The organism is Arenibacter sp. ARW7G5Y1, assembly GCF_003201775.1.
Lineage (GTDB): Bacteria > Bacteroidota > Bacteroidia > Flavobacteriales > Flavobacteriaceae > Arenibacter.
In genome coordinates this window covers 1-57671 of sequence record NZ_QJJZ01000018.1, presented here as the reverse complement: position 1 = coordinate 57671, position 57671 = coordinate 1, and the positions used below count along the sequence as shown (strand labels likewise).

At 39.5% G+C, this 57671-nt stretch carries 49 protein-coding genes (1 of these 49 running past the window's edge); 20 read left to right on the top strand and 29 right to left on the bottom strand.

Features of this window, described 5'->3' with window-relative positions; all coding sequences use genetic code 11:
* The 4 genes in view from C7972_RS20225 to C7972_RS20210 are tightly spaced (at most 29 nt apart) and all read left to right on the top strand, a layout consistent with a single transcriptional unit that may run on beyond the window.
* Nucleotides 1–213, top strand: the 3' end of a protein-coding gene (locus C7972_RS20225; RefSeq protein ID WP_110357989.1) for a hypothetical protein. It extends 630 nt beyond the left edge of the window; only the last 213 of its 843 coding nucleotides appear in the window; its start codon lies off the left edge, out of view; the stop codon is at nucleotides 211–213.
* 29 nt (nucleotides 214–242) lie between these two features.
* The gene (locus C7972_RS20220; RefSeq protein ID WP_110357988.1) at nucleotides 243–857 is read left to right on the top strand and encodes a conjugal transfer protein TraK; all 615 of its coding nucleotides are present in this window, start codon (nucleotides 243–245) and stop codon (nucleotides 855–857) included.
* Nucleotides 847–1779 (top strand): conjugative transposon protein TraM, encoded by a 933-nt coding sequence (traM, locus tag C7972_RS20215; RefSeq protein WP_110357987.1) that lies wholly within the window; start codon nucleotides 847–849, stop codon nucleotides 1777–1779. Before C7972_RS20220 ends, traM begins: the two co-directional genes overlap by 11 nt.
* A 12-nt stretch (nucleotides 1780–1791) precedes the next feature.
* Nucleotides 1792–2613, top strand: a complete 822-nt coding sequence (locus tag C7972_RS20210) for a DUF4138 domain-containing protein (protein ID WP_110357986.1) — start codon at nucleotides 1792–1794, stop codon at nucleotides 2611–2613.
* A gap of 200 nt (nucleotides 2614–2813) precedes the next feature.
* Here C7972_RS20210 and C7972_RS20205 read toward each other — a convergent pair whose 3' ends face one another.
* The 13 genes from C7972_RS20205 to C7972_RS20145 all read right to left on the bottom strand — a co-directional run bounded on the left by C7972_RS20205 (nucleotide 2814) and on the right by C7972_RS20145 (nucleotide 15572).
* Nucleotides 2814–3620, bottom strand: coding sequence for a nucleotidyl transferase AbiEii/AbiGii toxin family protein (locus C7972_RS20205; RefSeq protein WP_110357985.1), 807 nt, complete (start codon nucleotides 3618–3620; stop codon nucleotides 2814–2816).
* The gene (locus C7972_RS20200; RefSeq protein ID WP_375334796.1) at nucleotides 3613–3876 is read right to left on the bottom strand and encodes a hypothetical protein; all 264 of its coding nucleotides are present in this window, start codon (nucleotides 3874–3876) and stop codon (nucleotides 3613–3615) included. Before C7972_RS20200 ends, C7972_RS20205 begins: the two co-directional genes overlap by 8 nt.
* A gap of 318 nt (nucleotides 3877–4194) precedes the next feature.
* Nucleotides 4195–5781, bottom strand: a complete 1587-nt coding sequence (locus C7972_RS20195) for a type IV secretory system conjugative DNA transfer family protein (RefSeq protein ID WP_110357983.1) — start codon at nucleotides 5779–5781, stop codon at nucleotides 4195–4197.
* Nucleotides 5782–5831: 50 nt separating this feature from the next.
* Complete coding sequence (gene mobB, locus C7972_RS20190; protein ID WP_110357982.1) at nucleotides 5832–6857, bottom strand: MobB family relaxase; 1026 nt, start codon at nucleotides 6855–6857, stop codon at nucleotides 5832–5834.
* A gap of 4 nt (nucleotides 6858–6861) precedes the next feature.
* The gene (locus C7972_RS20185; protein WP_110357981.1) at nucleotides 6862–7416 is read right to left on the bottom strand and encodes a BfmA/BtgA family mobilization protein; all 555 of its coding nucleotides are present in this window, start codon (nucleotides 7414–7416) and stop codon (nucleotides 6862–6864) included.
* Between the two features lie 378 nt (nucleotides 7417–7794).
* Nucleotides 7795–8175 (bottom strand): DUF6876 family protein, encoded by a 381-nt coding sequence (locus tag C7972_RS20180; RefSeq protein ID WP_110357980.1) that lies wholly within the window; start codon nucleotides 8173–8175, stop codon nucleotides 7795–7797.
* 85 nt (nucleotides 8176–8260) lie between these two features.
* Nucleotides 8261–8599, bottom strand: a complete 339-nt coding sequence (locus C7972_RS20175) for a single-stranded DNA-binding protein (RefSeq protein WP_110357979.1) — start codon at nucleotides 8597–8599, stop codon at nucleotides 8261–8263.
* A gap of 627 nt (nucleotides 8600–9226) precedes the next feature.
* Nucleotides 9227–10339, bottom strand: a complete 1113-nt coding sequence (locus C7972_RS20170; protein ID WP_110357978.1) for a hypothetical protein — start codon at nucleotides 10337–10339, stop codon at nucleotides 9227–9229.
* An 11-nt stretch (nucleotides 10340–10350) separates the two neighbouring features.
* Nucleotides 10351–11013: an ATPase gene (locus C7972_RS20165; protein WP_110357977.1), complete on the bottom strand. Its 663-nt coding sequence runs from the start codon at nucleotides 11011–11013 to the stop codon at nucleotides 10351–10353.
* Nucleotides 11014–11017: 4 nt separating this feature from the next.
* Complete coding sequence (locus tag C7972_RS20160) at nucleotides 11018–11692, bottom strand: hypothetical protein (protein ID WP_181422951.1); 675 nt, start codon at nucleotides 11690–11692, stop codon at nucleotides 11018–11020.
* The gene (locus C7972_RS20155; RefSeq protein ID WP_110358012.1) at nucleotides 11692–11979 is read right to left on the bottom strand and encodes a helix-turn-helix domain-containing protein; all 288 of its coding nucleotides are present in this window, start codon (nucleotides 11977–11979) and stop codon (nucleotides 11692–11694) included. The genes C7972_RS20160 and C7972_RS20155 overlap by 1 nt, the downstream gene beginning before the upstream one ends.
* Before the next feature lie 336 nt (nucleotides 11980–12315).
* Complete coding sequence (locus tag C7972_RS20150) at nucleotides 12316–13155, bottom strand: RteC domain-containing protein (protein WP_110357976.1); 840 nt, start codon at nucleotides 13153–13155, stop codon at nucleotides 12316–12318.
* A 23-nt stretch (nucleotides 13156–13178) separates the two neighbouring features.
* Nucleotides 13179–15572 (bottom strand): aminotransferase class I/II-fold pyridoxal phosphate-dependent enzyme, encoded by a 2394-nt coding sequence (locus C7972_RS20145; protein WP_110358011.1) that lies wholly within the window; start codon nucleotides 15570–15572, stop codon nucleotides 13179–13181.
* Nucleotides 15573–15777: 205 nt separating this feature from the next.
* Between C7972_RS20145 and C7972_RS20140 the strand changes: the two genes are divergently transcribed.
* From C7972_RS20140 to C7972_RS20125, 4 genes are all read left to right on the top strand, one after another.
* Entirely contained in the window at nucleotides 15778–16179 is a 402-nt protein-coding gene (locus tag C7972_RS20140) for a hypothetical protein (protein WP_110357975.1), read from the top strand.
* A gap of 46 nt (nucleotides 16180–16225) precedes the next feature.
* Entirely contained in the window at nucleotides 16226–17197 is a 972-nt protein-coding gene (locus C7972_RS20135) for a helix-turn-helix domain-containing protein (protein ID WP_110357974.1), read from the top strand.
* An 81-nt stretch (nucleotides 17198–17278) separates the two neighbouring features.
* Nucleotides 17279–17743, top strand: a complete 465-nt coding sequence (locus C7972_RS20130) for a MauE/DoxX family redox-associated membrane protein (protein WP_110357973.1) — start codon at nucleotides 17279–17281, stop codon at nucleotides 17741–17743.
* A gap of 127 nt (nucleotides 17744–17870) precedes the next feature.
* Nucleotides 17871–18155: a DUF6520 family protein gene (locus C7972_RS20125; protein ID WP_146216359.1), complete on the top strand. Its 285-nt coding sequence runs from the start codon at nucleotides 17871–17873 to the stop codon at nucleotides 18153–18155.
* Between the two features lie 88 nt (nucleotides 18156–18243).
* Here C7972_RS20125 and C7972_RS20120 read toward each other — a convergent pair whose 3' ends face one another.
* The 3 genes from C7972_RS20120 to C7972_RS20110 are packed head-to-tail and all read right to left on the bottom strand — an operon-like array spanning nucleotide 18244 to nucleotide 25665.
* Nucleotides 18244–21219, bottom strand: a complete 2976-nt coding sequence (locus C7972_RS20120) for a M16 family metallopeptidase (RefSeq protein ID WP_110357971.1) — start codon at nucleotides 21217–21219, stop codon at nucleotides 18244–18246.
* Nucleotides 21206–22621: a RagB/SusD family nutrient uptake outer membrane protein gene (locus tag C7972_RS20115; protein WP_110357970.1), complete on the bottom strand. Its 1416-nt coding sequence runs from the start codon at nucleotides 22619–22621 to the stop codon at nucleotides 21206–21208. Before C7972_RS20115 ends, C7972_RS20120 begins: the two co-directional genes overlap by 14 nt.
* An 11-nt stretch (nucleotides 22622–22632) precedes the next feature.
* Complete coding sequence (locus C7972_RS20110) at nucleotides 22633–25665, bottom strand: SusC/RagA family TonB-linked outer membrane protein (protein ID WP_110357969.1); 3033 nt, start codon at nucleotides 25663–25665, stop codon at nucleotides 22633–22635.
* Between the two features lie 888 nt (nucleotides 25666–26553).
* Here C7972_RS20110 and C7972_RS20105 point away from each other — a divergent pair.
* The 3 genes from C7972_RS20105 (at nucleotide 26554) to C7972_RS20095 (ending at nucleotide 28718) form a co-directional block, all read left to right on the top strand.
* On the top strand, nucleotides 26554–26874 hold the full coding sequence (locus tag C7972_RS20105; protein ID WP_110357968.1) for a hypothetical protein: 321 nt from the start codon (nucleotides 26554–26556) through the stop codon (nucleotides 26872–26874).
* A gap of 349 nt (nucleotides 26875–27223) precedes the next feature.
* Nucleotides 27224–28204 carry a hypothetical protein gene (locus C7972_RS20100; protein WP_110357967.1) on the top strand — a complete coding sequence of 327 codons (981 nt, stop codon included), beginning with the start codon at nucleotides 27224–27226 and terminating at the stop codon, nucleotides 28202–28204.
* A complete protein-coding gene (locus C7972_RS20095; RefSeq protein WP_110357966.1) occupies nucleotides 28197–28718 on the top strand; it encodes a hypothetical protein in 522 nt (173 codons plus the stop codon). The genes C7972_RS20100 and C7972_RS20095 overlap by 8 nt, the downstream gene beginning before the upstream one ends.
* 227 nt (nucleotides 28719–28945) lie before the next feature.
* Here C7972_RS20095 and C7972_RS20090 read toward each other — a convergent pair whose 3' ends face one another.
* From C7972_RS20090 to C7972_RS20040, 11 genes are all read right to left on the bottom strand, one after another.
* Nucleotides 28946–30559 carry an AAA family ATPase gene (locus C7972_RS20090; protein WP_110357965.1) on the bottom strand — a complete coding sequence of 538 codons (1614 nt, stop codon included), beginning with the start codon at nucleotides 30557–30559 and terminating at the stop codon, nucleotides 28946–28948.
* Entirely contained in the window at nucleotides 30556–31296 is a 741-nt protein-coding gene (locus C7972_RS20085) for a restriction endonuclease subunit S (protein ID WP_110357964.1), read from the bottom strand. The genes C7972_RS20090 and C7972_RS20085 overlap by 4 nt, the downstream gene beginning before the upstream one ends.
* On the bottom strand, nucleotides 31296–32720 hold the full coding sequence (locus C7972_RS20080) for an N-6 DNA methylase (protein ID WP_110357963.1): 1425 nt from the start codon (nucleotides 32718–32720) through the stop codon (nucleotides 31296–31298). Before C7972_RS20080 ends, C7972_RS20085 begins: the two co-directional genes overlap by 1 nt.
* Nucleotides 32721–33710: a virulence RhuM family protein gene (locus C7972_RS20075; protein ID WP_110357962.1), complete on the bottom strand. Its 990-nt coding sequence runs from the start codon at nucleotides 33708–33710 to the stop codon at nucleotides 32721–32723.
* Complete coding sequence (gene hsdR, locus C7972_RS20070) at nucleotides 33710–36091, bottom strand: EcoAI/FtnUII family type I restriction enzme subunit R (protein WP_110357961.1); 2382 nt, start codon at nucleotides 36089–36091, stop codon at nucleotides 33710–33712. The genes C7972_RS20075 and hsdR overlap by 1 nt, the downstream gene beginning before the upstream one ends.
* Nucleotides 36092–36384: 293 nt before the next feature.
* A complete protein-coding gene (locus C7972_RS20065; RefSeq protein ID WP_110357960.1) occupies nucleotides 36385–36936 on the bottom strand; it encodes a helix-turn-helix domain-containing protein in 552 nt (183 codons plus the stop codon).
* A gap of 341 nt (nucleotides 36937–37277) precedes the next feature.
* Nucleotides 37278–37826 carry a DUF3575 domain-containing protein gene (locus C7972_RS20060; RefSeq protein ID WP_110357959.1) on the bottom strand — a complete coding sequence of 183 codons (549 nt, stop codon included), beginning with the start codon at nucleotides 37824–37826 and terminating at the stop codon, nucleotides 37278–37280.
* A 66-nt stretch (nucleotides 37827–37892) separates the two neighbouring features.
* Nucleotides 37893–38567 (bottom strand): DUF4386 domain-containing protein, encoded by a 675-nt coding sequence (locus C7972_RS20055; protein ID WP_110357958.1) that lies wholly within the window; start codon nucleotides 38565–38567, stop codon nucleotides 37893–37895.
* 54 nt (nucleotides 38568–38621) lie between these two features.
* Nucleotides 38622–39197: a Crp/Fnr family transcriptional regulator gene (locus tag C7972_RS20050; protein ID WP_110357957.1), complete on the bottom strand. Its 576-nt coding sequence runs from the start codon at nucleotides 39195–39197 to the stop codon at nucleotides 38622–38624.
* A gap of 239 nt (nucleotides 39198–39436) precedes the next feature.
* The gene (locus tag C7972_RS20045) at nucleotides 39437–40084 is read right to left on the bottom strand and encodes a hypothetical protein (protein ID WP_110357956.1); all 648 of its coding nucleotides are present in this window, start codon (nucleotides 40082–40084) and stop codon (nucleotides 39437–39439) included.
* A 416-nt stretch (nucleotides 40085–40500) separates the two neighbouring features.
* On the bottom strand, nucleotides 40501–40980 hold the full coding sequence (locus tag C7972_RS20040) for a hypothetical protein (RefSeq protein ID WP_110357955.1): 480 nt from the start codon (nucleotides 40978–40980) through the stop codon (nucleotides 40501–40503).
* A gap of 598 nt (nucleotides 40981–41578) precedes the next feature.
* Here C7972_RS20040 and C7972_RS20035 point away from each other — a divergent pair.
* From C7972_RS20035 to C7972_RS20000, 7 genes are all read left to right on the top strand, one after another.
* Nucleotides 41579–42073 carry an RNA polymerase sigma factor gene (locus tag C7972_RS20035; RefSeq protein ID WP_110357954.1) on the top strand — a complete coding sequence of 165 codons (495 nt, stop codon included), beginning with the start codon at nucleotides 41579–41581 and terminating at the stop codon, nucleotides 42071–42073.
* Nucleotides 42074–42208: 135 nt separating this feature from the next.
* Nucleotides 42209–43402: a FecR family protein gene (locus C7972_RS20030; protein WP_110357953.1), complete on the top strand. Its 1194-nt coding sequence runs from the start codon at nucleotides 42209–42211 to the stop codon at nucleotides 43400–43402.
* A gap of 132 nt (nucleotides 43403–43534) precedes the next feature.
* Nucleotides 43535–46933 (top strand): TonB-dependent receptor, encoded by a 3399-nt coding sequence (locus tag C7972_RS20025; RefSeq protein ID WP_258364910.1) that lies wholly within the window; start codon nucleotides 43535–43537, stop codon nucleotides 46931–46933.
* 10 nt (nucleotides 46934–46943) lie between these two features.
* The gene (locus tag C7972_RS20020; RefSeq protein ID WP_110357952.1) at nucleotides 46944–48407 is read left to right on the top strand and encodes a RagB/SusD family nutrient uptake outer membrane protein; all 1464 of its coding nucleotides are present in this window, start codon (nucleotides 46944–46946) and stop codon (nucleotides 48405–48407) included.
* Between the two features lie 743 nt (nucleotides 48408–49150).
* Entirely contained in the window at nucleotides 49151–49960 is an 810-nt protein-coding gene (locus C7972_RS20010; RefSeq protein ID WP_258364909.1) for a DUF1080 domain-containing protein, read from the top strand.
* Between the two features lie 75 nt (nucleotides 49961–50035).
* Entirely contained in the window at nucleotides 50036–52798 is a 2763-nt protein-coding gene (locus tag C7972_RS20005) for a PQQ-dependent sugar dehydrogenase (RefSeq protein ID WP_110357950.1), read from the top strand.
* 145 nt (nucleotides 52799–52943) lie between these two features.
* Complete coding sequence (locus C7972_RS20000; RefSeq protein ID WP_110357949.1) at nucleotides 52944–53303, top strand: hypothetical protein; 360 nt, start codon at nucleotides 52944–52946, stop codon at nucleotides 53301–53303.
* Nucleotides 53304–54140: 837 nt separating this feature from the next.
* Here the strand turns inward: C7972_RS20000 and C7972_RS19995 are convergent.
* Nucleotides 54141–54404, bottom strand: coding sequence for a phage integrase SAM-like domain-containing protein (locus C7972_RS19995; protein WP_181422950.1), 264 nt, complete (start codon nucleotides 54402–54404; stop codon nucleotides 54141–54143).
* Nucleotides 54405–55056: 652 nt separating this feature from the next.
* Between C7972_RS19995 and C7972_RS19990 the strand changes: the two genes are divergently transcribed.
* On the top strand, nucleotides 55057–56265 hold the full coding sequence (locus tag C7972_RS19990; protein ID WP_110357947.1) for a site-specific integrase: 1209 nt from the start codon (nucleotides 55057–55059) through the stop codon (nucleotides 56263–56265).
* A 129-nt stretch (nucleotides 56266–56394) separates the two neighbouring features.
* On the opposite strand, the gene C7972_RS19985 is transcribed toward C7972_RS19990, so the two are convergent.
* Complete coding sequence (locus tag C7972_RS19985; protein WP_110357946.1) at nucleotides 56395–56778, bottom strand: hypothetical protein; 384 nt, start codon at nucleotides 56776–56778, stop codon at nucleotides 56395–56397.
* A gap of 64 nt (nucleotides 56779–56842) precedes the next feature.
* On the opposite strand from C7972_RS19985, the gene C7972_RS19980 reads away from it, so the two are divergent.
* Nucleotides 56843–57671 (top strand): site-specific integrase (locus C7972_RS19980; protein WP_258364908.1); only part of this gene is annotated, 829 nt, incomplete at its 3' end.

The following is a 57671-nucleotide window of genomic DNA, read 5'->3' as shown; positions in this document are numbered from 1 at the left end:
GTGCCGGCCTTTTTTCTGGTCAATGTCTTTATCAACCTTCTATATACCGAGGTGAACACCAACTTTTGGTCCGACCTTTTCGGAACGGACTGGGGCAGCCAATTCTTCGCGCCCTTGATACAATTGGGATCCATAGGATTTATCGTGTTCCTGAAATTCAAACTGTACCGCCGGGCCATCTCGTTTACGCTGAAACTGTTCAGCGGTCTTTAGATTACCGTTAAAAACTACTAATACCAAAAATGAAAACACCTTATAAAAATATCTACAAGGTACTTGACCAAAACCGGTTCATCGTATGGTCATTGGTCATTGGCATGACGGTGACCTGTGTCGTAGCCATATTGTCCGTTTTAAAACTGCACCGGGAAACGGTCGACAGGGCCTTTATGGTAAATACCGATGGGAACGTAATACCCTTGAAATTGGTTTCCCAAAAAGAAAATCTGGGCGTAGAAGTCTTGTCCCATTTGGAACTGTTCCACACTTATTTCTACAATATAGATCCGAGCAATTATCAAAAGAACTTGGAGAAGGCCCTATGGTTGGGCAACAGTTCCGTGGACGCCCTTTACAGGCAGAAAAAATCGGATGGGGTATACAACAGGTTATTGCAGTACTCCCTGGTGCAAAAGGTCATCCAGATAGAATCCGAGATAGAGATTTCCCAAGAACCCTATACCTTTCGTACCACTACCCGCTTCGAGATCAATCGGGGCAAGGTAACGGACACCTACGAATTGGTGACCACGGGCAATTTGATCCATGTGGACCGCAACTTTCCCAAAAACACCCATGGACTATTGATCACCAATTATTTCGAAAACTCCTTAAAAAAAGTACAGGATGAAAATTGAAAGGAACAAGATCGTATTTGGTTCGGTCATACTCGTCATTGTTCTGTTCATCGGGGGATATACCATGATGGTCATGGACAACGGGGATGAATCGGAGAAACCCTTGAAACAGACCGAGGTGCCCAAATTGGAGGAGCAACAAAGCGAGTACCGTTCCAAACTGGAAGCCGTGGACAATATCCCCGAAGAACGGGTCAAAAATGCACCTAGTGTTTACGATGAAAGGTTGCTGGATTCTACTGGAGTATATGATCCCGATTTTATGGATAGGGATAAACAGCGTATCGTGGACAGCATCTACAGCCAAGGCCGGATCGATTATTCGCAAAGCAGGTATCGGAAGGTGGAAACACAAAAAAATAAGGCAGCTGAGCCCATGGCCAAGGATACTATCGTAAAGGAAGTTGTAGAATCCCTTACTACCAAGGAACGGGCATTGGAGCACCAACTCTTTTTTGCTGCCGACCCTAAATCCGATCCATTATCCTATGCTCCCGATCCGCCAAATGTTTTGGTAGAGGTGGACGGCAATCAAGTGGTAAGGGCCAACAGCCGTTTGCAAATGCGACTACTTCAAGAAATCCAATTGGGCAACACAATGATTCCCAAAAATACCTTGGTCTACGGCATCGTCAATTTTAAGCCGAACAGGACACTCCTCAAGATTGACAATATAGACCATATTCCTGTGAAGATGAAAGCTTTCGACCTCCAGGATGGACTGGAGGGCATTTATGTGGAGAACAGTATAAGGGGGGAAGTGGCCAACGAGGTGGTCGATGATGTCCTGGACGATATCAATATCGCCGGGGTTCCACAGGTAAGCGGTATCAAAAAAGTCTTTCAACGGGGCCACAGAAAGACTAAAGTGGCCGTGCTCAACAATTACAAACTCATTTTAAAGGCTCCCGAGGGGCCATAAATCCATACACCAATGAAAAAATCCATAACCTTTTTAGGTCTGTTGATCTTTATGGCCTCTGTGGAGGCGCAAAATGTAAAAGTTACCGACACCATATTTGCCAACGAACAAATGACCGTTTCCATGTTCTTTCCCGATCCCATCCGGCAGGGAATTACCGGTTCTTCCAATTACGCCTTCAGCTTCAATAGGGAAAGGGCACAGAACCTTGGGTTGCTACAGGCCACACTAGGGGAAGAAAGCAATCTATTGGTAGTAACCCAGAATGGTAGTGTATATTCCTTTTTGCTATGGTATTCCCAAAAGCTTGAAAAGCTGAACTATTTCATTGATATCTCCGACAGAATTGGTCATGAAAGGACCGGTCCCTCCATGGACTCCAAGGGAAATTTGTGCATGGCTGACTCGGATACTGTCCCTATCAATGATAAGACTTTGGACTATCCAAAACTCTGCGCCCAATTGCTTCGAAATCCCAGGCCTTTTGACCAAATAAAATATAAGGATGGCGTCACGGTCCGCATGACAAAAAGTATCTATTATCTCAATGAGGTCTACGTGGTCTTTGAAATTGAGAACGGTTCCCAAATAGATTTCGAGATCAATTCTCTGGACCTATACAAAGTGAACGGCAATAATAAGCGTAAGTCCTCCTATCAGGAAACGCACCTCTTCCCTGTCTATAAGTTTCAAATACCAAAAGTGGTTCTCAGAGACCGGTCAGTACAGTTTGTAAGTGTGTATACCAAATTTACTCTGGGAGCACGCGAGAGCCTATTGGTGAAACTAGAAGAGTTGAATGGGGATAGGGATCTAATTTTGAAATTGAGATAATCTACCTGAATTTAAATGTAATAAAACCAAACTCCCAATGAGGTTACAGTTAAGTGAAAGGAGACTTTCGTCCAACCGTGGCTTTGGGCTAAAATTCTATTTTATATAAACTATTGATTTTCAGTAAATCCTTACCGTACAAAGAGTGTCAAATTAATGATTTTAAAAGGAATTTGTTAATTTGAAACCAAACCTCTGAATTAACCTCTTGAAAATCGAAACTTACCAAAAAAGCTTTTGGGCTTTCTTTTTGAATCGGTGCGTCTGAATTGTAGTCCTTCCTCTTGGGCAAATTCCTGAACCTTTTTCAACCATTTATCCCTTAAAACGGGCCAATCAAATTTTATGGTCGATTCTTCCGTGAGTATTACCCTATTACCTGAATTACTCCTATCGCCAGCTTTTGAGAAATCGCCAAGACATGTGGCATCCTTTTTCAAATCTTCAAGTGGCCTACCATTTTGGATATCAAAAATGGTTCTATCCTCTATCTTATTAAAAGTATCCTGTCTTTTCCTTAGCATACCGTAGTAAAAACCCAATGAGTTTTTTTCGGTTAAAAGGTAAAGGTCATAAAAATCCTTTTGATTGCCTCTGTCAGCAGCTGCCAAAAGTTTAAGTGCTCCTATGTCATGATCGCTTATGAGTCTTATTCCATCAATAACACATGGTTCGTGCAGTAATTTCAGATTTTGGATGATATCAATCTTGATAACTTCTTTTTTCAAGAAGATTTCCAAATGCGATAGCTGTTCAGATCCAAAATTTTTTTTGTTTATGATGGTGTTTTCTTTGCCAAATTCATTTTCCAAGAAATGACAAATCTCAGAGAGATGGTTGGTGCCTACTATTTCTGTTGAAAACAAATCAATGTCCGTTGAGACCCTATGATTGTACTTTATGGCCAAGTTGGTCCCTCCACCAAGCAGGAATTTATCAAATAATTCATGATTCATAAGTTTTTGAATTACTCCATAAAGCAATTCAGAAACTCCTGTTTTATGCATACAAAGATAAGTTGGAAATGTATTTTTTGAACTGTTCAGGTTTTAATTGATATCGTTCGGCAATAAATTCAATATCCTCATTACCTCGAATCTCTGAACTTTGTAAAGCAATCGCACAAATTTCGCTATTGGAATAAAGTTTTTCCAATTTCCCCAAATACTCAGAGTTGTGCATGCTCCTAGATAAAACCCTCTGGATAATAAAATCACTATCCTTTTCCAAGGACAAATCATCCATGTTCATATCCCAAAACATTTCACGAGGAAAAATGTCAGAAAGATTATGCCCTATTGACTTATTACCTTTTAATATTTTAAAGAGGCTTATCATAATACAAATGTATTAAATTTTGTTGACAACTTATAATATCGCTAGTACATTAACAACTTATAGCTCAGTATACTATAATCAAATAACGTTCCAATTTTTAATAAATTTTATAGCCCTACCACGATTACAGGTTGAAAATTTAAAGATCTCATTGGCATTAGTAAATATTATAGTCATTTTGTCCAGAATGTCCTGCCTCCCATTTTATCTTTACTACAATTTGTCATCAAGAAACTGCAGTTTCTATTTTAAAGTCAAAAATTTCCTAACGTCCAAATGGATCTGCTCGAAGTTTGCTTTTATAGCGCCATCCCCGATTCGGAATTTAGGGTCTGGTAGACATTTGACAATATCGGGCTTTGGAAAGCGTACTTTTTTATCCTTGCCATCCGCAAAGGCAATAAATTCTCCCTCCTTAAGCCTAAAGAATTCTTCCGCCCGGATCTTGCTTACCTCCCGCTCCCCTTTAGTAATACGGGTATCAAAATTCAGGGTATTCTCCCCCTTGCTCACACTTTTGGTAGGTCGTTTTACAATTTCAAAAAAGCGTTCGTAATATCGGGCCGTATCGGGATCATTGGCCTTGCCAAAGAACTGATAGGACAGGTTGCTCAAAATGGCCCTGCTGGCCTTATCACCGTACATTATATCGTTCTGGACCTTGTCCTGGAGCACGTATATGGTGGCAATATCATAACTTCTTAAGGTCGCTGGAATGCGGTGCATATTGAGCAAGCGAATGGTAGGTGCCTCTTCCATAAGAAAAAAGGACGGGTGTCGGCCCCGAATTCCCATTTGTTTCGAAATGGTATGTATTATAGTGGCAATTACAGGGGAATAGGCGGTTTCAAATTTGGGATTGTTCACAATTGAAACCACGGATGGATGTTCAGGGTTATTGATGTCCAAGGGCACTTCATCGGCCGAAAGTGCCATAAAGATACGTTGGGTACTGATTTTTTTAAGGGCGTTGGCCAGGGTCCCCATCACCCCGGCGGTCTGGCGTTCGGAATCCTTTCCGGAAATAAAGGCATCCGCCATGGCCTTGGAGGTATAGTCGGAACTCAGAAATTGTATCAGGCTCGGGGTATCCAGATACTGATAGGTAGCAATAAGATGTGGCAGGGTACAATACTCCTTATGGTCCGTTTTCAGTTTCCAGATCAACCCGCCCAACAGCCCTTCCACGGCATCGTTAAAGAATTTGGAAGATCCCATAGCTATGGATTCCCGTTGCTCCAAAAGGTTTTCCAAAAGCACTCTGGAAACCTCATTCACACTTTCTTCGTCCGTCATGTACCTGGGCGCAATGGGATTCACCCGGGTATGGATATTATCAAAGGAGATAATATGAAAAGGAATATCGGCCTTGCCAAAAAGAGGATAGGCCATTTCCGTAAGTTCAAAATCCTTGTAGTCATGGATAACCCCGGAAAACTGATGTTGGCCAAAATGCCTTAGAAAACTATAGACCACGCTTTCCGTTTTTCCACTTCCGGCCGAACCGATGATCGAAACCCCACGTCTAATGTTTTTCAACACCAGATTACCGTTCAACAAGGGGAACCTGACCCCAAACTTTTCAGGTTCTCGGTTAATATCGAAGTGATAATAGAAGCCTATAAAAAGTCCAAGATTGATTAATTGAAAAGGTAATAGCCACCACAACAAGACAATGGCAAAAACCTGCCGACCGAGCAGGAAGTGGAGCACTGCACCCAACAGTATCAAGAGCAGGACATTTTGGACAAAGGCGTACTTATAGTGCGCATAGGACAGATAAAACACTGCCATCGCCAACCCATAGATTCCTAATGTAATAAGTACCATAACTTTCAATTTGGATTACTGATATGAACCACTATCACTTTCTGGAATTCCTAAATACCGATGGAACTGGAAGATCTGGCAATATCGATGGCCTTCTTAAATTGTTTAATCGCCTGCAGGGCAGCCTCCACCTTGTTCGCGGGAATATTTAGTATGGGAACATGCACCCCGGCGGCACCCATTAGTTTAAGGGCCGCGCTCCTTTCGTTGGTAGGCAATCCCAGTAGATGTGCAAAATAAATTTTGGGATCCTGGACAAAGGCCTTACGCGCACTATAGGATTCCACGTAGTTTCGTTGGTATTTAAATAGGGTATCGAACCTTTTTTCTGCCTTTTCATAAAATTGGTCCCGATTGAATCCCCGCTTTACCGTCCTCCCATTCAGGGTCGATTCGGACTCCCTGTATTTGCTGCCAGGGGAAAGACTATATCTATTGGTAACATCCTTTCTACTCACGATAATATGGATATGGGTCTGCAATCCTGGCTTTTTCATCCCTTGTGCCACCACCTGTCCATCAATGCGGTGTGGGATTTGGGTATGGAGCCTAGCAATTTCCTTCCTCATCATCTTTACATTTCCGGAACCCTCCCCACGTTCCACCTTACGGATTTCATTTTCCAATTTTACGATCTTGGCCCTGTATTCCTGGTTCTCTTTCACCTCCCTGTCAAATCCTTTAAAGATGCGTTCATATTCTAACTTCGCATAGTATTTGATACTGTCCACGGACACCGGGATATCACGATGGAAGGAAGCCGCGTAATCCTTCATGACCTCGCGAACATATTGTTTTAAAAGATTTGGATCATTGTTTATATGCTTCAATTCCCGCTGACTGGGGTTGATGGTCAGGGCAAAGAATTTGGGTTCCCGCTTTTTCAATTTGGCAGTGTTCCCATCAATTTCTTTGATGACCTTTTCGGGGGCGATCCGGTCGTTGTGCTGATCAAAAAAATGTTCCTGCAGTTCGGGCTGTTTTCCTTCGTTCTCTTTTTCCAGATAGGCCACAAAATCCGAGCAGCTTTGCGAAAATGTGGTATCCAGATGTTGTTTGGTGATACTGATATACATGGTCCTATTGCTTTTCTATTCTGATCTTCAGTTTTTGGAAATCCTCTGGGGCCATATCCAATTGTAATCTTGGCTTTCCGAAGTTAATCTTCACCAATTCCACCCTGTTCAATACGTTTAAAAAATCGGTTCTTAATTCTCCAAAATCCCGTTTAAGATTCGTGAAATCCTTTTCCATGGCAATGGCCTCCTCCACCTTTTTAAAGAACCTATCCCTTTCAGGGTCGGGACCCTTTCCATCAATAAGCAAAGGGGGCTGTCCCTGTCTCTTTTGGGGCGAGTGTTCGAACAAAAGTTCCAGCATGGCGGTAGTAGGCTTGGTCTGGCTCTTTTCAATTTCCCGGATAATTGCAATTGCTGCTTCCGTCCTTTTTCTATTCTTTAGGACTTCCTTGCCAACACTCTTTTCAAATTTGTCCGAAGGCAGAAAACCGTGCCACTCAAAAAAATCGATGATCATGTCCATCGCCTCCGAATAGGAAGTGGCAACTTTCTTCGAAAAGCGTTTGAACCGCTGGGCGGTATTCCTTCTAAATCGTATCGTATAAAAATGGTCCATCCTTTAAAAATCAGCATTGGGTCATATTTTGTTAATGTTTTGGGGGTCTATGGCCGGATTTGACCCAATAGCATTTTGCACCTAAAAAAACAAACTCGGCAAAGGCCTATAAACAAAGGCATTTCAAAGAAAGACATGTTGTAACGTCGCTTCAGCGCGTTACCCTCTTGCTATTCCTTTTTTCGCGCCGGCGAAAAATTTCCGTCTTAAAGCCCAATGTAGTCTGATGGGCAACAAACTGGTAAGTGATAAAAAATTTTAAGAGATTTTAAAGTCAAATTTTGAGGAATTTCCAATGGATTTGGAAAAATGATCGGGATAATGAAAAAGCAACTAATAAAAAAGGCGGTACCAGCATCGGTCCGCCCTTCATTCAATTTAATATTCACTAGGGAGCATCAGGGTGTCGTCCACAAAGAACAATCTGATCTCGTCCAAGGGGAAGTCGGTCAAATGATATTTTTGGGTCTCAAAGATCAGCCCATTGCCATCAATGTAATCAATTTTGGCCTCATATCCCATAATGGTCATTTCCTCTTGGGTAAATTTTTTAAAATCGATGCTAATGAATCGACTTTTGCCCATCAAACTTTTGGCGATAACGGAAGTATCCGTCACCAACCAATAACACTCTCCGGCCTCGGTAAGGTACTTTATGCCTTCCGTAAATTTAGTCCCGATAATTGGGATTTGATAAAGTACTAACGAACCGTTAAAATGTTGTATCCGTTCCTTTATTTGTCTAGTTTTGAAGTTCATATGAGTTAGTATTAATCTATAAGGGGGCGTTTAATTTCGGGAACGCCCCCTTTGTTTATCTACTGCATCCTGAAATGATATCCATTTAGGAACTGCTTCCAAGCAACAGGATTTCATCCACGACCACTTCGGTCACATAGCGCGTGCTACCCTCTTTGGTTTCATAGTTTCGGGTCTTCAATTTCCCTGAGACCCCAACTTCTTTGCCCTTAATGGCATACTTCTCAACGATTTCAGCGGTTTTGCCCCAGGCCACAATGGTATGCCAGTCCGTATTCTGGACTTTCTCCCCATTGGCGTTTTTGTAGCGCTCATTGGTCGCCAATTGAAATTTGGCCACTTTTTTGCCACTTTCAAGATTCGTAATCGTCGGGTCGTCCCCGATGTTCCCGATCAACTGTACATGGTTTCTGAATTTGCTCATAATTGAAAAAGATTATGTCCACCTCACAGTGGACGGTTAATAATGGATTTAAATGATTTACTTATTATATCTCGAACGTTTTCCTTGCCTGCGTTAGGCAGGCCTTTTTGATACTTTTGTGCCGTTTCATTTTTAGGTTTTGGATTCGATTTCATGATTTGCTGTTTTTGACTTACTTCCCATAGAGCTCTCACGTTACCTTTTTTGATGCAAAACCCAACACAACATTCGAACTTGGAAAGACGTATAAATAAGATCGCGCCATGGGTGTGACTGGTTTATGCCGTCGGACAAGGGGGAATGTTGTTTTTTCGCCATCCAAAAAAGGTCCGAGGGTTCGAATGACGGTAGTTCGAAAACTGCCCATGAAAGAATTCCATCGCCTTTGTAACGGCACAAAATGCATAAATGGAATCCAATCTGGCAGTCGGCCAGGCGGACTTGAGCAAGGGTTTTATGGGTAGCGGAGCCGAAGGTGTGCAGGATGGACCGTAAAACCCTTGCTCGTGTCCAAGACCCCCCTGAGGCTTATTGCCCGAAATGGAATGTAGTGGCAATGTGCTGAGGGTGGCAGGCACCAATACCTTGAACTAGGTAAACTCTGGGATCAAAAGCCATCCGCTTTGTTCAAATATTCTTGAACTCTCCCCAGATCAAAGGATGTGAACTGGCCGCATGGATCCTACTTTTCAAGTTTGGGTAGGTTTCCCATCCCGAATTGCCATCAGGCCACATCCCTTTACGGTCAAGCCCGCAAGAAGCAAGCTTCCCCTTCATTTCCGGGGAAAGAAGCATATAATCCTTTTGCCTAATATTCACTCCCATGCGATAGGCACCCAATCTAAAATATCCACTAGCCCTACCTAAATCCTTTTCCACTCTGCAACTAGGATGTCTGGACACATCCGATAGATCGGTCTCACGAAGTAGGGGGCTCAGGCAATCGCTATAGGACACATCGTTCAAGGTCCCGCATAACAGGACCAATTCCTTTCCCGAGTCTTTCATTAGATCATAGATATCGGCTACCTTCTGTACCTGAACTTTTCTTTTGGTGTCCTTGTCCAATGAAAACTGTGCGGAAATGATATGAACCGATCGGCCTTCCGGGGTAGTAATGGTATACTCCAGACAATCGACTTCAAATATAGGTTCTTGGTCCTGGGTCCGTTCCAAACCATGGCTTTTTAAGGTATCCAATCGGTAACCGTTTTTCGCCATGATCGCCATCCCCCGTCCACGGCCATCGTTACCCTCCAAATGTAGGACCTGTTCGTAGGGTTCCACATTGAACTCCCTTAAGAGTCCATGGTTAAAATCCATCAATGAGGCCCTATCCTCGACTTCTTGGAGGACAAGGACATCCGCATCCGTATCTGCAATGAGCCTGGCCTTGTTGAGGGTCGCATTAAAGGGAATGGCCACGGTCTGCAGGGCCACCCATCCATTCCAATCAGTCAATCGGGAGGCTTTGGGCTCATGTGCAGATCCATGTGGTTTCAGAAAGAGTTCCCCTTGTCTTTTTCGCAGTACCCCATAGGGCCGATTGTCGGTCTTGTCAAACCCCAACAAAAAAGTGAGTTCCCTGATACGGTCAATATCATTTGTATTTTTTTGGATTCTGTGCATTAGGTTGTCGAGTTCCGATACCCAATCGGAAACACATTTCTTCAGCTTGGGCCGCATAAGGCTTTTGTCCCGATGATATACATTTTCGATGTTGAAGGTTGCGATTTTCATATTGGTCGATTTTAGATTCGTTTATCCTTGGTGTGCTTGTCAAATGAGATCAGATTGAACATTTGGCGCATACGGCTACGGACGCGTTTTCCGTATCGCTCCTCCAATTCCTCGGCATTGAGATTGGTGGTTATGTGGGTAGGGATCTTGGATTGCTGGTAGAGTTCATGGCGGGAGACCAATACCTCCCCCATGACATTGCAATCGTCCCCATAGTATCTGCCCATGGGTTCCACCCCCAGATCGTCAAAACAGTAGGACCGGCCGTTCCCGTAATCCTCTATGATCTTGTATCCAATGTGGTTAAAGGCAAAGGTGATATTCCGGGCAGGAATTATATCGTAGGTCCTTTTATGGGGGACAAGGTGCCGAATCAACTTCATCATGCTCGTTTTGCCACAACCCACCGGCCCTGTCAACAATATACCTTTGGCCGTATCCATTTCCATTTGCCGACAACTCTCGAAATCCTTGACCATATAGCTGCAAAGCTTTAGGAAAGTACCCCTGTCCTCTGCGCGGACCTTAAAACCTTCCCCGAAGAGGGACCGACCCTTGGCTTCCAGATAGAGGAGCACTTTGGAAAAGTCGTAATCGATACGTTTTCCGTCAAAATTTCCCAGGCAGTATTCAATGCCTCCTTCCACCAAAATATGTGGCCGTAGATTTTGCATTTTATCACAAGGGTTCCCCATAATTTTTATTTGTTTCGATATCCAGATAATCTGCAGTCAGCTTTTTGTTGGACCTTCCAACAAGAGCACTTTCCTTTTTCAATTCCCTGGCCCGGAGCATCCAATTTCTCGCCGTGGCCATCCAGTCCTCTATCATGCACTTTCCACCTACCTTCCATCCTACCCCCTGATAGTGATTGTAAAATTTTACCCCCTCGCTAAGCGGCCACTTGTTCAGTTTAAAAAACTCAACAACATCATGTTCATTTTTTGGCTTGCTCTCTCTAGAGAGTTTATTTAATGTTTTATTATGTTTGTTAATGTTTATATATGGTACCACCGCTGGTCCAACACTAGTTTCGGGGTTGTCCAGGAGTTGTCCAGCAGTTGTCCCAAAAATGGGCATCATAATACGGCTTCCCTTGAACCGGCTGTGGGAGGGCAGATAGGAGATGTAGCCCCAATCGTTCAAATTGTTCAGGCAACGGTGGTAGGTGGTCCTGGATCCTATTTTGGCATGGGTCATGGTCTCCTCCCGATCCACTTGAAAACTCTCGGGAAACCTGTTCTGGTTCCAACATTGGAACAGTGCCATGTAGAGGCTCACATGTGAGGGATTGAGCCTTGAATCTTTAGAGAATTGCCGAAATACCCCATTAAGGTGCTTTATATAGTTCATTACTTGCCTTTTGAATTGGTGACCAGGTTATCCAAAAGAATCTTCTCGATTTGATCGGCCTCGTAAAAAATGAGCCCTCCTATTTTGGTATAGGACAGGGTGCCGTTGTGCCTAAATTTCTGCAAGGTCCCCGGGCTGATATTGAGCATATCCATGACCTGGGTACTTTTTAGCCACTCCTTTTTTATGATCTGGGCCCGATTTTCATTGAACATTTCCCGGATCTCTTCGAGAAGTTCCTGTTTAAATTCCAATAAATCTTCTGTGGTAATGATCGTTGCTGCCATTGTAGACGGTTTTTTATGGAAAGGGGCCATCGCATTGCTGTCAACTAATTTGACGGCCCCTGACCAGGTTTAGTCCACAAACTTTACTATTTTGTCCTTTAGTGTTCGTGGATCCTTGATTTGATTTTCGTCCTACAAAATTGCAGAGGCATTTTGGTTAAAATTCCATAGCTATGATAGAGGTGGGAGATATTTTTTTGAAATATTTTTTGGCAGTTTTTATAACGATTTGGCATAGCATGCTCTTCTCACTACCATTAAAAAACAATCAAATTCTATATTGAAATCGATAAAACCAAAATCCCCCACCTCTATCCCAAGGTGGGGGATTTTGGGTCAGTCGTCCAGACCCTCCATCCTTTGTTGCAACATCTCGATGAGCCTGTCCAAAAACTTGGTCCTACCGGTCTTCCTGGACCTGATCTCGATAAAGGTGTGGTAGTAGTTGCCAAGGTCCACATTGTAGAAGTGTTCGAAATGGGCCGCCAGTTCCTTGATGTCCGCAGTACCGCTATTGATGCATTTAGTGGAGTGAAGGGCATAGAGGAGCTCTATCAGGTCCGTCTTGCTACCTGTCCAAAAAAGTTTTGAAGGTCGTTCCATAGGTTTGTCTTTTAAGTCGTCCATGTTGATAGTCAGCGTATCGATCTCCCTTTGCAGGTAAACAATGAGCATGTCATAGGCCATAATGGTAGCCACCGTACCGTCCTGACAGGTGGAGAACTGGTCGTCGATCATAAAGTGAAAGGATTCCAGGGGCAGCCGCAGGTCCATGTTGCCACGTACAAAATACTGTTCGTCCAGGGATATGGCCCCACGGCGGTAATAGTTATAGAATTCCAGATTGTCGTTAAAGAAGATCTGCAGCTTTTCGATCTGGTTTTTCAGGTATTTCACCTGTGCGGCATTGCTTCCCCGCGGCCGCCTGCTCTCGATGTTGAACAACCGGCCATAATAGATGAGCTTGCTGAAGAATTGGGGTTTGATATGCTTAAAAAAATTGATCTCCTCCACTTGGGAGGCAAAGGCCTTCTTGCTGATTTGGGCCTGGAGCCTTTTGATGTAGCGTTCTACCATGGAAATACCGGACTCAGCCCTAAAGAGAATGTCTCCGTTTCCATTTTCCAGTTTATCGAGTTGCGTCTTGAATTCCGATACCAATCTTTGATACTTCATCCCTTCTAGGTTTAACCTTCATGCTACATGGTGCCCAAAAGTTCCAGGACATAGTTGTCCGAGGCCTGTACAAAGGCATACCGTTCACTGACCACTGCACCCAGCTTACGTTTTTCAAAGGAGGCGGTCAATCCAAAATCGATATGGGAAAAACCTAGGGAGATGGCCCTTTTAATGGTCTGGTACAATAATTGACGATAGGTATAATGGCTCGTCACATAGGTGTAATCCAATCCCACAAAGGCCGGGACGTAGGTTTTGCCCTGGTTTTTGTAACAGAACATTGCCCCGATGGGTTTTGGTGGGCCGCTCTTTAGCCTAAGCACGATAAACTCCCAATGTGGATTATCGGACATGTTTTTAAAGACCCGTTCCGGAAAGGAAAAGGTATTCAGGCCAAGATTGTTCCGATGTACATTGCGGTACAATTCGATCAGCTGCGGCAATTGTTCCTTAGGACAAGTGTTGAGGATGTCCACTTGGAATTCCGGTTCAAAAGCTTGTATCTCCTTTCGGAAATGACGACGGTTGCGGACAGAAAGCCGGGCGATATAGGTTTGGACATCCATATGGTCCGTAAGGTCCACGACGCAAGAATCCGGCATTTGGATTCGGACAAATCCCTGGTCCTTAAAAAATCCCCCCATTTCTTCATCCGGTCCAAAATCCCGGAGAACGGTCATTTTGGCCCCCATTTTATGCCCCAAGGTTTCCAGGGTCCACATCAGTATGTTCAGGGCCCTATCACCTAAAGGATGCTTCCGGTCCAAGTACAGGTGATTGCCCTCGGTGAAAAGGGAACCTATGGACAGTGTCCTAGAGGTCAAATGATAGGAATCATATTTTCTGGCTTTTTCCAAGGTTTTTGATATAGTTTCCTTAGCCAACATATCGTCCATCCACAACCCTGCGGTCATGAACGTGGCCAATATGGGCTTCCCATTGCAATCCATAATTATCAAGTATCGGAACTCCCAATTGTGTTCCTTGAGTTCGTTCCCCTGAAAACTGTTCTCCAAAAACAACAGTCCGTCCCAGTCCATGGCTCCTTGTGCCCCCATTAAATTGTTCCATATTTTCTTATCCACCTTGGTTATCGAATTTTCCAATAGGATGTCGAGATCACCATGGACAACTTTTGGTCTGGTTTTAGGGACAGCCATGGCAAAGGCATGGCGTACCCTGCCCAGGTCGGTCCCGGTCTCCTCTAGGGCTTTTGGATAATAATGGGCCATGGCCTCCACCAAGGCAGCTATCTCCTCCTTTTGGTTATGTCTGGAAATAGTGATGCGCACCCCTGTATTTTTTACTGGTACGGCCGGAAACAATCCCAGGTTGACATAGAATCCCTCCGCCATCAATCGGTTTACAAAATTGTAACCAGTTTTGGGCATTCCCGTACCTATATAGAACACTGGGGAATCGTTCCTATCCACCAAGGGCAGATCCGTTCTTGACAGCAGGCCGTTGAAATACTGGGTACGTTCCTTCAGTTCGTTCTGGAGACAGTAGATCTCTGGGGAAAGATGAATGTCCGCCGAAGCCGAGGCAGCCGCGACGGACGCCGGTTCCAGTTGGGCCGAAAAGGTCAAGGGCCCTCCGAAGGTCTTTATCCTATGGTGCATTTTTTTATCCGGACATACCAGTACCGCCCCGCTGGCACCAAAGGTCTTGCTCAAGGTCCCGAACAACAACATGTTGCCAGGAAGTTCCTTTAACTGATCCATGACAAAACCGGTACCATGTCTCCCTGCCCAGCTCATGCCGTGCACGTCATCGATATAGAAGTGCAATTGGGAATACTTCTCCGACAGGGCCATTAGTTGATGTAGTGGTGCACTGTCCCCGTACATGGAGTATATACCGTCCGCCATGTACCAGATACGGTTCCGCTTTCGGGAATGGTATTTTATTTTGTCCTCTAGCATGTCCAGATGATTGTGTCGGACCATGTCCACGGGAATACTTCTGTTCCTTAGCAGTTTGCAGGCATTCTGAACGCTCCAGTGCACCTGGTGGTCCAGTATAACGGCATCCCTATCGTCCACGGCGCTAGGTATGGCCCCTAGATGTCCCAAGGTACTGTTCTTGGTGATAATAATTGTCTGTCCGTACATTTGCCCGATCCTATCCTCCAGAGCGTTGTACAACGGATGGGATATATAGGATTTGGACAGGGGAAACTGGGTACCGTACTTTTGGATGGCACCAACTGCAGCCTCTTTTAACCTGGCGTCCTGTTCCAGCCCCAAATAACCCGTGGTCCCAAAATGGTATAGTGCCTGTCCTCCGACACCAATGGTTCTTCCGTTAAAATTCTCTCCTTCGGCATATAGGTGTAGTATACCCTGATGCGCGGCATCTGTTATCACCTCGTTGACGGTGTCCAAAAAATTGTTGTGTTTGATCCTTGCCATGGTCATTTTGTGTTTGGTTCCCTAAAATTTAATAGCATTTGTAGGATTTTATACTACTCCACATAAAATTCATCCCTCTCAGATAAGTTTTAATCCCTCTGAGATAAGAAAAACCCCCTTTATAAGGGTCATATAGAAGGTATTAAAATTCACAATTATTATATTTATGTAAATTTAGAATCACCTACCAGTTTTTTTAAAGGCCATGCAAAAGTATTTTCAAAACGATTTCACGCGGTACATGCTTGTGGACAATATTGTACAGATCATTTATAAAAAGGGGGCCGTAATCGACCTCCAAGCGTCAAAACGGATCGTCAGGGACCGGTTGATGTTCCAGGAGGAACGGGCCTATCCCATTCTCTGTGACATCCGGCAACTCCGTAAGGTGGACAAAGCTGCCAGGGACTATCTGGCATTGGAAGGCTCCCAGTTGATAAAGGCATTGGCCTTTGTTATCGAACCTCCCGTGACCGATGTCATGACACGGTTCTACCTTATGACCAACCATCCCGATATCCCCACGGCCTCTTTTCGGGAAATTTCCAAGGCCTTGGTCTTTTTAAGCAGGTTCCTCAGCCTAGGCTTGGGAGCGATGATATTTTAAACATTTTAACATTTAACCCTTTTTACTCCTCTACAAACACACGAACATGGTCCCTTTAAGAACAGAACATAGAATGCAGGAGATCCAACAAATGCTCCTGGAAATGGCCGGTGGTAATTTCTTTTACCGTTTGGAGACCTCGGAGAGGAACGACAATGTGGAGGCCCTGGCCATAGTGCTCAACATGCTGGCCGAAGAGATCCAGGAATCCTTCTACCACCAGGGATATGTGAGTTCCAAGGGCACCACCGAACATTTGGTGCAGATGTGTTTTTTACTGGATGGTGACGGAATCGTCCAAATGGCCAATCAAAAAGCCTGTACCATCCTTTCCAAATTGTATGGGAATATTGTCCGAAAACCGTTTTCGGACCTGTTGACGGATGCTTCCAAAACCGATTGGGTCCAGAAATGGAGGACCCTTTGTAAAAAGAGCTTCTATGATATGGCCATCCCCCTTAATTTTTTGACCAATGATAATCTGGTCATTCCCAATCGCTGCCATATCACCTCTATCAAATCCGAAGAGGACGGTTCCCATAACGTCCTGATCACCGTGATCCATACCACTACGGGCAGGACCTTTGGCAAGGAAAGGAACCGAACGGCCATTAATCCGGACTCCAATGGCAAAAATTCCCAAAAGAAAGTAACAAGACCAAAGGTCAAACTGAGTTATGAGGACATCCGCAAGATAAGGGAAGGGCAGGAAATGATCCTCAACAACCTGCAGATGGACCTTCCCAACCTAAAGGACCTGGCCCATCAATTGGGAACCAATGAGTTCAAGCTGAAATATGGTTTCAAGGAGCTTTATGGCACCACGGTCTTCAAATATCTGGTGCAGGAAAGGTTGCGCAAGGCCAAGACCTTGGTCCAATACACCCAACTGAACTTCAAGTCCATTGCCAAGATGGTCGGATTCAAAAGCGTTCCCCATTTCAGCAGGGCATTCAGCGAGCAGTATGGATATTCCCCTAAAATTTTTAGAAAAAAGGCCGATTTGGGAGAGATATAACACATAAATCCCTCTGGGATAAGCATTTATCCCTTACAAGCAATTTTAACTCCCGAACTTTACCATATCAATACAAATGATATGAATCGGCACCAAATATTTAGGGAGACAATTGTACAAACGGCCAGTTTGCTGTTTATAGTACTATTTGCCTATGCCGGACTGACCAAACTCCTGGAAGGGCATATGTTCTACGACAACATCAGGAACTCGCCCATACTTGGGGGCAAGGCCATGGCTTCCTTGGCATCTTGGGTCATACCGTTGTCGGAACTGGCCGTTTCACTGCTATTGATTTGGAAAAAAACCAGATTGATGGCACTCTATGGGGCAGCAGTCCTGATGCTCCTATTTACCGGCTATACCGTGGCCATTGTGTTTTTTGCTCCCTATAGGCCCTGTTCCTGTGGGGGCATTATCTCCCTGCTGTCCTGGGAACAGCATTTGGTCCTCAATGCGATATTGCTCCTATTGGCCTTACTGGCCATATGGTTTTCACGCAAACATAAAGGGATACCTTGGAAGAAGGCCCGTCAAGATCCATAAATGGCCATGGGATCTAAACATTAAAAGTGAAATAATGAAGATATTTTGTTGCGCGACAAGAGCAGGGGGAAGACCGAAAACCTGTAAAAGAGAGTAGGCACTTATTATTAATTAAAATTATATTATCATGAAAAAGTTAAAATTGATATTACCGATGTTGGCATTCATTTTTGCCATTACACTGTCCTTTGCATTTGTGAACGCAACGGCCGATGATTTTTACGCTACCGGATATGTAATTATTGAAGGCCAGCCATATGATGTTGATACCAATTGTAATTCGCAATCCACTTCCGATTGCAAAGTACGTATTGAAAATTTGTCGGGTACGTTTATAGTTTATGATTCCGAGACCGATGAACCATTAAAAAGTAATGCCCCGATTCAAACAATCGATGATCCAAGGCCTTAAATTTGAGGAGTAGTTTTAGCAAGTATAACATCGGATAAGATCAATCCGATGTTATACTTAGTTTAATCAAACAAAATATTCCTTGAAACTATTTTCTGGAATTGCCATTTTCATCCTCAAATGTAAATTCCATAAGATTGTCTTCCTTAAGGTATTTCCGTGCCGATGTCCGAATATCCTCTGGCGTGAGTAATTTTACATATTCCTCAATTTCAACCGGGCTGGCCCATTTTGCGTTAAATCGATAATGATCATATAATTTTTCAACTCTTCTAGCAGGATGATGTTGTCTATTCACCCTATATTTTGGATAAACAATATTGAGCATTACATCCTTAAAAACCTCACTATCGATTCCTTTATCGCGCAGTTCTTTTACCAACGATTGGCAGGCCTTTCGCAACATCTCCAATTCACTCGGTATAACATTCAGTAAAATTCCTATATCATAAAATGAGGACTCCTTGTTAATCGTACCAAAAGCCGTCATATCATATAAACCGGCATCCACGGAGAACCGTAAATCCAATATCCTGGAATTCAACATATAACCCAACACTTCAATGTCTATTAGTTCTTTCCAATGCATTGGTTTATCCACTTTGGACAGATACTTTCTGTAATAAAAAATATTTTTCATTTTGTATCCTGCTCCCATAGTATGCGGATTGAATTGTTTATATAATGGGCTTGCCGGAAGTGTCACCTCTTTGGTGAATCGGGTTCTATCCGAAATAGAATTGGACCTTACAGGAAGATTGCCCAAATACTTTTGTAATAATGGCAAAACTTCCTCCACCGAAAAACTACCGCTAATAATAAAAGTAAAATCTTCGGCGTCACCATGGAGTTCTCTGTATATTTCATATGCCGCTCTCATATCCGTTTGACGAATGCCATGCAAACGCCTTGTCCCTTCCGGTACTTTTGAGCGATCCTTTAAGAACTCCCGAATCCTTACAACAAAATCTTGGTTGATAATACCATATGTAGGATACAAGTGGCGATTTTCTTCTTGAATTTTCCAATCCACAAACGCATTTTCATCTTCTCTGGGGTGTACAAAATATAGATATATCAATTGAAGCATCATTTCCAGATCATCAATGGCAGCGTTTCCTTTAATACCCGTTTCATTGTAATTAATATAAGGTCGGATCCACAATCCTTTGGCATGCTCCTTTAAATAACTATTGATTTGAAATTTATTAAGTGACCCTGCTCCGGAATTTTGAACAATGTAGGGGGCGTTTATAGCAGAAAAATAAGCCTTTTCAGGAAAGCACGATGCGCCATTTGGACTGAACCCGTGTAGATAAAATCTATCCTTGCTATTTGTCAAAGTATCCAATATTACCTTCATTCCATTGTCCAACACAATCTCTTCGGCCCCAAAAGAAGCAGTACCTATAACCTTGTAATCCCTAAATTTTAAAGTAGATTTCTGGTCTTCACTTAATAATTCCCTTGGTACTTCTTGGCGGATAAATGGCGCTACGCTCTGAAACTGGGCCTGCTGTATCCAACCCCGCACCTGGTTTTCGGTAAACCTGGTCCCCTTGGGTGCCACAATCCCAATATCGTCCGGATCATCGCTTATAAGGCGGCCAAGCGCCGCATTAAACTCTTTGAGACTTAGTTTGGACAGCCATTTTTTTAGGTCAATAGCATTGTTCCCCGGTAATGCTTCACCATAAACAAAGTGTTCCTGAATGCGTTCCAACCAATAGGCTGATCGGTCAGTTTCTTCCTTGTCCATGAGTAGGATATAATTATTTCTAAATTCGTCCCATTCATTTTGTTCAAGTCCAAACTTTTTTAATTGCCTTAATGTTAAAAGTACTTTATTCAATCCTTTCCCAACCGTATTCACATTTGACCTAATCCTTAACTCCATTGCAGGCAAATATGGACCGGGAGGAAAAAACGAAGAAGTAAAGTGATTGCCATATGTTTTCTCTAACTCATTTAGGCGATGATTGATCAGTTTATAAAGTAATTTCCAATACAGCCTTTCTTTGATTTTCTGCTCGTTCTCAAGATTCTCAATTATCTCCGGTTTCCTATGGTAAAGAAAGAATTCCACTTCTTTACTACCACCACAATTTATTGAATCCAATTCCATGTGGACAAAATGTTTCTCCCCCGTCAAGTATTCTTGAACACAGGCCAACCATTTGTTTGGTGTTTTCACCCTGTTCATGGATGAAAAATTATCAATTATCTTCTTTTCAATTTTATCGATGTTCTTAATATCTCCCACCAAAACTATAGCCATACGATCTGGTTGGTACCATTCTTTATAAAAATCTATAAGTGTCTCGGGTGTATATTCCTTATTAAGTTTAAAAAAATCGGAGTAATCACTACTACAAGGGATTAAGAGTGATTTCAATTTTGTTTTAGCAAAAAACTTTTGAAGGTTATCGCCTTGACGAAAAACAATTTCTTGGAGCAAGGGTCCCTTCTCCTTTAAAATAGCTTCCTCGGTCAAATCCAGGTCCGTAATGTTTGTAAACCACCTAAGGCCCGTATTGAACGCATTTTCACTATTTGAAGGAATATCAAACCTATACCAAGTGGAATAATTCCAAGTTTGTGCAAAAAGATCACTTTTGCCCATACCCAAACTATTCAAAAGTCCAGGGTCGTTTAATAGGTTGACCGGAAAATCTTTGGCACATTTAAAAGCCAGGTGTTCAATGGCATGTGCATAATCCAATTCTTCATCTCGTTGATAGTTATTCCCAACCTTGACATAAAATCGCATGTTTATCTTCTCAGGACCATTCTCCACACGCTTGATATAATAAGTGAACCCGTTCCCTAAACGCCCATAACGGATTGAAGGGTCCAATGACAGTGGAGCTCCATTATCAAGCACATTGCCCTCTTGTCCGTTCATAGAGGAAATTACAACAAAAAGAAATATTTGGAGTACGTATTTATATCCCTTTATCTTTTCGGTTATCTTATACATATTAAGTGGTTGTTTGAATAATAAAACGGATTCCGAAGTCTCTTTGGCAGCCAACACTTTATACAAAAGCTCAATAACCTTCATTTTGTTCAATATTTGGATTTTTGGCACGCTCTTCTTCAGGAATCGGGTAGAAAATGTCTGTATCCTGCCATAGTGGTTTTATGGGCTTTAATACCTCAGCTGTTTTTTGGAGGCGTTTTAGATCCAACCAGCGATGTCCCCATTCGGAAAACAGTTCCCGTGTACGTTCTTCCATTATTTCTTCCAGTAAATCCTCTTGTGAGATTCCGGGTAAGGTATTGGCGATGAGCTCTAGATTGGCCCGATTACGTAATTTGTCCAAATCTGATATGGCCCCCGGCAAATTTCCTTGCATGGCACGTGCTTCCGCACGTATCAGATACTGTTCTGCAAGCCGCAATACCATTGAATATTCGGTAATATTGCCGCTACTGCTTCCATCTTTGTATTTTTGCGGAAAATAAAACTCCCTACTTGAATTATAACCCACCCAATGTGCCAACCTTTTATCTTCCGGACTTATGGTCGCCACAAAATCATTCGAAAGAACGACCCGTGAGCTATTTATCCCCCTAAAAAAATACCCCTCCCTGGTATATGTAGTTTGTCGCCTTCCTACCGGAACTGGGGATATTTGCCATATGGCTTCCCTGCTGTTCTTTAGGAACACTTGGTCCAAATCCTGCAAGATTTCATAGATAGAGGCTTGATCAATAACCTTGCTGCTCCACTCTTCTGCTTTCTCCCAATTCTGTTGGTATAGATAGATTCTTGCCCTTAAAGCCATCACAACAAAACGATTTATATTGGTGCGTTCCAAGCTTTCATACTCCTCCACTTCCTCCAAAAGGGATATCGCCAAGTCTAGGTCGGTAGATATCTGTTCATGCACTTTTGCTGCCGAATCCTTTGGGGCCACGGCGTTCTTACTATAGTCCGTTGTCAGGACCAATGGTACATCACCATACAGGTTTACCAAATAAAAATAGGTAAAGGCCCTTATGAACCTGGCTTGCCCTTCGGCAATAGTAAGTGTTTCCTCGGATAATTGGTCGGAATTTGATAATCCTTCCAAAACGCTGTTGGCCATATAGATGATATTATAGGCACTTGACCATAGCTCATAATTGGCACTGGCATCAGGTGTCCCCCTAGGTGAAATCTGGTTCTGTTGAAATGGACCATATCTTGTATCCGTAGCACTGGTTGTTTCAAAAATGTCAGAAGACATTCCTGCCAATATGGTCACAGAGCTTATATATCCATTGGAGAAACTCGCAGAAGAAAACAGTTCGTTATAAATGCCGGTTATTGCCGCCATTGCGGTCTCATCATTCTCAAAAACGGTTTCCGTAACCATTTTGTAATTTGGCGGTTCCAAATCAACGAAATCTTCACAGGAAATAGTTAACAGATAACCAAGGCACAGTATAATGGGTTTTATATATCTTTTGTTCAACATGTTTTTGTTTTTTAAAGGTTAATTTTCACCCCAAGGGTCAGGGTTTTGAGCGCGGGAAGTGTTGCATTCCCGGGATTTTCTATGTTAAGGCTGTTGTAATTCGTAAGGGTAAAGAGATTTTGGGCCTGCAGAAAGAGGCTACAGCCATTCAATCCAATGTTCTTTAAAGGTTTAGCGGGCAGGTCATAACTTAGGCTGAGCGTACGCAATCTTAAAAAGGATGCATCCGTGAAAAACCTTTCACTAAAAAGTGCATTATAATAAGCGGTACCGGCATCAAATGACTCTGATACGGTCTGAACATTATTATTCTGCCCATATTGCCACTCTTGGAAAAATTGGGCTGTCTGCATTGCCTTATAGCCTGGAAGACTTGTCTCCCGTTCAAGTGCCGATTGTTTAACAAATTCCCACAAAAACCTTAGCTCCATGCCCTTGTAGGAGAATTTATTGGTCAATCCCCCAAAATACTCCCTGCCCAACTTTTTGACCACGATGGCATCATTAAAGTCATACTGCCCATCTTCATTCACATCGTTCACCCGGTATAGGCCTGTCTCCGGATCCACACCTTCGTATTCGTATAGCAATCGGATGTTCAATGGATGTCCTATTCTATAAATATTGGCATAGGAAGTCTGTTCAATATCGGGAAAACTTAAAAGTTTGTTTTTTGGAATGGTCAGGTTTAAAAATGTCTGCCAACGAAAATTTTTGGAACGTATATTCATGGTGGCAAGTTCAAATTCCCATCCGGTATTCTGTACCGTAGCAGGCAAATTGGCCTGCACGGAACTAAAGCCCGTAATTGACGGAAGCGGATATCCTACCAATTGATTGGAGGAACGATTGCGGTACCAACTGCTCCCCAGGGTTATCCGGTCATTTAGGAAGCCCAATTCCAGTGTCGTCTCCAATTTTTTGTTTTCTTCCCAAGAATAATTTGGATTGGTAAGTTGGGTGGGGTAAATACCATTTGGTCCCGCTGTTGCCTCATAGGCGTCCATATATCCATAGTCCCCTATTTGGTCACTGCCTGTTATGCCATAGCTTCCCCTAAATTTCCCAAAACTAATAAAGGGAAGGTTCTGCTTGACAAAATTCTCACCAGAAAATATCCATGCCCCCCCAATGGCCCAAAAATTGGCAAAGCGTTTATTAGGTCCAAAACGTGAAGAACCATCCCGACGTCCTGTAAGATTGATGAAATACCTTTGATCGTGGTTATAGCCGAAACGGGCAAAAACCGCATTGTACTTATATCTTTTTATTTCATTGTTGATAATATTAACACTCTGAGCTGCGGCCAAATCGCCAATTAAGGCAGTGGATACGAACCCTTCCCCTGTAACAATTAGGTTCTTGTTATCGTTTTGCTGAAAAGTGGCCCCGATCAAACCGTCTAGGGTTCCTTTTCCCATTTTGGTCCGGTATAAAAATTGGGGTTCTATGATCCAAGATTTTCTATCGGCATGTCTTTTCCTTGAACTATGGTTCTGACCTTCCCTTATTTCAGGGCTATATTGGTCCTTGGAAAATGAGGCTTTGTAATCTCTGGTCAAATTGTTATATCCCATATAGGTCTTAAATGTCATGCTATGGAACAATTGATAGGACAGTCCCAAATTGGCTATTAGATTATGGCCTACATCCGAGGAATTTCTATATAAAATGGCGGCATAGGGATTATCCCATTGCGAATATTCCCATTCCTCCCAATGTAGGCTGCCATCTTCATTTTTCAACTTGGGCGCATTTGGAGGAAGGGTGAGCGCCGTTGAGACAAAGCTGTTGTCATATGCCGGAACATCACTTTGGTCAATACCATATTTGGCGGAAAAATTCATATGCAATTTATTGTTTTCGGAAATATGGTCAAGATTTAACCCTGCAGTAACTTTGTGGTAGCTATTGTCTCCCGGAAATACCAGTCCTTCATTATGGTAAGATCCTCCCAACCTAAAGGAGGTAGTACCGTTGCCACCGGATGCGGCGACATTGAAATCCATAATTTGGGAGGTTCCGCCAAACAATACTTCCTGCCAATCCGTATAGCGGTGCTGGTTCCATAACAATAGGTCATAATCTGAAAATTCATCAGATTGCCTGCCATCATTTTGCAATGCCGTTTTTCTAATTGCCAAATATTGTTCGGTGCTTAATAGATCCTCTTTATTGGATACTTGTCCCAGACCGGAATACCACCTTGCTTCTATTTCCGTCTTTCGCCTATAGTTTCCTTTTTTTGTAGTGATCAGTACCACCCCATTGGCTCCACGGGAGCCATAGATGGCGGTGGCATCGGCATCCTTCAACACCTCTATACTCTTTATATTGGATAAATTAAGGGTACTCAAAGGGTCTATTCCATCCGAATACATATTACTGCCACCTGAAATTGGAGCGGAGATGATAGGTACCCCATCTATGATATACAAAGGATAGTTTCCCTCTCTCCGCAGACTGTTCTGTCCACGGATACGAACAATGGGCGCACTGCCCGGAACCCCATTCTGTTGTACCACTTCCACCCCCGCCATGCGGCCTTGTAGGGCCTCCAACGGACTTACAATGGGTTGCAGCTCTATTTCCTTGGCCGTTACCCTGCTGATGCTCCCTGTGAGTTCCCTTTCCTTTACGGTATAGTAGCCGGCATTGACCTCTACTTCCTGCAGTTCGGTGACCTCGGACTGCATTTGCACGTCCAAGGTGGTTCTGCCCAGTATGGGCAGTTCCCGGCTGTGGTAACCCAGATAGGAAAAGACCAGGATATCCTTGTTGCTGACCAAAAGGAAATATTCCCCTTCTTTGTCCGTAAAGGTACCTGTGTTGGTGCCTTTGATAAGTACATGTACCCCGGGCATGGGGCCATAGCTATCGGTAACGGTACCTGAAATCTGGTACGGTTGTTGGTATTCCAGGATAGTGAAATCCTTAAAACAATGCCCATGGGGGAAATGGGCAAAGTAAGGTGGGGGAACTAAAAAGCAGATATATAGTAGACATAGGCGTATAATACCCCTGTACTCAAGATTATTTTTCATAATTTTGAAGATTAGATGAAACTTAGTTTTATTTAGTTAAGGCCTTCCAAACGTATGCGTCAACAGGGTTTGGGAGGCTATTTTTTGTATATGTTCTATGTCATAGGCAAAAAGGATCTATTGTTTGGTATTGCTGCTTTGTGTGCAAGATTGCGGTTACCGATTGGGCGTACCTTACCTGGCTCACTTTTATGGCTTCTCCCCTAGCCTTTCAACAATGCTATAGCACAGCACAGCACATTGTGAGCGCAAAGAGATAACCTTAAATGACATTAGGCTGCTTTGTCGTTATTTGGCCGGATGCCAAAAAATGTGTGGATCGTGATTATGGGATAAAAGGATTTTCGAGTTCCGGAAAAAAGGGCACAACACAAATCCCATAATAAATGAACTGGTTAACTTTTTTTAACCAGTTCTGTGCAAACCTATATTGGGTTCTTGGGCTTTTTGGTAAAGAGAATGTCGTACGCGGTATGCTGCAAAAGAATGGTAAGCTGCCCAGTGGCTGTTTTACCGTTTAAGTTACATAAGATGTGTTTCATAGCTCTTTTAGCCTTTTGGTTACTGCTTGCAAAACTTCTGAATAAACCAACGCTCAGATAAAGAGGGTTAAACGCCTCTTTAAGATCCAGGAACTGGTTTGGTACACTATGATAAGAAAACCCATGCCCCGGGTCATGGGCATCTTGCTTATCATCCCGTGCATTAAGTTACCAGTTTTTAGACCGGGAATCCAAGCGACTGCTTCTAGACTAATTCAAACAAAGAAGAATCGCATTATTCATTCAATAATTATCATAAATGAATGATAACAAACCAAATATAAAAAAATATATCGGTACGCCAAAACGTACCGATATATTTTTCACGAAATAGTTAATTGCATATATGAAAGAGGAATTATTTCCCGATATTAAAATTAAGATTGCAATTAGCCTGAACAGGTTATTGGATAAAACTAAAAATTTTAGACCTAATAATAACAATGAGGAAGAAATTGCTAAAAGCTATAACAAAATTGCATTGGTTTCATTCTTACGAAAAGCTACCGTTTCAGATATTTTCAATGCAAAATCAAAAACAACGCCTGCCTGCGGATCATTATTTTTAATTATTGAAGCAATGGGATATACCGTAGGTGACTTTGCCAAAATATATGATTCGGTCACAACCAGTGATATTAAAGATTTCAAACAGCCCTTTAAATAAAAGAAAAGACGGCTAGAAATTCTACACTCCCTTTTAAATAGTAACTTTAAGGAAAAGGATATATAGCATTACCATAATCATGTGGTCCCTGATCGAACATAGGTAGAACCACAAAATATGAAAGAAAGACCTTTGAAATGAACAATAAGTTGACGGGGATTTTTTTATTAAAGGGAACAAGTGAAAGGGACATATTTTAATGGTAGTGTTCCCTTTTAGTCACAACTTTTTATTATTCTAATACAATCTTCTGCATAACTTCTATAAAGTAGCAAAAGAAAATATATATTTTGCCTACGTAAGAAATTGTGTACATTGCATTAGGTTTTATTTAAGCATTTTTTTTAGAATGACGAGAAGGAAAAAATTTCGTGAGTTAAGACTTTATTTAAACACATTAAAATTCGTACCTTACAAGGACTTTGAAACAACTCATAATACAACAAGTATTTTAAAGGAGGTTTTTTCATATTTAAGAGCGGAAAGGAGAAATGGCAATGGTCTTTTGATAGATAGACATGAAAACCAAGATAAGGCGGAACCTAGAGAACTTTATATGGTGACCCATAGAATTTTACCTAAAGAGAGACGAATCCGTTGTTCAATGGCCTTATTGAGAAAGGGGAAACAACCTAAACTTAAGCCTACTGATAAATTCAAACTTTTACCCCTTAGCTCTTTAGATGGGGATATTGTTGAAGAAACTCATTTTTTTATTGATTTTAGCGGCTCTACATGTATTATTTGTGCGGAATATAATCACAATGGACCTCGCTTAAAGGATTTGGAGTTTTATCTAAGAAATATTGCAGGCCCCAATAATCTTAAACTGTCTAAAGCCACAGAAATAACTATTCTGTATAACAGCACCTTAGATCAGACTTTGGCTCGTTTACAGAATGTGCTTTCAATGGATATAAAATTGAAACCATCTAATCTTGCAAAGATGGATGTCGATGTAAAAAAGACTTATTATTCATCCATGGGAAACATTGCCAGTCAGTTCAAACCAAAATTTCTTCGATTAAAGACCTATTTTCAAATTCCCGGCTCTAGCGCACCTATTGATATAAACTACGAGGCAAATGATTGGTTTAGAGGAATGCTAAGAGTTTTTAAAAGCAAAGCAAGGAATATTAAATATTTTGAAAATTTTGAGGTTAGATATGAAGATATTCATGGCGATGAAAACATATTTAATCTTTCAAAGACTAGGGAGGAAATAGTAATCAAAATTGGCGCTCTACAGGACTTTTCCAATAAGGAAATGTATACATTAATTGACCCTGAGTTGAATATATTTATAGCTAGTTATTATGCGGATGCTTAATAAATATTTTAGTTATTCAATATTTTGGGATTTATTGATTGCTGTTGTGTTTACATCAACATTCTTTATATTGGTCTATATTTGCTATGTTATTATTCCCACGGAAGAACTCTTACTTTCCATTGTTACTGACATATCAAATATAGCTTTTACTTCGGCAGGTTTTGTTCTGACTTTCTTAACCCTTTTGGTAAGTTTTAAAATAAGTGCCAAACCTATAAAAAGGAAAAAAGGAAATACTCTAGAGGATACTTACAAAAAGGTTTCAATATTTAACCTTTTTTTGAATTCCCCTTTATACGTGGAAACAATACGACATTTAAAAAATGGGGTTAAAGAATTATTGGTAATAGCCATTTTAGGATTTAGTTTAAAACTTTTAGCAGCTAATATTAAAATTGAAGTGTTCTTTTATTTTAGCATATTTGGTATTGTGATTATTTCTCTTGTTTTATGGAGAAGTTTGTTAGTACTTTCAGGTGTACTTTCTGTTCAAGATAAAAGCACTGATTAAACACAGCCAAATGGCTATTGTGCCTTTTCTATTTTATTGACTGCAAAACTATATTTTGAGTTTTCTATGTCTGTACATATGCTGGTACTTGAGTGGCTTTTTTTTTAGCCATAGGTAAATTGCTACTTGATCTTTCAAAGTGGCACAAAACGAACCGAAGTATCCAAGCATGGACTTCGTTTGGCCGAACCGACCAAATGAAACGCTTAGTTATTAGGTACTGGCTTTTATTCTCGATTAAAAATAACCTTTTCGAATTCCTGAAATACAATCATATCTTCAGTAATTAATTCAGATAAAGAAAGCTTAAATTTTTCTGGGTTAATACTGCCAACAATATTACATATATTCTTAACCCTTCCAGTTACGTCCTTAAGGTTTTGATTGTTAATATCTGTTACAGTTTTGTTATAAGTTTCTTCATCAAAGTCTAGTCCATTTTCAGCACAGTATTTTTTCAACACTTCTTTATCATAAAGATAATTCTCTATTTCCCATCTATTTAGAACTCTATGGTTGTCTGGATTAGTCTTGAGATATAATAGTCGTTCTTTTTCTCCAGTAGATTTTCCTGAAGCCATATCTCTATCTTTTAAAACAAGAATTTCAATTTCTGAAAAGACTTTAGTTAATAAAGCTAATGCTACTTGACTACGTTGGTCAAGTTCTGTGTTACCTCCACTTGAAATAAATAAAGTATCGTGATATTTCTCTCCAAAAATATTGTTAAAAACTTTGGCATCAAACCCTTTTTCTAAGCCGTTTGCTCCAGGAGCATCTTTGCCTTCACAGTAAATCAGTCTTTTTGGGCTAACTAAACCTGTTAAATCATCCAGAGCTGTTTCAAATATGTTTTTCCAATTTGTAATAGATTTTTTAATAGGTTTTAAAATTTGAATCTCGGATGCCCATTTTTTTTCCGATTCAAATTGAATTATTTCACATTGACTCTTTAAATCACCTTGTAATGCTCTTAAAAATCCAATACTATGCGTTGCAATCCAAATTTGACAATTATCACCAATGAGCTTATTGATTTCAATTAGTAATTTTCTTTGGATTGCTGTATTGATGTGTAATTCAGGCTCATCAATAATAAAAATTGAATCATCATATTCTTTTTGTCTTAAATAAAGGTCTAAAAGTATATCTACAACCTCTTTTTCTCCAGAAGACAATACATTAAATTCAAATTCTGAGGGATGGTCATTCTTTTTGAAATATAGAGTTCCTTGATTTGCTTCAATATTTCCAATGCTACTTATTTCAAGATCTAAACAATTAACTAAAGCACTATTTAAATCTCCAATAATTTTAGCTTTTGCTTCACTTGGCTTACAGTCTTGTTTATTTAAAAAATCGTTATATTTTATATTTAGTCGCCTATAGTTTTCTTCCATCTTGTCATCAAGGTCAGATGATGATGATGCACCATATCCATTGAGTCTTATTTCACTAGTAGCTCTTGACTGTGTAACCTTGAGGTTGCTATTATATCTATATGGGCTTCTTAGAGAAAATATCGTTTTTCCTTTCCCTAACGCCTCTTTTTTTTCTTTTACAGTATAGTAGTTTCCATCTGTAAATTCAATAATTATATTATTAGAGCTAAAATTTGGTGTTTGATTCATTGAATGATAGGTATGATTTTTAGAACCCTTGTTACCTATATTCATACCATATGCATTACTTAGAAAAAGCATACCATCAAAGACACTACTTTTTCCACAGCCATTAGGACCGACTAATGCAATAATTCTTTTCGGATTCTCACCCAAATCAATTGTTAAGTCAAAAAAACGTTTGTATCCGTTTTTGAGTTGTATACTTTTTATTTTCATACTTCATCATCTGATTTATCCATAAAAGCATTAAGTATCATTGCTTCTTTTAATTTTTGAACTTGGAGAACAGCTTTTTGATATTCATATTCTAAATCATTACATTTTTCCATTTGTATAATCTCCTTATATAATTTATCATAACCTTCTATACATTCACCACCTGCTATTTTGATTGCATCAAGTTGATTCTGAGATGAACAAATTGGAACTAATAAGGATTTTAATGAATTTGCATTTACTCTCGGTCTAAAATTATCTTCATTCAGAGAGACAATTTGAGACCAATATGCATAGCTATTTAAGAATAGTTTGATATAATTAGGATTGTTGTTTTCATTGGCTCGAATACGAATCAAATAGCCCGCATAAATAGAAAGTTTTGGTGGTTCTGAAATCATAAAGCTTTTACCTGTCGTGCCGCCAGTTCGAGCAATTAAAATGTCATTAGATTTTAGTAAATACGTTTTCTCATCTTCACAATTACAATAAGGCACCTTATTCCAATTAACGTTTCCATTCTTAATGTCACTAATTCTAAGAAATTTGTTTCTTCCTTCGTCTTGTGCAGAAGCATTGTAGCCATACTGTGTGCCTTCAATAAGCTTATCTAAAGGTTCTAACTTACCATATGTTACATAAAAGTACTTTAGAATAAGTGTGTTGATTATTAGCTGTTTTATCTCTTCTTGGTCAGTTTGAAAAGATAAAGGGATATATTTAAAGCTTAAAGACATTATTTTAATTCATTTAAAAGTTCATTAATCCTAATCTGAGATGTCTTTAATTCATTTAGAATTTCTGAGCGATCGTACATTAATTCAGTTTTCTGTCTGTTTGGATTTTTAATATCTAAATTCAATAAATCTAACTCGTCAATACTAACTTTCCAGGCTTGTTCGTTTTCTTCTCTTTTATTCCACCAATCTATAATGGGTTGGAATTCTTCAAAAAGAATAGGCTTTTTCTTAGAGTAGCTCTTTTGTCCAAATGGTAGTTCATGTTTATAATACCAAATGCCCTTTGTTGGTGTTCCCTTTTCAAAAAACAATAGATTAGTACCAACTGTAGCCGGAAAAAATGTTGACTGTGGGAGTCTTATTATAGTATGAAGATTGCAATCAGACATTAATTTTTTTCTTATTCTATATTTAACACCATCACCAGTAATTGAATTGTCAGGAAGAACTATTGCACTTCGACCTTTGGGTTTTAAGAGTTGCAACATTAAAATCACAAATAAATCGGCAGATTCCTTACAACGGTAGGTGGCCGGAAAGTTGGTTTCCACACCATCGGCAATACTGGCTCCAAAAGGCGGATTTGCCAGTATAACGTCCACTTTATCTTTTGCTCCAATGCTGTTGTATTCCTTTTTTAGACTATCCATATAATGATAGTCCGGAATATCCATTTCGTGCAGAATTAAATTGGTCAAGCCCAGAACATAGGCAACGGGCTTAAATTCCCAACCAGTAATGCTTTTTTGCAATTGGTGTTCGTCTTCTACGGTATGCACATAATTTTCCCGTACATGGTCTATGGCAGCCGTTAAGAAACCACCGGTACCCGCAGCAGGATCCAACACCTTTTCACCCAATTTAGGGTCGATCATTTGGGTCATTAACTGGGTTACAGCTCTTGGCGTATAATATTCGCCTTTATTTCCTGCGTCACGCAGTTCTACCAAAATACTTTCGTATATGTCACCAAATATGTGTTTGTCTTCCGAATTGTTAAAGTCAACTTCATTAAGTTTATTAATGACTTTACGCATTTCATACCCGGATTTCATGTAGTTGTTGGAGCCTTCAAATACCTCTTTAACTATGGCGGCTCTTTTTGGATTGGCAATGCTTGTCAGTTCTCGCAGTGAGGCAAACAAACCTTTGTTGTCCTGTGCATTGCTATCAATAAACTCCAAAAGTTCATCACCGGTAATTCCTTCGGCATTTGTTGCCCAAGTCCGCCATTGAAATTTCTCAGGGATTACGGATACATAATCGTCTTTGGTAATTTCCAGTTCCTGGTCCTTGTCGTCTATTATTTTGAGAAACAACATCCATCCGAGTTGTTCCAATCTTTGCGCATCCCCAGAGATACCTCTGTCCTGCCTCATTATGTTCCTGATACTGTTTATTACAGCGCCTACGTTTGCCATTTATTTACCTTTTAATTTTTTACTGGTCAAATCTATTTGTTTAATGAAGTCTTTCTCAACTTTAGAAAGATCGTTTTTCATCTTCTCTTTATAATTCTCATATTCTTCATGAGCTTTTTTCAGAGCTTTTTTGTGACTTATTTTACCTGCATTAGTTAAGATTTCGCTTCCTGTCATGGTTAAAAAATCATCCAGTCTGCTAGCCCAATCTTTCATGTACATAGGCTTGCGATTCAGAGCTTGGAGTTCTGCTAATTCCAAATATGCCGTTACCATTCGGTTAAGTACATCCAACTCTTTTTCATCCAAGTAATTTTTGGCTACCTCTGTTTCTTTCTTTGTTGGTTTTTCACCTTTGAAATTAGTGAGTCCAAGATTTGGTTTTGAAGCATCTATTCGTAGGTAAATCACCTCTGCAGCCGTTTGACCGTGAGCTGCCCAATGCATTTTGTTTTGTACTGTTTTGAAAAATGTTTGAGATAGATCCGCTTTAGGGTCATAGTCGATACTCGTAGCATAAATATCCAACACCTTTCGCCAAAAGACTTTCTCGGACGAGCGTATATCCCTGATACGTGACAATAACTCATCAAAGTAATTACCGCCGCCTGCTTCTTTGAGCAGCTCATCGTTCATGGTAAAGCCTTTTACGATGTATTCACGCAAGCGAGCTGTTGCCCATTGTCTGAACTTGGTCCCTTGAATGCTTTTTACTCTGTAGCCCACTGAAATAATGACGTCCAGATTGTAAAAATTAGTAGGTTTGGTAGAAAAATCGGAAATCCCGATTTTTCTCATAGAAGTCTCTTGATCCAGTTCCCCTTCTTTGTAAATATTAAGAATATGCTCATTAACGGTTGATTTTCCTTTTTGAAAAAGCTCCGCCATCTGCTCGATAGTTAACCAAACTGTTTCGTTTTCTAATCGGGTCTGGATTTTGGTCAGGCCATCTTCGGTTTGATAAATGAGGAATTGAGAATTGCCGTCCATTATGCTCCTGTTTTATACAGTTCTTTTTCCAATTCTTTTATTGCTTTTATGTATTGTGGTTTGCCCCCAAAGGCATTTACAAGTTCCATAGGTGTTCCCAATTTATTCAATGGGTCAAGTTTCAAAACCTCAGTACTTTCAATGGTTATTAAGCCGTCTTGGGCATATTTATCCAAAAGACTTTGCAAAACCTTTTGAGCTTGCTCGCCATATTTGGTAAAATAGTTACGCTTTTTTACGTTGTCCGCTCTTTCTTTTCTTGTGAGCGGTTTTGATTCAAACGCCACATGACAAATTAAATCGAAAGGGTCAAAGGCCGCTCCGACTTCATCTTGTAAGGCATCGAAGAAAACACCCTGCTCTTCCAGTTCATTGACAATCGCCTTTTTCTTCTCGGCATTGTTCCAAGAGTTTAAGAATTCATCCAAGGTTTTATAGTGCTTGGTTACGCTATTTTTGGTGTAATCCCTTAACGATTCCGTAATAATCTTACCATCTGTACCCAAATACTGAACTCTTTCGTTTACGATTTTTACTCGCACACCATCTACCCTTATTTTTGCTCTGGGTCCCTCAACAATTTCACCACCGCCAGTAATTTCCGGGTATTCAGGACGTTCAGGGAAATCTACTTCCTCGCCGTCGACATCGATAATTGGTGTTTCGGTAGTTTCTTCTTCGGTTCCTGAAAGGTCTTCATCCTCTCCAACATCTTTTATCATTACCGGATCCCCATCAAAATCAGGGTCGGCAAAAAGATTGGTGACGTTTCTGAAATCCATAATGGTAAAATAGGTCTTGCCATATTCCTCATTGATTCTTGTGCCCCTACCAATGATCTGTTTAAACTCTGTCATTGAACCAATGTTACTGTCCAACACGATCAATTTACAAGTTTGGGCATCAACACCTGTGGTCATTAACTTTGACGTAGTGGCAATAACGGGATAGGTTTCAGTTGGATTGATAAAGTTGTCCAACTCCCGTTTCCCTTCCTCATTGTCGCCCGTAATTTGCATGATGTATTTGCTGTTTTCAGCAAATAAATCAGCATTGGCATTGGCCAATGCGCTACGCATGCCTTCGGCATGTTCAATGTCTATGCAGAAAACAATAGTTTTCGCAAATCGGTCATATCCTTTTAAAAACTCTGTGATTTTTGCTGCTACAATTTTTCTGCGTTCCTCGACAACAATGTTTTTGTCAAAATCTGTTCGGTTATAAATCCGATCTTCAACAGGGTTTCCGTCCTTGTCCAAAAAACCACTTGGTGGTCTCCAACCTTCCGCATCAATATCCAATGTTACCTTAACTACTTTGTAAGGAGCTAGGAAACCATCATCAATTCCTTGCTTAAGTGAGTAGGTATAAATGGGTTCCCCAAAATATTCGGTATTTGAAACCTCAGTTGTTTCCTTTGGTGTTGCTGTAAGTCCTATATGGGTTGCCGTATTGAAGTATTCCAATATTTCCCGCCACTTACTATCGTCCTTTGCGCTGCCTCTATGGCACTCGTCAATAATTACCAGGTCGAAAAATTCGCGACTGAACTGTTTGTAAGCATCATCACCGTTGCTGTCAGAGAGTCCTTGGTAAAGAGCTAAATATACATTGTAAGCGGTATCAATTTTTTTCTTTTTGATGATAGTCAGAGCATCTTTAAAATGCCTGAAATCACCTCTGGCGGTTTGATCAATTAAAGCTGTACGATCCGCTAAAAACAAAATCCTTTTTTTTGCTCCACTTTTCCAAAGTCTGTAAATGATTTGGAAAGCGGTATACGTTTTTCCAGTTCCAGTGGCCATCACCAAAATGATTCGCTGCTGTTTCTTAGCAACTGCCTCAATGGTCCTATTAACGGCATTTTGTTGGTAATATCTCGGGGAACGCCCTGAACCATCCTGAAAATAGTCTTGCGAAACTATTTCTTCAATTTCTGGAGATTCAATTCCCTTATACCTTTTGTATTTGGTCCATAATTCTAGCGGACTTGGAAATTCCTCCAAGGAAATTTCTTTTTCAATTTCTCCTTCTGTGACGGTTTTATCGTGAAAGTAAAATCCGTCACCATTACTGCTGAAGACAAAAGGAATGTCCAAAGTATTTCCATAACCGAGAGCTTGTTGAATTCCTCCTCTTACCGAATGCTTATTGTCTTTTGCTTCAATTATCGCAATTGGAACATTAGGTTTGTAAAAAAGGATGTAGTCGGCAAACTTTCTCTTTCCTCTAGCGGTAAGTTTTCCTTTCACATAAATTCGACCGTCAGTGAAGAATATTTCACGCCCCAGTTGAGTTTGCTCATCCCAACCTGAATTTAGAATCGCAGGTGTGATAAACTTTGCTTTAATGTCCGATTCTGATAAGTCTTTTTTATTCATCTAATTCTAATTCACTTACCTATGGGATTTCGGTAAATTTATTTCCTTTATTCCAAAGCATTCAAATACAACTTAATAGTGTCAGCACTTACTCTTAATTAATTAACTAATTTAATAAATCTTTTTAGTTGTGCTAGTTATTAATTAGATGGTTTATGACTCTGCTGTCCCCTACCCTATTTTGTGGGGTCTGGATGACATTGATTAGTTTAATTTTATGGAGCTAAAGAAAAATAATTCTTTGCAAAATAAGTTGCGGGAAACCGTAAAGTGGTGGTTTGTACTAACACGTTTTAATCCAAGTATTTTATCAAATCCGCCCCAAAATATAAGACTGACAGACTTATCAGAAGACAAGGAAACAATCCAGTGCCGAATCCTATTGGGAATCCGTGCTTTATTATGATAAAAACAAAGTAGATGATATATCCAAATTTAAACATGCGCTCTTTACTATTCATCTTTTTTGTCAAAGTAACTATAAAGTAAGGCAGAAATATACTTAACATCAATCCACCAAATCTGCTGTTAAGATTAGCGTTTGAATCTAATGTTAAATAACCTATCATTCCCATTAACACCATATTTAAAGCTAAAAGGAAAAATTTATTTATAATTAATGCTCCAAAATTATTTGTCATTGAATCCTCATTAGGAATCAATTCCGAAATATCGATCTGTAAAACATCGCATATAAGGTTTAGAGTTTTACCTCGTGGTTCACTTTCACCACTTTCAATCCGCTGAATAGTTCTTATGTTTATATTTGATTGTTCAGCTAATTCTTCCTGAGTCAGTCTTTTGCTTTTCCGCATTTCGCTTATTTTTTTTGCAATTTTATTCATATCACATATACTATTATTCAACCCTAAAATTAAATTTTAAATTGATTATGGATAACGGTTATAATCTGATTTATTCATGACATTTGATTTGTCAGCTAATGTCGTAAAATTGCAAATAAAGAAAATTAATTGCTGGAATTGGAAGTTGCGGGGAACCTCAAGGGCATATTGCGAATACTATCTGTGGTATTCGAGTATGTGCAACGGGATCAGAGGCTGAACAATTCTTCAGATCTAAATCGACTTTAGGGGTTGTAAAGTAAAAAAAATATTAACCTTTTAGGGAACAGGACCAGTTTTTTTTTAATAGGACTGGCTGATGTAAAAGGTTTTTACTCAGTCTAAAATCGGTAACCTATACTTATCGCGCGACGATTAATAATGTTATGGTCTGTTTTATCAGCATTAAATAAATTTCCTCCCATTCCAAATAAAGCCTCAAAAGTAATTCCGCTTTTGGCAACCCATTTGTATCCAACACTTAAACCGAGGGATACATCAATAACATCAGGACCTTCGTTTAAAGTTAAGTTTCCATTTATATCAGTTAATTGCTTGCCATCAGTTGAACCTAGTGTTCCAAATCCTTCCGTAAAAAAACCTGAAGCATATTTTCTACCAAAGTATCTCCTATAAAAAGGAGATATTTGAAAATTTACATCCTCATCGTATTTTTGGCTAAAAGCATACAATCCAGTTATTCCTAATGATGATTTACTGTTTAAATTTCTTTCATAAGTTCCCTCAAATAATCCAAGTCCTGTGAAATAGACATTAATTTTCAGTTCGTTATTATTTTCGAATAATCTAGAAACTGTTTCGCTTTGATTTTGTCCATTGACCGCAAGAATTGAAAATAGCATAGCTATAATTAAAAAGGATTTTTTCATAAAATGTAGAATTAAATTACTTCTCTAAAGGTTTATAACAAATATTTATTAGTATTAAGACTAAACTCAATATGACATTTTTGTATGCTTCAACCCATTTTTTATAAGCCAAATAGCCAAAATTATTTCTTGTAATAAAATAGGAGTTGCTATAATTACATATTCAGTTGAAATGACTTCAATCAGTTGGAATAAAATTAAAATGCCAGCTAACATTATTAATACATTTCCTGTTATTCCCCATATTGATAGCCAGATAGGAATGTTTTTTTCTTTATAAAGTATACTGTATAAAAGTAAATTTCCTAATCCCGTGGCTATAATCACACCTAAATGATTAATTAAATCTCTAGAGATTCTCAATATTTCACCGGCTGTTTCATAAAATATTAAATTGGAATCTATTCCAGTCGAGTATTTTTCACTCAAAAGGATAAATGTCGGTAATAATATTATTCCTATTAACTGAAATACTCCAGCCATAAATCGAAATCCAATAAACCCGATCGAAAGAATGCTGTTATACTGTCTTAATAGATAATATAATATTAAAGAGTAACCTATATAGATGGGAATTAGAAGAAATTGAAAAAGTGCTCCAATTAAAACTTTAGTTTTATTTTGATAAACAATTTCAAGATATTTTTCACTTTCAACAGAAGGAATAATACTTAAAACACCAGTTGCTACACCAATAAAAATCAGACATCCTGCTATTTTTGAAAATTGCTTATTTACCATATACAGCAAAAGTAGATGGATATAATATTCAATTCATTGACTATAGTTAAGAAATTATTTTTTGTTAATTATTCTCTTTCTTATTCTGCTTAATGATTCTGGTTTTATACCTAAATAACTAGCGATTTGGTGTTGAGGAACTCGTTGAATTAATTCAGGTCTCTCTTTTAGCATATTCAAGTACCTTTCCTCAGGGTTGGATGTTTTAAATTTGGCAAAGGAGTCCTGGTTTTTAGCCATTATAACTTCAGCAATTACTCTGGATAAAGATTCTAATTGTGGGTATTGTAAAAATGTCTCTTTTTCCAATTTAGGATTACCTACACTGACTATGACATTTTCAGTACATTCTAAATAATAGTTTGATGGTGTGGATTTTCCATAGTTAAATGGTGTAACCACTTGTTCCTCCGTATAAAATTCAATAGTTTTTTCTTCACCATTTTCAATAATATAACTTCTTATACAACCTTTTAATAAGAAGTAACACTCATTTGAAATATCTCCTGCATTAAGTAGGATGGTTCCTTTTTTAAAACTTTCAATAAAAGTACTTTTTATAATTGCGCTTTCTAACTCATTAGTGACTTTAGTATATTTTGAAAGGTATTTTAGTATTTCGCTTTTCACGATTATATAGGTTTTTAGATAATGCCTTCAACAATTGGATATTGTTATTAACTATATTCCTTTTATAGGCCCAATTTAGTAAATCTTTTTTGTTGGCCATTTATAATGTAGGGTGGGCCTATTGCCCTTACCTCCTCTACCCAATTCTTCTAGGCCTTGATTAAACTGACTTGTCCAATTCTATATTCATAAAGAAAAACAATTATCGGCAAAGTGGTTTGCGGGAAGCCGTAATTTTATTATTTTGGGAATTCAAAGTTCCAATTTAGACGAGTATTTTTTTTCTCTTTAATTTTATTTGTAATTGACTTTCGGTGAGCTGATCCACAAAGAAAAACTGCGTTTTCTAATTCATTATTTTCAACGAAGGAGTTAATGTTTTCTAACATTGTATTTTCACGGCTGTCATGGAAATGCAACCACTTTTTGTACGTGATTTTATATTCTGAATTACTTAATCGAGGTATTACATAATTTATTCTTTTTAATATTTTGTCAAATAGTTTGTTGTTGTCGTCGCTGTTTAAATATTTAAAGCCGAACAATTTTGTATGTTCTTCCTTTTTACTCCAAATCGTTGTGAATATTTCGTCCTTTTTTAATGATGTTTTGATTTCTTCAAATTGATTTCTGATGTTGGAACTTAATGGTGGGTCGGTATCAACAGGAAGAAAATAGAACGAATGAAATTCACATAATTTCTTAATTGCATTTAACTCAAGAGAAGATTGATTTAATCCTATTTTGAATTCTTCGTACATTTTTGTTGAAGCTTCGCAAAAAATCACATCGGGTTTAATTTTATGGAGTATTTCAAATAGGCTTTTAGAAGTGCAATTGCCTTTCTCGCTATGAACAGTTGAAATTAGATAAATATTGGTTTTCAATTTGTATAGGTAGAGTTTTTAAATTACGTACAATAATAGATTTTGGTTTTTACTATTTTTCTTATAGTTGTCCAATTTAATAAACCTTCTTAGTTGACTGCTAATTATCAAAGGGCTTTATGCCAATACCACCCTACCCTATTTTTTGTGGAGTTCTGTTACCAGGGCGTGCCTTATTATGGCCATAAAGAAAAACATTTACTTGAAAAGTAAGTTGCGGAAAACCGTAAAGGATCTACTACGCATTCTATTTGCGGTATTTGAGTATGTTAAAACTGGTTAGATGCAGAAAAGTGGCACTCAAAATTATACACCCCAAAATCAACATTATGGATGATAATAAAATATACACTTTTAGGTACAGATAATTAGGAAGGATGGATTAGTGCTTGTCAAAGGTCTGTTGATGTTACTCACTATTTTATTTCACTTAAAATATAATTTTTCAAGTTTTCAATTCTATTTTTCCACTCTTGTGATTCCATAAAATTATCCACTTTAATTTTATGTATTCTTTCTATTTTCAAAAATTCACTTATATTTTCGAGTTCTGTTGGGGTATCAAATCCTTTTTTTCTTTCTGATGAGCGCATTGAAACAATGGCGAATTTGATTTTTAAGCCAATCTCTAAACAAATATCTATAATAACGGTGATTTTTATAGATTGTTCTGTTGGTGCCCCAGCACAAACTAAAACTAATTGTCCATTAATTTGTATTACAAATGTATTGTTGAATATGTTAGATAATTCGGATTCAACTAATAGACTTTCGGAATATGAACTAGTATCCATTTCCAATTTCCAAATTCCTTCAGGGTTCAAACTTTTACAAAGTTCTCTTACAGTTGTTGATTTTCCTTCGTTACTAGTTCCTTTGATTATTAAAGACTTCATGGAGTTTTGGGTTTTAATGAGGTACAACAATTGAATATAGCAACTAAAGCTTATACTCCTCTTATTGCTCTAATTTAGTATTTTATTTGTTGATATGCACTGCTATAGACATCGCTTTGACAAAGAAATAAAATTAAGGGGCTTTTACCTCATGGTATACCGTAGAAGGCAAACTACGAATGGTATCTGTGATATTTCAGTATGTACAACGAAAAGGCCGTAAATTCAAATTATCAACTCTAAACTAGAGTCAATCTATTAACTCTTTAACCCAAATTATCATACCCACCCTATAGAGAATAGTTGGCCTTTTCATGATAAGTATGCCACCGCTGCTTGGATAGTTTGCAAATGTAGATTTTAAAGGAATATAAAGGAACGAGGCACCCTATTTTAAAAAGTATGATGGTATATAGGGTAAAAATTATATTATATCCAATACCTATTAAAAATCATATTTTGGTGATGTTTTTTTGTTTATAAATATAATTATTAACTTGACGAGCAAATTTGACCTCACAGTCACCGGATAAATCATGCTTGGAAATATATTATTCTATTTATCTAAGTGATAACAGTTTAAATAACCTAACAAACAATGACCAGGAAATCCCGGCAATCAGAAATAGAAAGGATATTCAAGGAACATTATCGCGAATTTTGCTTGTTGTCTTATTGCTATGTCTCATGTATGGACCAAGCACAGGATATAGTCCAAGATGTTTTTTTGGCTATCTTGACTAGGAAGGATACTAGTGAAATGTTAAACTTTAAGGGCTATATCTGGATTTCTGTGAAAAATGCCAGTATTAAAAGCTTGGAGCGTTCCATAAAAATGAAACCTATCCTGAAGGATGTTTTAGCTCTTCCCTATTTGGAGGAGACTGAGATCGAAAACCGTCAATTGGGCCAGAAATTGCAACAGGCCCTGGACAAATTGCCTCATCAATGTAAAAACGTATTTGAACTTTGTGTCATAGATGGACAAAAATATGATTATGCCGCCAATCATCTGGGCATTTCAAAGAATACGGTAAAAACACACGTGAAAAAGGCCTATAAGGTATTAAGGGACTCTTTGATCGTTTTATGACTATTTACCTTAATTATCGCTTCCAAATAAAATTTATTTTGATTTTCTTTATTTTAACATCACCCTTTTTCTATTTTTTGACTCTTTAATAAAAGAGTCCACCTTGCAACGGGTCTTTTTGGTGAAAATAGGATTATGGATATAGTAACGATCATAGTTAAAAGGATAAAAGCAGATCTTACGGAGAGCGAGGAACGTTACTTTGAGGATTGGATCAATGCATCAGAGGAAAATCGATTATTGTTCCAGCGTCTTAAAGCTATGGATCCGAGTGCTCTTGAACCGGAACATATTGCTGATTTGGATGTGATGCTGGCATGGAAAAAGGTCTTGGGCCGTTCGGGCTTGGCTAAAAATAATATGAATTCCAAATTTAATATAAAGTCCATATTAAAGTATGCTGCAGTTGGAGTTTTGTTTTTTGGACTGATGTTTGGCTATTGGCAGTATGATAGGCCCGCCCAAATACGGGAAAATAATAAGAATGCAATAATACTAAAATTGGAAAATGGAGAAGTTAGGCAGATTGCTGTAGAGGATTTGCAGACTATTATCAATTCGGAGGGAAGGATTCTTGGCAAACAAATGGGCAGCCAATTGGATTATTCCTATTCCACCATAAAGGAAGGACTTGTTTACAATGAGCTTTCCATTCCGTACGGTCAAAAATTCAGTTTGGTCTTATCGGACGGTACCCTTGTCCATCTCAATGCTGGGTCAACCCTTAAATATCCGGTAAAATTTATTGAGGGTCAAATCCGACAGGTTTATTTAAAAGGGGAGGCATTTTTTGATGTATTTAGTGATGGGGAGCACCCTTTTGTGGTATCTAACGAGGATATGAATATTAGGGTCTTGGGTACCAAGTTCAATGTTTCGGCCTATCCAGAAGATAAGGAAATCAATACGGTCCTTGTAGAGGGATTGGTAAGCCTTTATGGTCCTGATGAGGTATATGATGAAGTAAAATCGGCCCTGTTGGAGCCGGGCTATAAAGCGGAATGGGATCGATTTTATAAAAAGATATCTTATGAAATGGTGGATACGGATGTGTATACCGGATGGATGGACGGAAAATTGGTAATCCGGAAAATGCCCTTCGACCATATTTTGAAAAAATTACAGCGACAATATATGGTGGTAATTGATAATAAATATAAAGAATTGGACAAGCGCACCTTTACGGCCACTTTTGACGTTGAGACCATTGAAGAGGTGCTGAAAACGTTCGCTGAAGAAACCCCCTTTGAGTATGAAATAGCAGGGGGGCATATCACTATAATGCCACCAAAAATCAATAACCAATTAAACGAAACGCCTATGGAATAGAAAAACGGATAACGAATTTTATTTTACCAACAAATTTGGTTGTTATCAAAACAAAAAAATCGGAAAATGGTGCAACATTTCCCGATTCATGATAATCAACTAGAACTAGTTAACTAAAAACTTTACAAAAATATGGAAAAAATTAATAAGAAGGCTCTATTGACGGCCTTTTCGTTTCAGCTAAACTTGGCAATGAGGCTCTCTCTAGTTTTACTGATGGTTTCTATCCTCTCCGTTCAGGCTAATGAATACTCCCAAAAAACCAAAGTAACAATTAACCTTGAGAAGGTTGAACTAAAAAAGGTCCTCGAAACGATAGAATCCCTGACCGATTTTAAATTTCTCTACGATACCGATAAGATAGACGAGGAAAAATTAGTATCGGTAAAGATGGTGGATAAGCCTTTAGATCAAGTACTAGACCATTTGTTCAATGGTACCCCCATTTATTACGTGCTGAGTAAAAAGCAGATCGTGTTAAAGGTCAGGGCCGTACTTCCCAAGACACCGATTCTCGAGAAAAACAATAGTTCTAACGAGGAAATTGTACAAAATGTCGTATCCGGTACAATTACCGATCAAGAGGGACAGCCGCTACCCGGAGCCAGTATAGTGGAAAAAGGAACTACCAATGGGACCCAGAGCGATTTTGATGGCAATTTTTTAATTGAATTACGGAATGAAAATGCCATTCTGGTGTTTTCTTATGTAGGTTATGGCATCAAGGAATTCTCAGTAAATGGTCAATCTACCCTTAATATTACCTTGAAAGAAAGTGCTGCAGGCCTTGATGAGGTTGTAGTGGTAGGCTTCGGAACGCAGAAAAAGGTCAATCTCACCGGATCTGTTACGACCGTAGATGGGGAAACCCTTACTAAAAGACCGGTAACCAACGCTGCTTCTATGTTACAAGGACAAGTTGCGGGATTAAGAATAGTGCAGGATACCGGGGAACCGGGGAACGAAGGCCTATCCATACGAATCAGGGGGCAAGGCACATTTAGTAATGCCGGCTCAAACCCGTTGGTCCTTATTGATGGGGTAGATGGAAGCCTAAGTGATCTTGACCCCAACGATATCGACAATATCTCGGTACTTAAGGATGCTGCATCCGCATCCATATACGGTTCCCGAGGTGCAAACGGGGTAATCTTGGTTACAACAAAATCCGGTAGGCCGGGTGCATTTACCGTAGAATATAATATGAACACCGCAATACACACCCCTACAAAACTATTCGATATCATTACCAATTCTGCGGAATATATGGAATTGTGGAACGAGGCAAAAATTAACACAGGGCTTACTACCGGGCTTTATCCACAATCTGAAATAGATTTGTACAGGAACGCCACGGACCGTGTGCGGTACCCAAATACCGATTGGTTGGATATTATGTTCAATCCGGCTTTTGTTCAATCGCACAATATTGGGATCAGCGGTGGCAGCAACAAGACCCACTATAAACTCTCTTTGGGGTACGTGGACCAACCTGGTGTAATGAAGGGGTTTGATTATAAAAAAATCAATGCACGTTTAAATTTAGGATCTCAAATAAACGATTTCATCAAGATAGGGGCTAACATTGCGTTTAATAAGGGCGACCTGTCCAGACCAAGACAGGGATCTAGTGATACCTTCCTATCTACCATGTCACAGGCCCCTACCTATTTGCCAAAACTACCCGATGGCCGTTATACCTATAAGGCATATGATTTTGAATACAATCAAAAAAATCCTTTGGCCATATTAGAAAACGAGGTACTGAGAACAACAACGGACTACTCCGTTAATGTGCAGGGCTGGGCCGACATCAATTTGACCAAATCTATAAATTGGTATTCCAAAGCAGCAGTTGTTGGTGACTTTGAAAAATGGAAAGATTGGAGGCCATCCGTACCCCTTTACAACTACCGTACCGGGGAATTTGCGACGGATTTGGACGTTGGTGGCCGTGGCTTACAGGTAAATAACGGTCAAAACATATTTACCAATATTTTTACCTACCTTAAATTTGAGGATGAGATAGTAGATGGGCACAACTTAATCGCCCAAGTGGGGTATAGTGAGGAGTCCAATAAAGAAGAATATCTACATGGGTATAGGAGAGATTTTGCCGGCAATAACCTAAGGGAACTGGACGCCGGTAGCCCAGCCGTACAAAATACCAACGGATCTACTTATGAATGGGCCCTGAAATCATTTTTTGGTCGTCTAGGCTATAATTTCAAGAATAGGTACCTAGTGGAAGTCAATATGAGATACGATGGGACCTCAAGATTGCACGAAGACCACCGGTGGGGAGCTTTCCCTTCCGTCTCAGGTGCTTGGAGGGTGTCGGAAGAATCTTTTATGAAAAATGAATCAATGCATTGGTTAAATAACCTAAAGATAAGAGGTTCTTACGGAGAGTTGGGAAATCAGAACATTGGCAACTATCCCTATCAGGACATTCTTGACCTCACCGGAAACTATTCGTTCGATAATGCCAATCTGTCTTCAGGAGCGGCACAGACAGCATTGTCCAATCAGAATATTACTTGGGAAACGACCAAAATCACCGATATTGGTCTGGATCTGACAGCATTTGATGGCCTTTCCTTCACCTTTGATTGGTATAGAAAAACGACTAAGGATATCCTAAGGGAGTCTCAGGTTACCGGTCTTGTAGGTTTGGATGCACCTATAATAAATGGCGGTACCATGCAAAATACGGGGATCGAACTCGATGTACAGTACAACAATCAGATCCGCACGGGTGCTCTAGAAGGATTTAGATATAACATAGGGTTTACAATTGATCGCTTTAAGAACGAGCTTACGGAATTTGGGGAACGAGAAATCGGTGGTAACACGATCAAGGAAGAAGGTCGACCTTGGGACACCTTCTATATGTTGGAATGGGTCGGTATTTTTCAGACACAGGCCGAGGTAGATGCTGCTCCTAAGCAGTTTAATGATAATACCCAACCGGGTGACCTTAGATATAAGGATCAGAACGGGGACAATATCATAAACGATGATGACCGTACGCATATGAAGGGGCAATACCCTAATTTTGAATATGCTATGAACTTTAATGCCAGTTGGAAAGATTTTGATATCTCCTTATTTTTTCAAGGTGTAGAGGGGAGAAAAGTTTATGTTGACAATTGGGGAACAGTGCCCTTTTATAGTGGATCTCCCCCAACAACTGACTGGAGGAATAGATGGACAGAGGATAACCCGTCTACGACCATGCCCAAAATATATTGGGGATTCAATGCTCCTGATAAGATCAGAAGGACTTCCAGTTATTTTTTTCAGGACGCTTCGTTCCTAAGGTTAAAGAACATTTCATTAGGGTATAATTTGCCAAGTTTCTTATTGGACCGGATAAAGCTTAAAAAATTAAGGATTTATGTATCCGGGGACAACCTATTGACCTTTACGAACTATCCAGGCCTTGACCCTGAAAGGGGAGGAAGTGGTCGTTTTGTAAATTATCCACAGAACAAAATATATTCTCTAGGATTTAACGTTCAATTTTAAAGATAAAAACATGAAAAGATATTTTTTACCAATATGGATAGCCATCATTTGTATCAGCTTTACGGGGTGCGAAAAAAATGCATTGGACAAAGACCCACTTGATAAATTATCCAGCGGGCAGTTCTGGCAATCCAAACAGGATTTTGATATGGGCCTGATTGCCATTTATGGAGAGCTACAAAACGCTATGTTCTCCTTCGGTGCCCCTAACTGGGATGTACTTACTGATAATGGGTATGGACAACATAATTACTGGAGAAACAAGGCCATTGCACAGGGCGACATCTCCCCATCTACAGGCGGCTATATTTCGGACCTATACAGTAGTAGCTATAAGAGTATTGCACGTATTAACATTTTCCTAGGTCATCTTAATAATATTGAAGGTGATGAAATAGATGCTGCTACCCGATCAAAATATGAGGCCGAGACCCTATTTATGCGTGGGTTTTATTATTTTCAACTGTACTCCAATTACGGTTCGGTGCCGATCGTGACCGAGGCCCTGGGCCTAGAAAACCAAGTACAGCCTAAGGCCCCAGCAGCCGAGGTTTTGGCCCAGTCATTGGCCGATCTGGATACCGCGATCGCTAATCTATCTTCTGAATTATATGCCGACGGTGGTGGGCATGTAGTAAAGACATCCGCGCAAGCCTTAAAACTTAGAGTGTTGTTGTATGCTGCCTATGGAGATACGGGAACAGCCAATGCTGGAATAATGACGCAGGCAAGGGATCTAGCATTGGAAATAATGGGCGCAGGTTATGAACTAAGCCCCAATTTTGAAGATGTCTTTAGAGACGCAACCCAAGAAGGAAATCCTGAGATTATCTTTTCCATTAAGTTTTTGGCACCGGACAATTCTACCCGCATGGATCAATGGTATGGGGATTGGGTAGTAATAAGTCCATTGCAAAATCTGGTGGACGCTTTTGAACCCTCAGATTCTAGGTTGGAAAAGACTATTTATACAAATGAAGTAAATTTTAATGGTAATATCCATAGTCCTTCAAATAACATGCCAACAACATATGGCCTCAAAAAATTTCTCAGTCCGGACCTTATGCCTTATGGATATTCTACCCAAAGTCAGCAAGATTGGGTATTATTGAGATATGCCGATGTATTATTGATGTACGCCGAGGCACAAAATGAGCTCGTCGGTCCCGATCAATCTGTTTATAATGTCTTGAACGACATTCGTGGACGTGTGGGTATGCCAGGCATTACAACAGGGTTAACGAAAGACTCAATGCGGGAGGTTATACGCAATGAACGAAGAATTGAACTAGCGTTCGAGGGATTGCGCTATTATGACCTTAAAAGGTGGAGAATTGCTGAAGAGGTATTGAACAATATATCGGACGGCGCCCTGATATATACCTTTGAAGAGCGGTTTTATAACTGGCCATTGCCATTGGAAGAAATAGATAAAAGTCATGGCATATTGGAGCAGAACCCGGACTACAACTAAGTTCCTGAATATTAAGATCCCCACCATTTTAAATTGTGACTTGATTTATACCTTTTTTTTAGATCAAAAGAAAGGGCTGTGGATACCCTCCTCAACAGAACAGACAGGTGTATATTGCAAGGCATAAATAATCCCAATGCAACCTCCTATGAACATGGTACTCGACGAAGATATGATAGAAATGGAGATCGCACCAATTAACGGAGAACAAAAGGAGGATTTTAGTCTCGGCTCCTCTCGTGGATATCTATAATACGGCTTTACATGCTAAAGACCGGTGTGCCATGGAAGCAGTTATCGGTAAGGGCATATTTTAAGAGTGCGAGCCAGGGTTGGCAATTTGTCTACGCCATTATTGGGAATGGCGCTTTTCGGGGAACTGGAAGGATTGATGGCCTGAAGCTCGTGCAGTTCGTGCGTGGCCAAGAATATATACGCCGACATATGCTTCAATAAGCGCAATGGAAATGCAGATCGGGAGGAATACTTTGATATGGAACTCTAGAGGGAAAAAGATGTCGTGGAGCACACCAATGCGTGGATGGATAGTTACCGCTCATTGCTCTATAGGTTAGACACCACCGTTGAAACTGGACAGGGTTCAACTATCAAGCCTTTATAGTAATAGCACTGAAAAAATTCAAAAAGAAAAAGTTTAATCAGTTTTAGATATGGAAATTAAGGATTCTAGGTTTGAATGTGAAATATTCGGAAAACATTAAATAATTAAAATTAAAAGTATTATGGAAACGAAAAATCATTTTGAAAATATAGGTTTTAGATTAAGAGTATTTGTAAGGGTTATGGTTCAATTATTTGCCATGGTATTTCTTGTATCATTTGTGGGTTGTAAAAGCGGCCAATTGCAGAATGATACAGATGGCTTTGTACAAATATTCGATGGGAAAACGCTGGACGATTGGGAAGGCGACCCGGTGTACTGGCGTGTCGAGGACGGTAAACTGGTGGGTGAAGTTACCCCCGAGACAATCTTGGACCGCAATTCTTTTATTATCTGGCGTGGGGGCGAAGTAGACGATTTCGAGCTAAAAGTGGAGTACCGTGTATCAAGAGCGGGTAATAGCGGGATAAATTACAGGAGCCATGAAATCGATGGCTTACCTTACGCCCTAATGGGATACCAAGCGGATATAAACGGTACCGGCACTATTACTGGGAGCAATTATGAGGAACGGCGTAGGACTACTATTGCCTCCCAGAGCGAAAAGACCGTACTGAACCGGCCGACGAAAAATCCGGAAGCCCTTTCGGACCATATTGAAAGGAATCGTTGGGTCCCCACCGAAGTGGTCGGTTCTTTAGGGACATCTTCCGAGCTAAGGTCCCACTTAAAAAAGGGGGATTGGAACGCCTATCACCTGATCGTAAAAGGCAACCGCCTAAAACATTATGTGAATGGGAAATTGATGAGCGACGTCACTGATAACGATCAAATTAATAGAAGTGAAAAAGGACTTTTAGGTGTCCAGGTGCATGTAGGCCCACCAATGAAGATAGAGTATAAAAACTTTCGCTTGAAGACCTTAAAATAGGCAGTTCCTTCTTCAGGTACAACATTCTTGATATTTTTCGGTTCCAAGAATGAAATTATTAAAAACATTTATTTAATGAATTGTTATATTATAAAGCATACAAGAGGGCTCATACTCCTTTGTACAACAACTTTAATGCTTTCTTGTGGGCCACAGGAAAGGACCTTGTCCCTGTATAAACCCGAAAACAATAGATTTGAAAAAATAGTCCTGGCGGATCAACTTGACGAACCGATGCAATTCAAGGTATTCAAGGATGGTCGGGTATTATTTGTAGAGCGCAAGGGCAAAATTAAGGTTTTCGACCCTCAAACAAAACAAGTAAGAATTATTGGGGATATCCCGGTGAGTAAAGGGTATTATAGTAAAACAGGAGAGGAATTGTCTCCTAGGGGTGAAGATGGTATGCAAGGTGTGGCATTGGACCCTAATTTCGATATGAATGGATGGATATATTTGTATTATTCCCCAGAAGGCGGAAAGCACAGGTCAATCTTAACCAGATATGAATGGAAAGGCAATTCTATAGTATTGGATTCTAAAAAAGTGTTACTGGAAGTTCCCAACCAAAGGGAATCGTGTTGCCATTTGGGAGGAGGTATGATATTCGACAAAGATGGCAATCTATTACTTTCTACAGGAGATAATTCTCAAAATGATCCTACGGGAAATTCTCCTTTAGATGAACGGACCGACAGAAGTTTATACGATGCACAAAGAACATCCGGAAATACAAATGATCTTAGAGGGAAGATTCTAAGGATTCAACCGGAGTCGGACGGCAGCTATTCCATTCCAAAGGGAAATCTTTTTCCCGAAGGAACGGAAGGGACACGTCCTGAAATCTATACAATGGGTAATAGGAATCCATGGCGATTGAGCATAGATAGTAAAACGGGCTGGCTATATTGGGGCGAAGTAGGCCCACACGGCATGAAAGATTCCGTTGGCAGGGGCCCAAAGTCGTACGATGAATTTAACCGGGCAATAAAATCAGGCAATTATGGATGGCCATATTTTTCCGCGGATAATAAAGCCTATTGGGAATATGATTACGAAAGCGGTGAATCGTTACAAGAGTACGACCCGGATTCCCCTATCAATAATTCCCCACATAATACGGGACTGACCAACCTTCCTCCAACGACTCCAGCCTTTATTTGGTACCCACAGTCACAAGCGATTGATTTCCCCTTGCTTGGGAGTGGGAGCAACAGTGCCGTGGGAGGACCCATATACAGACAATCCGATTTTCAAAGCTCACAACGGGCCTTCCCTGAATATTACGAAGGAAAATGGTTCATAACCGATTGGACACGGGGCTGGATAATGGTGGTTACAATGGACGAAAATGGGGATTTTGAATCCATGGAGGAGTTTTTCCCTGGAATAAATTTGGTGGGGCCCATTGATATGGATTTTGGCCCTGAGGGTGATCTGTATATTTTGGAATATGGCCGTGGCCCGTATCGGCGTAATCAAGAGGCCAGATTGATAAAAATCAAGTATAATGAAGGGAATAGAAAGCCCCATGCGATAGCTTCTGCTTTGGAAAAGGCCGGAACAATTCCCTTTAAAGTGAAACTGTCCTCTGAGGGGACCTATGATTTTGATGATGATTCCCTAGAGTATAGGTGGACGATCAATTCTGATAATGGATACGAGAATACAATCATGATATCTGATCCTGAAATTATTCTTGCTAAACCCGGAATTTACAAGGTAGACTTAACCGTGATAGATTCCCAGGGTGCAGAAGATATGGCGGGGATAGAACTTTATGCTGGAAATGAACCTCCGAAAGTCAGTTTTAATTTTAAGGGCAACAACAGGAGTTTCTTTTTTCCTGAACACACCATAAATTATTCGGTCGTTGTCGATGACCTTGAGGATGGTAGCCTTGGTCAGGGCATATCTTCCTCCGAAGTGGATGTCCAAATAGATTATTTGCAAAACAATTTTTATTGGGAAGAATTGGAGCCCATATTGTTGAATACAATGGCAACAGATCCGGTTCATACAGTCCTTGCTAATTTATTGATCAATAAGAGCGATTGTCGGTCCTGCCATCTTGTTGATAACAAAGCGATAGGCCCATCGTATGAAAAAATAGCAGACAGATATGTAAACAGGCCAGAAGCACTGGAATATCTGACCGATAAAATAATGTTCGGGGGTATGGGAAATTGGGATAAGGAGATGGCTATGCCGGCACATCCAGCTATTTCCAAGGAGGATGCAGGTACTATTGCCAAGTATATATTGAGTTTAAAGGATAAAAAAGCAGAGCCATTATTGGACGGAAAAGGAAGTTTTACAACAACTCCAATCTTGGATAGCTTATATGATAATTTCATTATTAGGGCCTCTTATACCGATAAAGGCGGCATTTCCACGCCAGAGCTAATGACTACGGAGATGTTGGTACTTAGAAACTCCAACATACCGGTGGTCTCTTTCGACAACTATATCAATATTGAGACCAATCATAGTATTTCACCGGATTATTCAACTATCTCTCCAAAAGAATCGGGTGCGGCCCTTGCTCTTGAAAATGTGGATTTGACCGGAATAAGAGAAGTATTATTTTATCCACCTACGGCGTCTGGGATCAAAGACTTGGAAGATTGGAAAATAGAGGTTCGGATAGATAGTATTCAGGGTGAGTTACTAGGTATTACTGATCAAGTTTTGACCGATGATGGAATGGTCGGGTTAAGAGCAAAATTGGCCACTGTAAAGGATTATCATGATATTTACTTTGTTTTTAATAAAAAAAACGAAGTAATAGATAGAAACGGAGGTTTTAAAATTTGGAGAGTTAAATTTGTTCAGTAAACGAAATCTCAGTTTTGGAGATTATGGAAACAATTGAAGCATAATAAGAGAACGTTTGGTAAGCGAGTGGGGATTGGCAAATAAGAATTTCAGGTAAATTAGATAAAGATATGCCGGGTTAATGTGGCCGGTTTGAATATAATGGATGCTGATATCCTATACGAGGTGGTTCTTTAAGTTTTTATTGTATATTTTCCCACCAACCGGTAGCGATCAGGATATCCTAAAAGATGAGATCATGGTCTTATCGAGTAGAAAGGTAGTGAAAACAGGGATTTCAGAACTTCGCCTCCAGTTGGTGACCTTTCTTGGAACCAGCGAGAACGCCGTAAAATCACAAATACACATTGCTATCATTACCTATTTTATGCTCCAAGTAGTTGTGAGGACAGTAACCAAAAAAGAACACGAGTTTTCCAATTTCGTGGAAAAGATAAGGATTTGTCTATATTTTTACCTTACCCTCGATTATGCCTGCAATATGGTAGGGGAAGGAGCGAAATGAACAAGCGGGCAGGCCAAACTTCACTATAGGACAGGTCCAGACTTATTTTCTCCCATTAGAGCTAATTGAAGCCTAAAACAGAGGCTGCCAGAGGTTTTGGTTTTAAAGTCAAAAACTTTCGGATGAGTGAGAGAAAAATTAAGTTATTAGAGATACCAGTACTATCTGCAAAGAGTTAAGATAGGGACAAGCCCTTGGTTTTTAGAGTTTTATTCATCCGCACTCGGTTAGAGTAAGAGCATTGTTGATTATCCAAAAATAGTTTCTTCCGAATTCCGATTTTAAAAGCAAGCTATATATGAATGACTTAAGATAGAATTATGTATTGTTCCAGACTTGATCCATTTTCCGTTTTTTAATGTCTTCAGCTATTTTTACGTATTGCCTGAATGTTGCTTCTTGTATATGGCCAGTAATATTCCTTACTACCTTTTCCTTCATCCCAAGAACAAGACTATTAGTAACAAAGGTCTTTCGGACAGTATGACTGGTTATCAATTTCCATTTCGGTTCGGTGGTGTCGATTCTACTTTACCTATCAAACAGGATGTCGTGGTAGGAGTTGTGATTTTTGCAAATCGGCAACATTCCTTAATATGCTTGTTAAATTATACACTGATATAATCGGCAGCGGCTCATAAATAGTTCAATTGTTTTTTTTCATTATCTCTTATACTAAATTGTTCAATGGAATTTTATGGGCCATAGTCTTTGTTTTTTATGTTTAAAACAAGGTTGTCATCAACTCCTCCATAGTAAGGTATATAACCTCCGTTTCTTGACCTGAAGCCGTAAATTTTTTATATTCTAGTTGTCATGATAACCTCTCTCACATGACTAGTTCATGAAGGTTTTTAAGACGGAAATCAATTTTCCGTTATAATTGTTTAATGTGATCTTTCTTTCAAAGCAATAATCACTGAACTTTTCAAAAAAATCAAAATTGATCGTATCGAAGCGAACAGGATATCCAGTGAATTCGGAAAACTCCTCATAAAAATTTATAACAGATTGATATGTTTTTAGAGTACTCTTCTCTTTAACATTTTTCCCTTTCTCATTAAACTCATCAAACGCTGGGGTGAATTTTATACTCCTCAATTTAGATATGTACATTAGAGATAGGGAGAATGAGAGTAACCAATAATAAAGATTCATACAAAATTTATGTTGAAAGACGGTTTTTAGTTCGCATAAATATAGAGACATACTGGGGATCAACTAAGAGAGAATGGGTTTTTGAGCACGGAAGATGTGGATAAGCTGCTAAAAGAGTATACTACCACTAAAAAAATTACTTTCGATTGTATAACTAAAGAAAGGTCCCTTATAGTATCGGAAGCATTAATTGACAATTATCATATAACAAAGCCCAAGTTAAAGGTTTAAAATAATTTTGCGTTTAAAAATTGCGGAATATGGTCAAATGATATCGTTTGTACTTAAAATATGCTAAAATTTTGTTAAAAACAAAAAGTGAGCACAAAGTGTGCATTTTCTAAAAAACTAAAGAATAAAAAAAGGCCCCCAATTTCTTGGAAGCCTTGTCTTTGTTACTGTGGGCCCTACTGGGTTCGAACCAGTGACCCCCTGCTTGTAAGACGATTAAAATTGCATTTCATTTAATGCTTTTAACTTTCATTTAGATTGATTATCAGTTAGTTATAATTTGTAGTTTTATATCGGTCGTCATCAAATATGGTTCTAAAATCCTATTTGTTGTACCTATGTTGTACCCATTAAACTAAATGCTATGTCCAGTATCAAGATTGTTTTGAGGAAAAAAGGCCTTGCCGATGGCACTTATCCTGTCTGCCTAAGAATCACTAAAGATAGAAAAACAAAATATTTCAACACCATATTTAAAAGCTCTGAAAGGGAATGGGATTCCCCATCAGGTTGTTTTAATAAAAACAATGCCAACTACATCCAAAACAATAGGCTACTGTTGAAGATAAAAGCACGTGCATTAAAGGTCTATGCAGATCTTGAATTTGAAAAGGAATCTTTCAACCTTGCTGAATTTGGTCAGCGCTTCCGGGTGGACAGCAATCCTTCAAACGATGCTGTTTTTTCTTTTTGGGAAGAAATAGTTTCTGAATTGAAACTCGCAGGAAGAATGGGAAATGCTGCGATGTATGAAGAGACCATGAAATCGGTCAAAAACTTTTGCGGACATAGAAAAATAACGTTTCAAGACATAACAAATACCTTTTTGAATAAATATGAGGCATGGCTAAGATCCAGGGGCGGAACGGATGGAGGAATCAGCATTAAGCAACGCACTTTGAGAGCTATGTACAATAAGGCCATAGATCGCAACATCATAAAGGACATCGACCATCCTTTCAAAACCTATAAGATATCAAAGCTAAAAGGCCAGGGTATTAAAAAGGCCTTGGACTTTGATCAAGTATCCAAAATCATCAACTTCAATATATCCAAATTTCCCCACCTAGCAGATGCCAGAAATTATTTTATATTCAGCTTTTATACGAGGGGAATGAATTATACCGATATGATGGTACTTAAATGGCAGGATGTCGATTCAAAAACGATTTCTTACATTCGAAACAAAACCAAGGGTAGGTTTGTTATAACCATACTTCCACCGGTACGTGAAATTTTAAACTATTACCAAAAACATTCGTTGCCTACCAAATATGTATTCCCCATACTTTTAAAGGATGGACTTACCCCTTCCCAAATCGCTAATCGCAAAAAGAAGACCTTGGCTAAATATAACCGGGACCTAAAGGAAATTGCTGGCATATGCGGCATAAAAAAATCGTTGTCCAGTTATGTAGCCCGACATAGTTTTGCCAATTGTTTAAAACAAAAAGGTGTTGCGACGGATGTTATCGGCGAATCTTTGGGGCATAAAGATTTGACCACGACCCAAGTGTACTTAAAGGAGCTAGGAAGCAATGTCTTGGATAAAGCTGTCGAACTTCTGCTATAAGCACTTATGGTTGACCCTTCCTTTAAAATTTGAGGTAATTAAAGCGAAAAATCAATTTGGTACCACGTTCTCCTGACAATTTCAGTTTTTATATAAGCATTATTATGTTCAATGTCCCAATTATATTGATTATTGGTAAGAGTGCATATAATCCTGCCAGATTACCAGAATATATTTATCCTTTCCATTATGCCTTTTATTCAAAAAACCATACTCGTAAACAAAAAGGTAGACATCGCCCTTTTGGTTCTTCCAATAATGGGTGAAAAATTGGGGGTCAAATCCCTCAATGATCAATTCAGATTTTCTTATGATAGTAATCCCCGACCTATTATATTTCTTGAGTAGTTTTCTGTTTATTTTCAATTGCCTATCCACCCTAATATAAAAAGTTTCGGTTTCCTGACGTTGTTCATATTGGTCTATAGATCTGCATTTTGGAGAACAAAATATCTTGTCAGATCTTCCTTTTACCACTATACCACATAAGGGACACGTTCTATCATTATTCATTTGTAAACGTATATTATAGGTATAATATACCGTTTAAAATCGAATTCTTAACTAAACTTGTTATATGAATCCGGTTAAATCCATAACGCTTTACCATTTGATGATCAGGAATGAAAAAATGATCGGCATTAAATTTTTGCCGGATAAGCTCATACAAGGACTGGTCAGGGGCCTTCCTTATCCAAAATGGAGCAAGGAACATAATATGGCCTATATCCCCAATACCAAGAACAATCTCGGTATAATTTTCAATACTTTCAAAGGAATCGTATGGATCAATTATAATAGGTTTTTGTCGAATAAACCTATAAACACCCATAATTATGCCGTAGATGTCGAGTGGTTCAGGAAAAGAAACCCTATACCACACTACAGACTATGTCCTGAAGAATATCTATTGAAACTGGAACTTAAAAGGTACGCCAATAGTACTGTTCGGACCTACGTTTCCTTTTTCGAAATGTTCATAAATCATTACAAGGGCAAAGAACTAAATGCAATAAACGAAAGTGATATAAGGGCATTCCTTCAAAAACTTGTCCATAGGAATGTTTCCAATTCCTATCTCAACCAATGTATAAACGCTATTAAATTTTACTATGAGGTTGTCTTAGGTATGCCCAATCGCTTTTATGAGATCGAGCGACCTAGAAAAGAATCTAAACTGCCAACAGTTATATCCAAGGAAGAAGTACTGTCTATCATTGGCAGAACCAATAATATAAAACATAAGTGTATCATTGCATTATTGTACAGTTCAGGTCTACGCCGTAGTGAATTGTTAAACCTAAAAATGGCAGATGTAGACAGTAAACGTATGTTGATCAGAGTACAGGGTTCGAAAGGCAATAAAGACCGACATACCCTTTTATCACAGACTGTTTTGGAAGATC

Coding starts and splice junctions, on each gene's coding strand:
- C7972_RS20130 (WP_110357973.1), top strand. CDS start 17,279: ATGAATCGGCACCAAATATTTAGGGAGACAATTGTACAAACGGCCAGT.
- C7972_RS20145 (WP_110358011.1), bottom strand. CDS start 15,572: ATGGCAAGGATCAAACACAACAATTTTTTGGACACCGTCAACGAGGTG.
- C7972_RS20160 (WP_181422951.1), bottom strand. CDS start 11,692: ATGAACTATATAAAGCACCTTAATGGGGTATTTCGGCAATTCTCTAAA.
- C7972_RS20185 (WP_110357981.1), bottom strand. CDS start 7,416: ATGGACCATTTTTATACGATACGATTTAGAAGGAATACCGCCCAGCGG.
- C7972_RS20175 (WP_110357979.1), bottom strand. CDS start 8,599: ATGAGCAAATTCAGAAACCATGTACAGTTGATCGGGAACATCGGGGAC.
- C7972_RS20065 (WP_110357960.1), bottom strand. CDS start 36,936: ATGAATAAAATTGCAAAAAAAATAAGCGAAATGCGGAAAAGCAAAAGA.
- C7972_RS20200 (WP_375334796.1), bottom strand. CDS start 3,876: ATGTTTTGGGATATGAACATGGATGATTTGTCCTTGGAAAAGGATAGT.
- C7972_RS20140 (WP_110357975.1), top strand. CDS start 15,778: ATGCAAAAGTATTTTCAAAACGATTTCACGCGGTACATGCTTGTGGAC.
- C7972_RS20060 (WP_110357959.1), bottom strand. CDS start 37,826: ATGAAAAAATCCTTTTTAATTATAGCTATGCTATTTTCAATTCTTGCG.
- C7972_RS20090 (WP_110357965.1), bottom strand. CDS start 30,559: ATGAAAATAAAAAGTATACAACTCAAAAACGGATACAAACGTTTTTTT.
- C7972_RS20100 (WP_110357967.1), top strand. CDS start 27,224: ATGACGAGAAGGAAAAAATTTCGTGAGTTAAGACTTTATTTAAACACA.
- traM (WP_110357987.1), top strand. CDS start 847: ATGAAAATTGAAAGGAACAAGATCGTATTTGGTTCGGTCATACTCGTC.
- C7972_RS19990 (WP_110357947.1), top strand. CDS start 55,057: ATGTCCAGTATCAAGATTGTTTTGAGGAAAAAAGGCCTTGCCGATGGC.
- C7972_RS20150 (WP_110357976.1), bottom strand. CDS start 13,155: ATGAAGTATCAAAGATTGGTATCGGAATTCAAGACGCAACTCGATAAA.
- C7972_RS20055 (WP_110357958.1), bottom strand. CDS start 38,567: ATGGTAAATAAGCAATTTTCAAAAATAGCAGGATGTCTGATTTTTATT.
- C7972_RS20210 (WP_110357986.1), top strand. CDS start 1,792: ATGAAAAAATCCATAACCTTTTTAGGTCTGTTGATCTTTATGGCCTCT.
- C7972_RS20000 (WP_110357949.1), top strand. CDS start 52,944: ATGCTGATATCCTATACGAGGTGGTTCTTTAAGTTTTTATTGTATATT.
- C7972_RS20020 (WP_110357952.1), top strand. CDS start 46,944: ATGAAAAGATATTTTTTACCAATATGGATAGCCATCATTTGTATCAGC.
- C7972_RS20010 (WP_258364909.1), top strand. CDS start 49,151: ATGGAAACGAAAAATCATTTTGAAAATATAGGTTTTAGATTAAGAGTA.
- C7972_RS20080 (WP_110357963.1), bottom strand. CDS start 32,720: ATGGCAAACGTAGGCGCTGTAATAAACAGTATCAGGAACATAATGAGG.
- C7972_RS20165 (WP_110357977.1), bottom strand. CDS start 11,013: ATGCAAAATCTACGGCCACATATTTTGGTGGAAGGAGGCATTGAATAC.
- mobB (WP_110357982.1), bottom strand. CDS start 6,857: ATGTATATCAGTATCACCAAACAACATCTGGATACCACATTTTCGCAA.
- C7972_RS20205 (WP_110357985.1), bottom strand. CDS start 3,620: ATGCATAAAACAGGAGTTTCTGAATTGCTTTATGGAGTAATTCAAAAA.
- C7972_RS20120 (WP_110357971.1), bottom strand. CDS start 21,219: ATGAAGGTTATTGAGCTTTTGTATAAAGTGTTGGCTGCCAAAGAGACT.
- C7972_RS20180 (WP_110357980.1), bottom strand. CDS start 8,175: ATGAACTTCAAAACTAGACAAATAAAGGAACGGATACAACATTTTAAC.
- C7972_RS20005 (WP_110357950.1), top strand. CDS start 50,036: ATGAATTGTTATATTATAAAGCATACAAGAGGGCTCATACTCCTTTGT.
- C7972_RS19985 (WP_110357946.1), bottom strand. CDS start 56,778: ATGAATAATGATAGAACGTGTCCCTTATGTGGTATAGTGGTAAAAGGA.
- C7972_RS20125 (WP_146216359.1), top strand. CDS start 17,871: ATGAAAAAGTTAAAATTGATATTACCGATGTTGGCATTCATTTTTGCC.
- C7972_RS20155 (WP_110358012.1), bottom strand. CDS start 11,979: ATGGCAGCAACGATCATTACCACAGAAGATTTATTGGAATTTAAACAG.
- C7972_RS20085 (WP_110357964.1), bottom strand. CDS start 31,296: ATGTCTTTAAGCTTTAAATATATCCCTTTATCTTTTCAAACTGACCAA.
- C7972_RS20195 (WP_110357983.1), bottom strand. CDS start 5,781: ATGGTACTTATTACATTAGGAATCTATGGGTTGGCGATGGCAGTGTTT.
- C7972_RS20220 (WP_110357988.1), top strand. CDS start 243: ATGAAAACACCTTATAAAAATATCTACAAGGTACTTGACCAAAACCGG.
- C7972_RS20135 (WP_110357974.1), top strand. CDS start 16,226: ATGGTCCCTTTAAGAACAGAACATAGAATGCAGGAGATCCAACAAATG.
- C7972_RS20025 (WP_258364910.1), top strand. CDS start 43,535: ATGGAAAAAATTAATAAGAAGGCTCTATTGACGGCCTTTTCGTTTCAG.
- C7972_RS20170 (WP_110357978.1), bottom strand. CDS start 10,339: ATGAAAATCGCAACCTTCAACATCGAAAATGTATATCATCGGGACAAA.
- hsdR (WP_110357961.1), bottom strand. CDS start 36,091: ATGAATAAAAAAGACTTATCAGAATCGGACATTAAAGCAAAGTTTATC.
- C7972_RS20030 (WP_110357953.1), top strand. CDS start 42,209: ATGGATATAGTAACGATCATAGTTAAAAGGATAAAAGCAGATCTTACG.
- C7972_RS20115 (WP_110357970.1), bottom strand. CDS start 22,621: ATGTTGAACAAAAGATATATAAAACCCATTATACTGTGCCTTGGTTAT.
- C7972_RS20040 (WP_110357955.1), bottom strand. CDS start 40,980: ATGAAGTCTTTAATAATCAAAGGAACTAGTAACGAAGGAAAATCAACA.
- C7972_RS20110 (WP_110357969.1), bottom strand. CDS start 25,665: ATGAAAAATAATCTTGAGTACAGGGGTATTATACGCCTATGTCTACTA.
- C7972_RS20105 (WP_110357968.1), top strand. CDS start 26,554: ATGAAAGAGGAATTATTTCCCGATATTAAAATTAAGATTGCAATTAGC.
- C7972_RS20075 (WP_110357962.1), bottom strand. CDS start 33,710: ATGGACGGCAATTCTCAATTCCTCATTTATCAAACCGAAGATGGCCTG.
- C7972_RS20035 (WP_110357954.1), top strand. CDS start 41,579: ATGACCAGGAAATCCCGGCAATCAGAAATAGAAAGGATATTCAAGGAA.
- C7972_RS20095 (WP_110357966.1), top strand. CDS start 28,197: ATGCTTAATAAATATTTTAGTTATTCAATATTTTGGGATTTATTGATT.